This window comes from Streptomyces sp. col6, from assembly GCF_008042035.1.
Classification (GTDB): Bacteria; Actinomycetota; Actinomycetes; order Streptomycetales; family Streptomycetaceae; genus Streptomyces.
Genome location: NZ_RDBL01000029.1, coordinates 686080 through 729503 on the forward strand (window position 1 = coordinate 686080; position 43424 = coordinate 729503).

At 70.9% G+C, this 43424-nt stretch carries 37 protein-coding genes, 8 tRNA genes and 1 riboswitch (1 of these 46 running past the window's edge); of the genes, 20 read left to right on the forward strand and 25 right to left on the reverse strand.

Features of this window, described 5'->3' with window-relative positions; translation table 11 throughout:
• The 3 genes from EAO73_RS32495 to EAO73_RS32505 form a co-directional block, all read right to left on the reverse strand.
• Positions 1-235, reverse strand: the 5' portion of a protein-coding gene (locus EAO73_RS32495) for a M23 family metallopeptidase (RefSeq protein ID WP_147975066.1). The gene continues 935 nt to the left of window position 1, outside the view; only the first 235 of its 1170 coding nucleotides appear in the window; the start codon lies at positions 233-235; its stop codon lies off the left edge, out of view.
• Positions 236-246: 11 nt separating this feature from the next.
• Positions 247-400, reverse strand: a riboswitch (cyclic di-AMP (ydaO/yuaA leader).
• A 211-nt stretch (positions 401-611) separates the two neighbouring features.
• A complete protein-coding gene (locus tag EAO73_RS32500) occupies positions 612-1766 on the reverse strand; it encodes a PP2C family protein-serine/threonine phosphatase (RefSeq protein WP_412075726.1) in 1155 nt (384 codons plus the stop codon).
• Positions 1767-1938: 172 nt separating this feature from the next.
• Positions 1939-2012, reverse strand: a tRNA-Met gene (locus EAO73_RS32505).
• A gap of 260 nt (positions 2013-2272) precedes the next feature.
• Here EAO73_RS32505 and EAO73_RS32510 point away from each other — a divergent pair.
• From EAO73_RS32510 to EAO73_RS32525, 4 genes are all read left to right on the forward strand, one after another.
• Positions 2273-2629 (forward strand): hypothetical protein, encoded by a 357-nt coding sequence (locus EAO73_RS32510; RefSeq protein WP_147975067.1) that lies wholly within the window; start codon positions 2273-2275, stop codon positions 2627-2629.
• 105 nt (positions 2630-2734) lie between these two features.
• Positions 2735-3142 (forward strand): SHOCT domain-containing protein, encoded by a 408-nt coding sequence (locus tag EAO73_RS32515; protein ID WP_147975068.1) that lies wholly within the window; start codon positions 2735-2737, stop codon positions 3140-3142.
• Positions 3143-3224: 82 nt separating this feature from the next.
• Entirely contained in the window at positions 3225-4268 is a 1044-nt protein-coding gene (gene tsaD / locus EAO73_RS32520; RefSeq protein ID WP_191134330.1) for a tRNA (adenosine(37)-N6)-threonylcarbamoyltransferase complex transferase subunit TsaD, read from the forward strand.
• 25 nt (positions 4269-4293) lie between these two features.
• Positions 4294-4914: a TetR/AcrR family transcriptional regulator gene (locus tag EAO73_RS32525; protein WP_147975070.1), complete on the forward strand. Its 621-nt coding sequence runs from the start codon at positions 4294-4296 to the stop codon at positions 4912-4914.
• Here the strand turns inward: EAO73_RS32525 and EAO73_RS36955 are convergent.
• The 10 genes from EAO73_RS36955 to EAO73_RS32565 form a co-directional block, all read right to left on the reverse strand.
• Positions 4895-5425, reverse strand: a complete 531-nt coding sequence (locus tag EAO73_RS36955; protein WP_224756539.1) for an MATE family efflux transporter — start codon at positions 5423-5425, stop codon at positions 4895-4897. The genes EAO73_RS32525 and EAO73_RS36955 overlap by 20 nt on opposite strands.
• Positions 5377-5982 carry an MATE family efflux transporter gene (locus tag EAO73_RS36960; RefSeq protein WP_224756567.1) on the reverse strand — a complete coding sequence of 202 codons (606 nt, stop codon included), beginning with the start codon at positions 5980-5982 and terminating at the stop codon, positions 5377-5379. The genes EAO73_RS36955 and EAO73_RS36960 overlap by 49 nt, the downstream gene beginning before the upstream one ends.
• Positions 5886-6254, reverse strand: coding sequence for a hypothetical protein (locus tag EAO73_RS36965; protein ID WP_224756574.1), 369 nt, complete (start codon positions 6252-6254; stop codon positions 5886-5888). Before EAO73_RS36965 ends, EAO73_RS36960 begins: the two co-directional genes overlap by 97 nt.
• On the reverse strand, positions 6251-7237 hold the full coding sequence (locus tag EAO73_RS32535) for a phosphotransferase family protein (protein ID WP_147975071.1): 987 nt from the start codon (positions 7235-7237) through the stop codon (positions 6251-6253). Before EAO73_RS32535 ends, EAO73_RS36965 begins: the two co-directional genes overlap by 4 nt.
• A 229-nt stretch (positions 7238-7466) precedes the next feature.
• A tRNA-Lys gene (locus tag EAO73_RS32540) sits at positions 7467-7540 on the reverse strand.
• A 111-nt stretch (positions 7541-7651) separates the two neighbouring features.
• Entirely contained in the window at positions 7652-9781 is a 2130-nt protein-coding gene (locus EAO73_RS32545) for an FG-GAP-like repeat-containing protein (RefSeq protein ID WP_224756568.1), read from the reverse strand.
• Between the two features lie 47 nt (positions 9782-9828).
• On the reverse strand, positions 9829-12936 hold the full coding sequence (locus EAO73_RS32550) for an FG-GAP-like repeat-containing protein (protein ID WP_147975073.1): 3108 nt from the start codon (positions 12934-12936) through the stop codon (positions 9829-9831).
• Between the two features lie 319 nt (positions 12937-13255).
• Positions 13256-15406, reverse strand: a complete 2151-nt coding sequence (locus tag EAO73_RS32555; protein ID WP_147975074.1) for a DEAD/DEAH box helicase — start codon at positions 15404-15406, stop codon at positions 13256-13258.
• Between the two features lie 276 nt (positions 15407-15682).
• A complete protein-coding gene (locus EAO73_RS32560) occupies positions 15683-16258 on the reverse strand; it encodes a hypothetical protein (protein ID WP_147975075.1) in 576 nt (191 codons plus the stop codon).
• 168 nt (positions 16259-16426) lie between these two features.
• Positions 16427-16777, reverse strand: coding sequence for a metallopeptidase family protein (locus tag EAO73_RS32565; protein ID WP_018101725.1), 351 nt, complete (start codon positions 16775-16777; stop codon positions 16427-16429).
• 94 nt (positions 16778-16871) lie between these two features.
• Between EAO73_RS32565 and EAO73_RS32570 the strand changes: the two genes are divergently transcribed.
• The 4 genes from EAO73_RS32570 to EAO73_RS32585 all read left to right on the forward strand — a co-directional run bounded on the left by EAO73_RS32570 (position 16872) and on the right by EAO73_RS32585 (position 18754).
• Positions 16872-18389 (forward strand): metallophosphoesterase family protein, encoded by a 1518-nt coding sequence (locus EAO73_RS32570; RefSeq protein ID WP_147975077.1) that lies wholly within the window; start codon positions 16872-16874, stop codon positions 18387-18389.
• Positions 18390-18469: 80 nt separating this feature from the next.
• Positions 18470-18542 (forward strand) — tRNA-Glu (locus EAO73_RS32575).
• A 38-nt stretch (positions 18543-18580) separates the two neighbouring features.
• Positions 18581-18655 (forward strand) — tRNA-Asp (locus tag EAO73_RS32580).
• Positions 18656-18677: 22 nt separating this feature from the next.
• A tRNA-Phe gene (locus tag EAO73_RS32585) sits at positions 18678-18754 on the forward strand.
• Positions 18755-18792: 38 nt separating this feature from the next.
• Here EAO73_RS32585 and EAO73_RS32590 read toward each other — a convergent pair.
• The 3 genes from EAO73_RS32590 to EAO73_RS32600 are packed head-to-tail and all read right to left on the reverse strand — an operon-like array spanning position 18793 to position 20866.
• Positions 18793-19656 carry a cytochrome c biogenesis CcdA family protein gene (locus EAO73_RS32590; RefSeq protein ID WP_147975078.1) on the reverse strand — a complete coding sequence of 288 codons (864 nt, stop codon included), beginning with the start codon at positions 19654-19656 and terminating at the stop codon, positions 18793-18795.
• On the reverse strand, positions 19653-20450 hold the full coding sequence (locus EAO73_RS32595) for a DsbA family protein (RefSeq protein WP_147975079.1): 798 nt from the start codon (positions 20448-20450) through the stop codon (positions 19653-19655). The genes EAO73_RS32590 and EAO73_RS32595 overlap by 4 nt, the downstream gene beginning before the upstream one ends.
• A 59-nt stretch (positions 20451-20509) precedes the next feature.
• Positions 20510-20866 (reverse strand): hypothetical protein, encoded by a 357-nt coding sequence (locus EAO73_RS32600; protein ID WP_224756540.1) that lies wholly within the window; start codon positions 20864-20866, stop codon positions 20510-20512.
• Between the two features lie 171 nt (positions 20867-21037).
• Between EAO73_RS32600 and hrpA the strand changes: the two genes are divergently transcribed.
• From hrpA to EAO73_RS32615, 3 genes are all read left to right on the forward strand, one after another.
• Entirely contained in the window at positions 21038-24958 is a 3921-nt protein-coding gene (gene hrpA, locus EAO73_RS32605) for an ATP-dependent RNA helicase HrpA (protein WP_147975080.1), read from the forward strand.
• Between the two features lie 105 nt (positions 24959-25063).
• Positions 25064-25138, forward strand: a tRNA-Asp gene (locus EAO73_RS32610).
• A gap of 140 nt (positions 25139-25278) precedes the next feature.
• Complete coding sequence (locus tag EAO73_RS32615) at positions 25279-25578, forward strand: DUF6274 family protein (protein ID WP_147975081.1); 300 nt, start codon at positions 25279-25281, stop codon at positions 25576-25578.
• A gap of 453 nt (positions 25579-26031) precedes the next feature.
• On the opposite strand, the gene bldC is transcribed toward EAO73_RS32615, so the two are convergent.
• Both bldC and EAO73_RS32625 read right to left on the reverse strand, forming a co-directional pair.
• The gene (gene bldC, locus EAO73_RS32620; RefSeq protein ID WP_003949541.1) at positions 26032-26238 is read right to left on the reverse strand and encodes a developmental transcriptional regulator BldC; all 207 of its coding nucleotides are present in this window, start codon (positions 26236-26238) and stop codon (positions 26032-26034) included.
• A 534-nt stretch (positions 26239-26772) separates the two neighbouring features.
• Positions 26773-27618: a hypothetical protein gene (locus EAO73_RS32625; RefSeq protein WP_147975082.1), complete on the reverse strand. Its 846-nt coding sequence runs from the start codon at positions 27616-27618 to the stop codon at positions 26773-26775.
• A gap of 177 nt (positions 27619-27795) precedes the next feature.
• On the opposite strand from EAO73_RS32625, the gene EAO73_RS32630 reads away from it, so the two are divergent.
• A complete protein-coding gene (locus EAO73_RS32630) occupies positions 27796-28887 on the forward strand; it encodes a Leu/Phe/Val dehydrogenase (protein ID WP_147975083.1) in 1092 nt (363 codons plus the stop codon).
• Between the two features lie 256 nt (positions 28888-29143).
• Positions 29144-29401: a DUF3073 domain-containing protein gene (locus EAO73_RS32635; RefSeq protein WP_018101730.1), complete on the forward strand. Its 258-nt coding sequence runs from the start codon at positions 29144-29146 to the stop codon at positions 29399-29401.
• Between the two features lie 135 nt (positions 29402-29536).
• On the opposite strand, the gene purM is transcribed toward EAO73_RS32635, so the two are convergent.
• The 4 genes from purM to EAO73_RS32655 form a co-directional block, all read right to left on the reverse strand.
• Positions 29537-30610, reverse strand: a complete 1074-nt coding sequence (gene purM / locus EAO73_RS32640) for a phosphoribosylformylglycinamidine cyclo-ligase (protein WP_147975084.1) — start codon at positions 30608-30610, stop codon at positions 29537-29539.
• A gap of 60 nt (positions 30611-30670) precedes the next feature.
• Positions 30671-32197, reverse strand: a complete 1527-nt coding sequence (gene purF, locus EAO73_RS32645) for an amidophosphoribosyltransferase (RefSeq protein ID WP_026242981.1) — start codon at positions 32195-32197, stop codon at positions 30671-30673.
• 448 nt (positions 32198-32645) lie between these two features.
• The gene (locus EAO73_RS32650) at positions 32646-33446 is read right to left on the reverse strand and encodes a maleylpyruvate isomerase family mycothiol-dependent enzyme (protein ID WP_147975085.1); all 801 of its coding nucleotides are present in this window, start codon (positions 33444-33446) and stop codon (positions 32646-32648) included.
• Between the two features lie 61 nt (positions 33447-33507).
• On the reverse strand, positions 33508-34146 hold the full coding sequence (locus EAO73_RS32655) for a TetR/AcrR family transcriptional regulator (RefSeq protein WP_147975086.1): 639 nt from the start codon (positions 34144-34146) through the stop codon (positions 33508-33510).
• A 126-nt stretch (positions 34147-34272) separates the two neighbouring features.
• Between EAO73_RS32655 and EAO73_RS32660 the strand changes: the two genes are divergently transcribed.
• Positions 34273-35820: an MFS transporter gene (locus EAO73_RS32660; protein ID WP_224756541.1), complete on the forward strand. Its 1548-nt coding sequence runs from the start codon at positions 34273-34275 to the stop codon at positions 35818-35820.
• Between the two features lie 122 nt (positions 35821-35942).
• On the opposite strand, the gene purL is transcribed toward EAO73_RS32660, so the two are convergent.
• Genes purL through purS form a run of 3 tightly spaced genes read right to left on the reverse strand, consistent with a single transcriptional unit; the run spans position 35943 to position 39126 of the window.
• On the reverse strand, positions 35943-38192 hold the full coding sequence (purL, locus tag EAO73_RS32665) for a phosphoribosylformylglycinamidine synthase subunit PurL (protein ID WP_147975087.1): 2250 nt from the start codon (positions 38190-38192) through the stop codon (positions 35943-35945).
• Positions 38189-38869, reverse strand: a complete 681-nt coding sequence (gene purQ, locus EAO73_RS32670; RefSeq protein ID WP_147975088.1) for a phosphoribosylformylglycinamidine synthase subunit PurQ — start codon at positions 38867-38869, stop codon at positions 38189-38191. Before purQ ends, purL begins: the two co-directional genes overlap by 4 nt.
• Positions 38866-39126: a phosphoribosylformylglycinamidine synthase subunit PurS gene (gene purS, locus EAO73_RS32675; RefSeq protein ID WP_018101738.1), complete on the reverse strand. Its 261-nt coding sequence runs from the start codon at positions 39124-39126 to the stop codon at positions 38866-38868. Before purS ends, purQ begins: the two co-directional genes overlap by 4 nt.
• A 386-nt stretch (positions 39127-39512) precedes the next feature.
• On the opposite strand from purS, the gene EAO73_RS32680 reads away from it, so the two are divergent.
• The 6 genes from EAO73_RS32680 to EAO73_RS32705 form a co-directional block, all read left to right on the forward strand.
• On the forward strand, positions 39513-39848 hold the full coding sequence (locus EAO73_RS32680) for a histone-like nucleoid-structuring protein Lsr2 (protein ID WP_191134305.1): 336 nt from the start codon (positions 39513-39515) through the stop codon (positions 39846-39848).
• A 144-nt stretch (positions 39849-39992) separates the two neighbouring features.
• A tRNA-Gly gene (locus EAO73_RS32685) sits at positions 39993-40064 on the forward strand.
• A gap of 80 nt (positions 40065-40144) precedes the next feature.
• Positions 40145-40217, forward strand: a tRNA-Gly gene (locus EAO73_RS32690).
• 188 nt (positions 40218-40405) lie between these two features.
• Positions 40406-41350 carry an ABC transporter ATP-binding protein gene (locus EAO73_RS32695; RefSeq protein ID WP_147975089.1) on the forward strand — a complete coding sequence of 315 codons (945 nt, stop codon included), beginning with the start codon at positions 40406-40408 and terminating at the stop codon, positions 41348-41350.
• Entirely contained in the window at positions 41347-42147 is an 801-nt protein-coding gene (locus tag EAO73_RS32700; protein ID WP_147975090.1) for an ABC transporter permease, read from the forward strand. The genes EAO73_RS32695 and EAO73_RS32700 overlap by 4 nt, the downstream gene beginning before the upstream one ends.
• A gap of 63 nt (positions 42148-42210) precedes the next feature.
• The coding region (locus EAO73_RS32705) for a sensor histidine kinase (protein WP_147975435.1) at positions 42211-43424 on the forward strand (1214 nt) is incomplete at its 3' end.

The following is a 43424-nucleotide window of genomic DNA, read 5'->3' on the forward strand; positions in this document are numbered from 1 at the left end:
GGCGGACGGACTCCTCGGTGGGGTTCCATTCCTCCCAGGCCCGCTCGGCCTCGGCCTCATCGGCGCGGAAGCCGCTGCCGAACCCGGCGCCGGTGCCGAAGCCGTTGCCCCGATCGGTCGCGTAGTCGCTCCCCTGTTCCGGGATGTACGCGGTGCCGGGGCCGGTCGCGAAGTCGGCGCCGTACTCGGGCACGAACCGTGAAGGGGATTCGGGGGCAGGCTTGTTGGACGCCACGCGGGCGCACTCCTTTCCTTCCTTCTCGCCTACCGGGTTAGCTGACGGGTTCGGAGCAGGAAGGTCTCCTACGGGTTCCTCCGCCTCTCGTGAAGACAGAGATGCCCGATTCACCCCATGTAGGTGGTTCCCCGGTTCCCTTGCGGAATTCGGCGCTCGCGCACGGTGCCGCCACTGACGGCGGCTGGGACAACCGCGCTGCGTTATCGAACGTTAATAGACAGACGGCTCCGATTCCAAGCCGTTCCCACTGATCGTTCATGTCCTTGGCCTGGACTTTACGGGACACAAGTGGGTGGAATCGGGCGAGTTGAATAACACTCGGCCACTACCCGTTTTCTGACGTTGCGTCAAATGTTATGCGGAGCGACGTCCTTCAATCACTCAGAGTCGCGTCCCGCTTGACGATCTTCACGGTCCTGCGCCGGTCGGGCTGCCCCTTCGCCGGCCGCGCCACCGCGAGCAGCGCCATGTCGTCGGTCGACTCGCCCCCCGTATGCAGCCGCACGTCGTCGGTCAGCGCGGACAACAGCTCCTCGGGCCCGGGGAAGAGGCGCCCGCGCAACCGCTCCGCCGGGTCGTAGAAGACACCCTCGGCGTCGCGGGCCTCGGACAGGCCGTCCGTGTAGAACAGCAGCGTCCCGCCGGCCGGCAGCTCCCACTCGTCCGAGCGGTCCGGCCGCACCCCCAGGCCCATCCCCAGCGGCAGCGCGGCCTCCGAGGGCGTCAGGGCGTCCACCGCACCGTCCCTGTACAGCAGCAACGGGTCGGGATGGCCCCGGTTCACGGTCCGCACGAGCTGTCCGCCCGGCGGGATCTCCGCGAGCACGGCCGTGACGAACTCCTCGAAGGCGTCGAATCCGCCGCCGCGGGTCGACTCACGCGCCAGCGCGCGTTCCAGCCGCTGCGCCACGCCCTCCAGTGACTTCTCCTGCTCAGCCGCCTCCCGGAACGCACCGATCACCACCGCCACGGCGCCGACCGCCTGCAACCCCTTCCCGCGCACGTCCCCGAGCACCAGCCGCACGCCGTACGGGGTATCGGCCGCCGCGTACAGGTCACCCCCGACGAACTCGTCCGCCTGAGCCGCCTCGTACCGCGCGGCCACCTGCAGTCCGCCGATCCGCTCGGGAGGCGCGGGCAGCACGGCCCGCATGGCGGTCTCGGCGATCATCCGGGCCGACGCCAGCTGCTCGTTGCCGCGCCGCACGACCCGGTTGATCACACAGGCCTGGACGGCGACCGTGAGAACGGTGATCATCTCGATGAGCGAGACCACCTCGATCAGGTCCCCGGTGTAGAACCGGATCCCGGCGACGGCGAGCACCGCGGCGGTCCCGACCCGGATCGTGGTGGCCAGACCGAAGAAGGGTGCCGCGATCAACGGGGCCGCCGCGAACATCGGCACGGCCGTGAAGGACGGCGGCGTGAAGAGGTCGAAAACCACGCCGATGACGATCATCGCCACCGGCAGCACCCGGACGAACCGGCGGCTCCCCGCGCCACGCCACCGTCGCTCCCACTTCCCCACCTGCGGTCTCCTGCCCGGTGCAGCCACGGCCGCGGACGGTACCGCGCACCTCCCCCAGCCTCGCCGCCGTCCGGCCGGCCGGCGACTCCTCGGCCGCCGATGGGGCGAAGCACGTACGCCGACAACGCATCAGGCCCGGCACGCTGCCTGCGTGCCGGGCCTGATCCTTCAGTAGCGGGGACAGGATTTGAACCTGCGACCTCTGGGTTATGAGCCCAGCGAGCTACCGAGCTGCTCCACCCCGCGTCGGTGAACCCAACTCTACGGCATGTTCGGAGCACTCATGACCACCCGCCTCGCACACCCGTACGCACCCGCCGTCCCCCGAACGCCAAAGTGCCGAAAACGAGAAGGTATTGCGAGGAACATGTGTTCTGTCGCAAGGTATCTGCTGCACCCCCCGGCTCGGCGGGCTGCCCGTGTGAGCAGGCCTCCGACCGTGCGTGACGGCGCGCCCGGGGCCGCTCCCGGTCTCTGATCGCAGCCTGTCTGGAGGGCTCCCGACCATGACCGCACCGCTCGCCTCCGATCGCACCCCCGCCCCCTCGGCGACCCCGACGTCACCGGTACGCGCCGCCGCCACCGGCGGCCTCATCGGCGGCGTGATGGGCGCGGTGATGAGCGCGGCGGTGAACTACCTGGCGATCGGCCTCCCGGGCAGCGAGTCGGCCAACGCGGCCAACCACGCGATATCGGGCCTGATCAGCGGGTTCCTCGCCGGCTTCATCGGCATCATGGTGAACAGCAGGAAGGCGGCCGCGGCCACCGCCGGCGCCGTACCGGACTCCGGAGCAGGCACGGAGACGGCGCCCGGCGCAGACACCGACAAGGCCCCGGCCACTGCCTCCGGGCCGGAGAAGTAGCCGCCGCACCCCACCCCGCCCCTTGCCTCTCGACGGGCGCGCGCACCCATATGGCGATATGACTGATTTCTGACTCAGCCATATCGACGGCGCCGGGAGTGGACGATGGACGACTATCCCCTGCTCAACCTGTTCTGGACGATGCTCTGGTTCTTCCTCTGGATCATGTGGCTCTTCCTGCTTTTCCGGGTCATCATGGACATCTTCCGCAGCCACGACCTCAGCGGCTGGGCCAAGGCCGGCTGGCTGATCCTGGCGCTGGTCCTGCCCTACCTGGGTGTGCTGATCTACGTGATCGCCCGCGGCAAGTCCATGGGCAAGCGCGACGCCCAGGAGGCGAAGGAGCGCGACGCCGCCTTCAAGGCGTACATCAGGGACGCGGCGGGCACAGAAGGCGGCAACGGTCCCCAGGGCAGTCACGTCGACGACCTCTCACGGCTCGCCGATCTCAAGGACCGGGGCGCGATCACGGAGGACGAGTACCAGCGCGCGAAGTCGAAGCTCCTGGTCTGACGCCGGAAGCGGGCGAGTACCTTATTGCATTGGGATCGCAATAGCGATCCCAATGCGAGAAGGGGAGTGTGTGCGGACTCCGGTGGTGCTGGGCATCGAGTCGTCGTGCGACGAGACGGGTGCGGGGATCGTCTCGGGCGGCCGGCTGCTCGCGCACGTCGTGGCGTCGAGCATGGACGAGCACGCCCGCTTCGGCGGAGTGGTGCCGGAGATCGCCGCCCGCGCGCACCTCCAGGCGTTCACCCCCGTCGTCCAGGAGGCCCTGGCACAGGCGGGGCTCGGGCTGCGGGACCTCGACGCCGTCGCGGTGACCACCGGCCCCGGTCTGTCCGGCGCCCTCCAGGTCGGTCTGGCCGGGGCGAAGTCCCTGGCCTACGCGGCGGAGGTGCCGCTCTACGGAGTGCACCACCTGGCCGGGCACGTGGCCGCCGACACCCTGGAACACGGCCCGCTGCCCGACCCGTGCATGGTCCTCATCGTCTCCGGCGGCCACACCTCGCTGCTGCTCGTACGCGACCTGGTGCGCGATCCGATCCTGCACCTGGGCGACACCGTGGACGACGCGGCGGGCGAGTGCTTCGACAAGGTCGCCCGCGTCTTCGGCCTCCCCTACCCGGGCGGACCGGCCATCGACCGCGCCGCCCGCGACGGCAATCCCTGCGCCGTCGCCTTCCCCCGGCCGCTGCTGGGCTCGAAGGACGACCCGTACGCCTTCTCCTTCTCCGGCCTGAAGACCGCCGCCGCCCGCTGGGCCGAGCAGCACCGCCTGCGCGGCGAGAACATCCCACTGGCCGACGGCGCCGCCTCGCTCCAGGAGGCCGTCGCGGACGTCCTGACGCGCAAGGCACTGGCCGCCTGCCGCCAGTACGACGTCCACACCCTCGTCGTGGTCGGCGGCGTCGCGGCGAACTCCCGGGTCAGGGCCCTGGCCGAGGAGCGCTGCGCCGCTGCGGGAGTCGAGCTGCGCGTACCGCCGCTGACCCTGTGCACCGACAACGGGGCGATGATCGCCGCCGTCGGCGACCTCCTCGTACGGGCGGGCGCCGACCCGGCACAGCTGAACGTCTCCATCGACCCGTCGGCTCCCCTGGAGTACGCCTCCCTCAACCCGGTCGCGGCCCGCTGATCACCTCTGCTGCGATGATGAGGTCATGTCGGCTGGTGGGTCCAAGGAGTCCGCGTCCTCGGGCGGTTACGCGAAGGGGCGTGCGCGCCGGGAGCAGATCGTGGCGACGGCGGCCGAGGCCTACGGGGACGTGGGGTACCACGGTGCCTCGCTGCGGGAGATCGCGAAGCGGGCCGGGATCAGCCATGTCGGCCTGATGTACTACTTCCCCAGCCGTGAGGCGCTGCTGGCGGCGGTGCTGGAGCGGCGGGACGAGGAGGAGGCCGCGCGGACCGCGCCGCTGGTGTCCTCGCCCCGGGACGCGATGCGCCATCTGCTGGATCTGGCCGGCCGCAACGCCGGTCACGCGGGGATGGTCGAGTTGTACGTACGGCTGGCGGCCGAGGCGACCCCCGCGGACCATCCGGCGCACGGGTACTTCGAGCGGCATTACGAGATGGTCCGCTCCTATGCGCACCGCGCGTTGGAGGAGCTGGCCGCGCAGGGGGCGCTGCGGGACGGGGTCGACGCCCGGACCGCGGCCGTGGGCCTCGTGGCGCTGATGGACGGGTTGCAGGTGCAGTGGCTGACGAGTCCGGACGAGGTGGACATGGCCGGGGTCCTGCGGGCGTTCGTGCAGCAGCTTCTCAGGGAACCCTTGGCGTAGCGCCGCTCAGCCGTCGCAGAAGAACCAGCGCCACGGCGGCGGTGGCCAGTTCGCCGGCGGCCAGTCCTGCCCAGACGCCACCGGTGCCCAGCCGGCCGAGGACCACGATCAGCGGCACCTTGACCAGGAGCAGGCTGCCGATGGACATCAGGTAGGCGGGCGCCGGCCGGCCCAGGGACTGGGAGTAGGCCGCCACCAGGGGGCCGATCCCGGCGACGGTCAGGCCGAGGGCGATGACCCGCAGCGCCCGGCCGGCGGTGGTGACGGCGGCCGGGTCGTTGAGGAACAGTCCGGCGAGCGGCTCGGCCAGCAGGGCGAGGACCGCCGCGGTGAGCAGTCCGTAGAGCAGGGAGGCGAGCAGCGCGAGGTTGCGTGCGCGCAGGGCGCGGTCGGCAAGGCCGCGGCCGCTGTTGTAGCCGACGATGGGCTGCAGGCCCTGGCCGATGCCGGTGTGGGGCATCATCACGAAGGTCTGGAGCCGGGCGCAGACGGCGTACGCGGCCAGCGCCACGGCCGACCCGGTGGCGGCAGCGTGGCGTTGACGAGGACGGCCAGGAGCGTGACACCCGTTCCGGCCAGGAACGAGGGCAGGCCGATGCCCAGCAGCGCCCGCAGGGTCGGGCCGTGGGGCAGCAGGTCGCGCGGGGCGACGCGGTAGGGGCGGTGGCGCCGTCCGAAGAAGAACCACAGGCTCATCGCCGCGGAGACGGCCTGACCGCCGACGGTGCCCAGGGCGGCACCGCGTACCCCCATGCCGAGCCCGAAGATCAGGAGCGGGTCGAGCGTGATCTGGACGGCGACGGGGACGAGCCACAGGAGGGTCGAGTAGCCCATCCTCCCCTCGGCGCGCACCAGGCTGGAGAACCCGGTGGAGACGAGCGCTCCGCACAGCAGCACGACGGCATAGGGACGTGCGCTCTCCCGCAGTTCGCCGTGGGCGCCGAACAGGGCGAGGAGCGGGTCCAGGAAGGTCAGGCCGAGCACGGTGGTGGCGGCGGCGCAGGACCAGAACAGGGTGAAGGAGTTGCCGGCGGCGCGGGCGGCGGCCCGCCGGTCCCCCGCGCCCAGGCACGGGAGATCAGGGAGGCGCCGCCCGCGCCCACGGTGGTGGACACCGCGCCGAGCAGCAGCAGGAGCGGGGCGGCCAGGTTGACCGCGGCCATCGCGGTGTCGCCCACGCCGTGCCCGACGAACCACGCGTTGGTCAGGGCGTAGACGCCGTAGACGCCGACGGCGGCCGTGGTCTGCGTACAGGCCCGCCACAGCAGCCGGCCCACCGGCTCGGTGCCGAGCCGGGTGGTGTGGTCGGCGGGTGCGGGAGCGGTGGGCCGGGAGGTCACCGGCGGGTGCGGCCGAGCAGCGCCATCGCCTCGTCGAGGAGGGGCCGGGCGAAGTCGTACTGCTCGGTGTCCGTGTGGCCCCGGTACACGGTCTCGATGACCATCACCAGCATCAGGTGGAGGCAGTACAGGCGGCGTCGCACCTGCTGGGTCCCGGTCAGCTCCGGGTGGCCGTAACCGCGCATGAAGGGCGTCGGGTCGCCGAATGCGGACAGCTGGGTCCCGGTGAAGCCCGCCTCGATCAACGGGTCGCCGTAGAAGGCGCGTTCGTGGTCGATGACGCAGGCGATGCGGCCGTCGCGGACCATGACGTTGCCGGACCACAGGTCCCACTCGACCAGACGGGGTTCGGTCACCTCGTCGAGGCTGCCGGCGTGCTCGGCGACCACCGCGCGCACGGTGTCGTAGTCCCAGCCGATGTCGACCCCGCGGCGTTCGCCGTCGAGCAGGACGTCCTCGACGATGCCGGTGAACACCCGCCGCCAGCTCGCGTCGTGGGGTCCGGCGAGCGGGCCGAAGCCGTCACCGCAAACGGAGTTGATCTCGCGGTTGGCCGCGCCGAGCTGTTCCATGCAGGCGTCGCGCTCGGCGGCGGGAAGCCCCTCGGAGACGATCCCGAGGTTGTCGGCGTCGATGTACGGCATGAAGAAGTAGTCCGCGTCGCACAGCTCGTGGCTCCGGTCGGCGAAGTGCACGTCCGGGACCGGCACCGAGGTACGGGTGCGTATGAGATCCAGCGTGTTCAGCTCGATCGACATGGCACCGCGCTCGTAGGTCATCACCTCCACATACGGCGGCGGGGCGATCTTCAGCACCACGTCGGCTCCGTCGCGGAGCCGGATGCGATAGGCGACGTTGAACCAGCCGTGCCCCAGCTCACTCGCCCATCCGTCCCCGGCGGGGACCTGCCCCGGCCCGTAGGCACGCTCGATCATGGCGCGCAGTACGTCGGGGGGCTGCCGGTTCTTGGTGATGCTCTCCATGCCCTGCCCTTCGCTGGTGGCGTGCTCACGGGCGCCGCCGGCAGGTGCGAGACCCCCGTGCCGGGCAGGCGGCCGGCCCGGCCGGGTACACCCGGGACGAATACTTACCACGTGGTCGATATTCTTGGCCATAGCGATGTGCGCCCGCCAACGACAGAGCGCCCCGCCCGGAAGAAACCGGACGGGGCGCTCCTCTGCGGGCGGAGGGTCACCGCTCCCCCGCTGTCGGTAGGCCGTGTGGGACTCGAACCCACAACCAACGGATTAAAAGTCCGCTGCTCTGACCAATTGAGCTAACGGCCCTCGGCAGATCACCCCCGAGCATAGCCCGCCCCGGCCGCGCAGCCGATCGGGTATCGGCCGCGCGGCCCCGTCACCGGGGTGGGGCGGGCTCAGGGGCTCATGGCCCAGGACTCAGAAGATGCCCTTGTACGTCTGCCAGCCGGTGGCGATCTGCGTACGGGCGCCGAACGAGCCCTTGCCGTTGCCGTTGTTCCGGAACAGCTTGCCCGCCGAGTCGCGGACGACGATGTCGTTCCGGCCGTCACCGTTCAGGTCGCCGACGCCGACCATGGTGTTGTACGAGCGGCCCCAGTCGGTGAACACCTTCACGCGGGCGGCGAAGCGGCCGTTGCCCAGGCCGTCGTAGCGCCACAGGCCGCCGTTGCGGTCGTGGCCGAGCAGGTCGGGGATGCCGTCGCCGGTGATGTCTCCGGCGCCGGTGAGCTGGGCGTACGTCCGCCAGTCGGTGTTGATCCGGAGCTTCGGGGCGAACTTCCCGCCCGCGACGCGCGCGTAGAAGTAGATGTCGCCGGTGGACTTCTGACGGGCCACGAGGTCCGCACGGCCGTCGCCGTTCAGGTCGCCGGGCGACGTCAGTACGTCGTACTGCTGCCAGCCGCCGCCGATCACGGTGTGCGTGCTGCCCGGTGTGTAACCGGAACGGCCGCAGCGGCCCGTGTACTGCCGCAGCTCACCGTTCGGCATCCGGACCAGGAGCTCGGCGCAGCGGTCGCTGCCGGTGTCCGCGAAGGGCACGGCCACCGTGCCGGCCGGCCAGCCGGAACCGGACTTCTTGCCGTCGAAGACCCCGCCGGGCCCGCCGAACTGAATGGTCAGCCCGCCCGAGGAGTTGAGGGTGACCAGGTCTCCGTTGCTGTAGGCGCCCTGGTCGTGGAAGCCCGGCTCGCCGCCGCCGACCGAGATGCTGCCGGTGGCGGTGTACTTCCCCGTACCGTCCTCGGGCGTCGCCGTCAGCGTCCAGGTGTGCCGGCCGTTGCCCGTGTATCCGCCCGCGTCCGTCCGGCCGTCCCAGTTGACGTCCGCCTCGGTTCCGTCACCGCCCTTGAGGGTGCGCACCGTACGGCCCGTCCAGTCCTTGACGGTGTACGTCCAGGAGACGGGCTTGTTGAACTGCCAGGTGCTGTTCCACGCCGGGAGCCCGTTCACCCCCTTGATGTCCATGTACGGATCGCCGACATCGGAGGCGATCTTCGCGAGGGGCTGCGCGGGCACCCCGCTGGGCACGATGTGGATGTTCTGCGCGGCGTCGAGATACGCGATGTCGCCACCGAACCTGTCCACCGCCCAGGTCAGCCGCCGCTGGTCGGCGGTCTTCCCCGCGGGGAGCGCCGCAATCACGCGCGGAGCGGCGGCCTTGCCCGTGTGGAAGTCGGTGAGCAGCAGCTCTCCCGCGCTCCGGTCGTGCCGGACGAGGTAGCCGTCGCCGACGAGGGCGGGCCCGGACGGCACGGTGAACGACTTCTTCGCCGTACGGTCGTACACACCCGCGGCACCGGTCGTCCCGCAGTTCCAGTAGACCCAGCGGCCGACCGCGCGCACCTCCTTGATCACACAGGGAGCGCCGGTGGCCGCGTTCTCCACGACCTTCTTCGTCTCCAGGTCGGTCGCGGTGAGCGCCCCGGTGGCGGTGGTCGCCGCCCAGAGCGTCGTCCCCCAGACGGAGGCCGCGCCCGGGGTGCGGACGATGGGCGTGGCGGTCGAGGTGTAGCCCGGGTACATGCCCGCCTGCTGCTTGGCGGGAGAACCCCCGTTGACGACGTAGGCCCGTCCGGTCGTGTCCACGATCCGCGCGGTACCGGTCGGAACGTGGGCCCCGGTCCCGTGGTACGAGTTGCCGGGCGCGCGGAACTGCACGCCCTCGGTCCCGGCGTCGTCGCCGTCGACGAACACCACGCCGACGTCGCCGTGGCCCGAGGCCATGAGGTCGACGCAGCCGCCGTTGTCACAGGGCACCGTCCTGAGGTGCGCGCCGTTGGCGTAGGTCCCGGCGAAGGCACGGCTCTCGCGCGCCCCCACGCTCACGGCGTCGGCGGACACCCGGCGGTCGAACACCATGCGGTCGCCGGAAGCGCTCTGCTCCGCCGTCACCAGCAGCCCGCCGGCGAAGTCGAGGCCGTACACCCCGGTCGTCGCCACGGTGGCCGGGACGGGATCGGCGGCGCTCGCCGGTACGGCGGCCGTGGCGAGGACGGTCGCCCCGGCCACGGCGCCGACGAGGGCGGCGCGGCCGCGTATGAACACGGTCAAGAGAAGTTCCTTCCCGGGAAGCCCGGATGACGAGTGAGTGATCAGAAGAGGTGCGTGTACATCTGCCAGCCGCCGCCGACCGCGGTACGCGCCGCCAGCGCGCCCTTGCCGTCGCCGCGGTAGCTCCAGAGCACGCCGGACTTGTCGCGGGCCAGCAGGTCCGCGCGGCCGTCGCCGTTCAGGTCGCCGGAGCCGGCCATCGTGTCGTACATGGTCCAGCCGTGGCCGACCTCGCTGCGGGTGCCGAACGTGCCCTTGCCGGTGGCCGGGTAGCGCCAGACCTTGCCCGAGCGGTCGCGGGCCAGCAGGTCGCCCCTGCCGTCGCCGTCCATGTCGCCCATGCCGGCCAGGAGGTACCCCTGCCAGCCGTAGCCGATCTTCACCCGGGGCTCGAAGAGGCCGTTGCCCTTGCCGCGGTAGAAGTACAGGTCGCCCGCCGGGGTCCGGCCGAGCAGATCGGCGCGCCCGTCGCCCGACATGTCGCCGGGCGAGGTCAGGGCGTCGAACATGTTCCAGCCGGTGCCGATCTTCGTGTACGGCGTGGTGGGCTTGAGCGCGGCCCCGCAGCCCGGCTTGTACGCGCGCAGCTCGCCCGCCTTCGTACGGACCAGCACGTCGTTGCACCGGTCGCCGCTGATGTCTTCGAACGGCACGGCGGCGGTCACGGTGTTGCCGCCCGTCCAGCCGGTGCCCGACACCTTGTCCTCGACCCGCCCGGCCCCGGTCCCCGTACCGGCCCGCCAGTCGGCCTTCCCGGCCGAGGTGAACGCGAGCAGGTCACCGAACCCGTCGCTCTTGACGAAGTCCCGCGCCACGGCGGCCCCGCCGGTGAGTTCGAGCGCGCCGGACGTGGTCAGCGCCGCGCCCACGCCGTCGGCGGGGGTGGCCGTGAGCGTCCAGGTGTAGGAGCCGTTGGGGGCATACGCGCCGGAGGCGGTCTTCCCGTCCCAGGCGGCCGTCACCTGGCCGCGCGCCTCGCCGCCGGTGAGCGTGCGCACCGTGGCCCCGGAGGCCGTGTTCCTCAGCGTCAGCTTCCAGGACGCGGCGGGCTTGGACAGCCACCAGGAGCCCTTCCAGCCGGCCGGCGCGGTGAGGGTGCCGGGGGTGTGCGCGGTCACCGCGGAGAGCGGGGAGGCGGGCTCACCGCTCTGGGTGACGTGCATCATCCCCTCCGTGTCGACGTAGGCGATGCCACCGCCGAACCGGTCGACCGAGTACGCCGCACGACGATTGTTCGAACCGCTGCCCACCCGCACACCCAGGTACCGTGTGGCCACCGTTCCGCTCTGGAACGTGGTCAGCCGCAGTTCGGCGGCGGCGTACTGGTGCTGCACGAAGAAGCCGTCACCGAGCAGACCGCTGCCGCCGTATCCGGGCAGGTCGATCTTGACGCCGGTCCGCAGGTTGACCGCACCGTGCCGTGTGTACTGCTCACAGGCCCAGTAGAGCCAGTCCCCCGCCGTCTGCAGTTCGGCGAGTTCGCAGGGCGCACCGGTCTCCACGGTGCCCGTCTGCTTCAGCGTCGTCAGGTCGGTCCTGGTCACCAGCCCGTTCGTGCCGGTGCCGGTGAACAGCGTTTCGCCCCACACCGACGCAGCCGTCTGCGGCCGCTCCAGCACGACGGAGGAACCCGCGGCCGCGTCGAGGTCCACCACGATCGTCTTGTCGTCCGGGACGAGCATGCCCTCGACCGTCGGTCGCCCGCCCTGGTAGACCGCGTAACGCCCGAACGAGTCGGTGAGCCGCCCGTCGAAGTTGCCGGTCAGCGCCCTGGCCGCCTCCGTGGGGGACCGCCGCCCGACGATTTCGACCTGGGGGTTCTTCTGGTAGTTGCGGACCTGGTAGACGCTCCGGCCGTCCCCGCTGTTGTACAGCTGGGTGCACAGGCTCTGCCCGCAGACGGTGTAGTCGTAGTCCCGCCCGGTCTCCCTGCCGGCCCAGGACGGGGCGCCGGCTGCGGGCTCGCCCGGCGCGAGGCCGAGCGACCGGTTGTAGAAGCCCGCCCCCTGCGGGCCGTCGAGCTCGACGGTGGACAGCACGCCTCCGCTGAGCGCGAGCGCCTGCACCGTGGCCGGGACCGGGGCCACCCGGTACAGGTCCTTGGTGACGGGCACACCGTCGGCTCCGGCGGAGATCTCCTTCAGCTGCCAGTCGGTGGCCGAAGTACCGCCCACCACCGCGACTTTGTCCCCGGGCATCGACACGAGCCCCCGGCCGGACTTGTCCAGCAGGGAGACCCGCCGCTTCCCGTCCACGGACAGCGCCACCAGCCCCCGCTGGAGGTCGCCGTCCGTGCCGGTCACGTCCTCGGGCGCGAGGACCCAGCCGTCGAGCAGTCCGATACGGGAGCCGTCGAGGCCCTCCGGGAGCGCGAGGATCTGCTCCGGAGCATCGAGCGCCGCCCGGTCCAGGACATGCACCCGCCGTTCCCGGTCGGTCCAGGCGAGCGACCCCGGCGACAGAGCGGCGGAACGGAAGGAGTCGACGGCCGGCACGCGCATCGCGCCCGTGGCCAGGTCGAGCAGCCCGAGCCGGTCGTTGTCCCCCCGCTCCGGGCTGCTCGGGAAGGCCAGCACCAGCGCGTCCGCGTCCCCGGCGAGCACCTTGACGTGCCCCGGTGCCACGCCGGACGGCCAGCCGGTGACGGGCACACGAGCGGACTGGTCACCGTCGGCGGGCAGGAGGTACCAGCCCTGGGTGACGAGGTTGTCGTCGCTGTCACGGCTCTGGGCCCGCACGAGGACCGAGTTCCCCGCCAGCGCCTCGAACGAGTCGTCCTGGGGCAGGGTCAGCTCGGTCGCCGCCCCGGTCACGCCGTTGCGGAGAACGATGTCGTAGCCCTGGTGGTCCACCACCAGGTCGGACTCGACTCCGAAGTACCCGAAGGAGTCGTTGGTGTCCCCGTATCCGAGCGGGAGGCTCTTGCCCGAGCCGAACGGCGTCCACTCGTAGGTGTCCCCGAAAGCCGGCTCCGCGTCCTCCGGGGCGTGGGCGAAGCCCGACGGGCCGACCGCGGTCAGCACCTCGCCCCTCGGCGCGGTCCGCCAGTTGGGCGTGATGTCGAGCGGTGCCGGCGTGGACCGCACGGCCGCCCCGGCGGGCTTGTCCTGTCCGCCCGGCGATGCCTCGGCCATCGTTCCGGAAGCCACGGCGACCCCCCAGGCCGCTACCACGGCCACCGCACCGCGCACATATGTGTGACGTCTCAAACCGGGTCCCTCCTGGGCACCTCAGAGAAGGCATGAGGAGGACGCGGCAGACGTGCCGCGGTTTGCGCGAAGTGAAACCCCCCGGTCCCAACCCCCCATGCGAATGCGATGACTTTAACAGCAGGCACACAGGCACCGACAGGCAAAATCGAACTTGTTCAAGTCCCGGTTCCGCCGGAAGCGCGGGAAACGAAAGAGCGGGCCCGTCCGGGAAGGACGGGCCCGCTCTCAGCAGACCTTCAGCAGGTCATCGGCACACTCAGCCGTTGCGCTTCCAGCGCGGCTTGTCGTCGCGGCGGCCGAAGGAGCCGGTGCTCGTGCCGGTCGCGCGGTGGTCGTCGCGGCGGCCGTTCGGGCGGTCGCCACCGGAACGGAAGCCGCCCGAGGGGCGGTCGTCGCGGCGGTCACGGTTGAACGGACGGTCGCCGCCACCCGAGCGGAAGCCGCCCGAGGGACGGTCGTCACGGCGGTCGCGGTTGAAGGACGGACGGTCGTCGCGGTTGAACGACGGACGGTCGTCGCGGCGGTCGAAGGAACGGCCACCGCGGTCGTCGCGGCGGTCGCCACCCGAGCGGAAGCCGCCCGAAGGACGGTCGTCACGGCGGTCGCGGTTGAACGACGGACGGTCGTCGCGGCGCTCGAAGGAACGGCCACCACGGTCGTCGCGGCGGTCGCCACCCGAGCGGAAGCCGCCCGAAGGACGGTCGTCACGACGGTCGTTGCTGCTGCGGAACGAGGGGCGGTCGCTGTTGCCCCGGTAGCCGCTCTGGCCGGCGGGACGCCCGGAGCGCTCACCGATGCGGTCGTCGCGCCGGTCGTTGCCCCGGTAGCCACCGCGGTTGTCGCGGCGCTCGTAGTTGCCCCGCTCGTCGCGGCGCTCCTCACGGGCGGCCGGCTGCTCCGGCACGGAGGCGGCGGCAGCCGCGAGGGCGGCCTCGGCCTCGGCGGTCACCTCGGCCACGGCGGCCTCGGGGTCGTCGCCCCGCTCGCGGGCGGCACGCGCCACCAGGCGGTCGGCCTCCTCGCGCAGCTCCACGGCACGGCGCTGGGCGCGCTCCAGCTGCTGGGTCAGCTCGGCGGCCTCGCGCTCGGCCTGCTTCGCGGCGTTGTTCGCGGAGTCGGCCTGGACCTCGGTGAGCGAGCGGGCGCCGGTGATCTCGGCGACCTCCGGCTCGAAGACGCCCGCGCCCTGCACGATGTGGCGCGAGGCGTCGACGCCCGCGTCCTCCATCAGGCGGAAGATCTGGCGGCGCTGGTGCGGCAGGGCCAGCGAGACGACGACACCGGACTTGCCGGCCCGCGCGGTACGGCCCGAGCGGTGCAGGTAGTCCTTGTGGTCACCGGCCGGGTCCACGTTCAGGACCAGGTCGATGCCGTCGACGTGGATACCGCGCGCGGCGACGTCGGTCGCGACGAGCGCGTTGACGTAGCCCTTCTTGAAGTCCTCCAGGACGCGGGTGCGCGCGCCCTGGGTCATGCCGCCGTGCAGCGCGTCCGCCTTGACGCCCGCGTCGACGAGCTGCTCGGCGATGCGGTCGGCGCCCAGCTGGGTGCGGACGAAGATGATGGTGCGGCCCTTGCGGGCGGCGATGGCGGAGGTGACCGGCGCCTTGTCCTTCGGCTTCACGACGAGGACGTGGTGCGACATGGTCGAGACGTTGCCCTGGGCGGAGTCGACTTCGTGGGTGACCGGGTTGCTCAGGTAGCGCTTGACCAGCGTGCCGATCTCGTTCTCCATGGTGGCGGAGAAGAGCATGCGCTGACCGCCGCCGGGGATCTGGTCCAGCAGCTCGGTGACCTCGGGCAGGAAGCCCAGGTCGGACATCTGGTCGGCCTCGTCGAGGACGGCGACCTGGACGTTCTCCAGGGAGCAGGCGCCCCGGTTGATGATGTCGCGCAGCCGGCCCGGGGTGGCGACGAGGATGTCGACACCGCGCTCCAGGGCGTAGATCTGGTTGCCCATCGACGTACCGCCGCAGACGACCTTCATCTTCAGGCCGAGCACGTCGCCGTACGGCTGCAGGGCGTCCGCGACCTGCATCGCGAGCTCACGGGTCGGGGTGAGGATGATCGCGCGGGGCTTCTTCTTCTCGGTGTGCCCGCCCGCCAGCGCGGACAGGGTCGGCAGACCGAAGGAGAGGGTCTTGCCGGAGCCGGTACGGCCGCGGCCGAGGATGTCCTTGCCGGCCAGGGCGTCCGGGATGGTCGCCGCCTGGATCGGGAAGGGCGTGGTCACACCGTTCTGCGCGAGCTTGCGGACGATGCCCTCGGGCAGGCCCAGGTCGGCGAAGGTGACGGTCGGCTCGCTCGCCGACTCGGCACCCTCTGCAGCCTCGGCACCCTCTGCGGCCTCGGCGACGACGGCCTCGGCGACCGCGGTGAGCTCGTCGTTGTCGACGTTCTCGGGCATGACGGTGTGGTCAGAACTGGAAATTGACATGCGAAATGCGAAACCTTCCGGAGTCTCGGCACGCGCCCATAACTCCGTGATTTCGCAATGTCGACCGCCTCAATGCGGTCCAGCCACGGCAAGGGAGAGTACGCGCCACACGGCGCTCTTCTGTGTCGGCGCCGGGCAATGGGATCAAACGATCTACCACCATACGCACTCTCACCCACATTGCGCAAACCGCCTGCTCCGGGCCCACCCCTGCGCCGCGTCCCCTCCATGATCGACAGGGCACCTCTAGGCCGGCCCCACCTGCGGCGATGCCTCCGGCGTCCGCATGACCTCCACCGCGTCCGGCCACCCCATGGCGTCGTTGCGGAACTGGGCGGCCGGAGACGCCGACGGCCCCGGCGGCGCGGGCTCCGAGGGCTCCGGCTCGGGCTCCGGCGGGTCCGGCTGCCGCGGCGTGTCCTGCGGCTCCGGTACGGGGTCCGGATCGGCCGGAACCGGTGATTCCGGCTGCCCGGACGCGCCGGTGCCGGGCAACGATACGGAGGGGTGGGCGGCCCGGTCCTTCCCCTCGCTCCGGCCGGCGCCGGGCCCGTCGGTGGCCGGGGCGCTCCCGGACGGCGACGCGGAGGCGCTCGGGCCGGCGCTCCGGCGCTGCGACTGCGCCCCGGGGCCGCCGACGCGGGAGCCGCCGGTCCCCGCCACCGTGGAGCCGTCCGGCTCGACCGCGGCGCCCTTGGGGTCGACGCTCCGCGAGGGCACCGGTTCCGCGCCGTCGGAGCCGACACTCATACAGCCGGTGGCCGTGGCGAGCGTCACAGCGGTGACGGCTGCCCAGCGGACGGGGACGGGGAACTGGCGCACGGGGCACCTCCGGGGGCGCGAGGAAGGACGGGGCCTGACATGAACGAGCCGGGTGCGCTGTGCCCAACTCCCGTCACCCCGCCCGGGACACGCCCGACGGACCGGTCCGCACACCTCGTTCACACCACGCGCCCCACACGCCACTCACGCGACAGGAGCCCGCACCCCTCACCCGTAACCGAGCGCGTGCAGCCTCTCGTCGTCGATGCCGAAGTGGTGGGCGATCTCGTGGACGACGGTGATCTCGGTCTCCGCCACCACGTCCTCGCGCGTCTCGCACATCCGCAGCGTCGGCCCCCGGTAGATGGTGATCCGGTCCGGCAGCACCCCCGCGTACCACTCACCGCGCTCGGTCAGCGGCGTGCCCTCGTACAGCCCCAGCAGTTCCGGATCATCGGATTCCGGTTCGTCCTCGACGAAGACCGCGACGTTGTCCATCAGCCGGGTCAGCTCCGGCGGAATCCGGTCCAGTGCCTCGGCGACCAGTTCCTCGAACGCTTCCCGCGTCATCTCCAGCACCCGGCCATTGTCCCGTACGGCCGCCCCGTCCGCCCCGTCCGCCCCGGTGCCGGACGCGGGCATACCGGGCCCGCCGCCGGGGCACAGGCACCCAATGGTCCGCGCCCGTCTCCCCTTCCGCCGCCCGCTGTCCCGCCGCACCCCGGGCGGAACGTCCGCCGTGCCCCGGCCCTTCGTCCGCGCGCTCGGCCTGGTGGTCGTCGTGCTGTTCGGCGCCTGGCTCGGACTGCTGGCCGTCGGCAGCGTCCGTACGACCGTGGGCCCGATGGACACGACGATGACCCTGCGGCCCTCGCTCACCGGCGGCACCAAGATCAACGTGTCGCCGCTCGGCGCCCTGCAGCTGGACTCGCACCAGGCCCCGGTCCGCCTGGACGTGGACGTGGACCGCCTCGACCCGGTCCGTTCCCAGGCCCTGGTCCAGCATCCCGAGCGGCTGGCCGGGCTGCAGGACGAGGTCACGACGGACGTCGCGTCCGGCACCCGCGAGCTGGCCCTGCGCTCCTGCGTGGCGGTCGTGACCGGGGCCACCGCACTGGGCCTCGCGGTCTACCGCAGGCCGCGCCGGGCCCTGGCCGCCGGAGGACTCGCCCTCGCGCTGCTGGCCGCGTCCGGCGTCGGCGCGTACGCCACCTGGAACCCGAAGTCGGTCCTGGAGCCCAAGTTCTCCGGACTCCTCTCCAGCGCCCCGTCCGTCGTCGGCGACGCCCGCTCGATCGTCAGCGACTTCGACGTCTACCAGCAGGAGCTGGCCCGGCTGGTCACCAACGTCACCAAGCTGTACGACGCCACATCGACGCTCCCCGTCTACAGCCCCGACCCGGCGACCCTGCGCGTCCTGCACGTCTCCGACATCCACCTCAACCCGGCCGCGTGGCACATCATCGGCTCGCTCGTGGAGCAGTACGACATCGACGTGATCATCGACTCCGGCGACACGATGGACCACGGCGCCGCCGTCGAGAACAGCTTCCTGGACCCCATCGCCGACCTCGGCGCCCCCTACGTCTGGGTGCGCGGGAACCACGACTCGGCGGTGACGCAGAAGTACCTGGGCGACAAGAAGCGCTTCCCGAACGTGCACGTCCTGGACCAGGGCCGGGCGGTGAGCGTCGGCGGGCTGCGGATCGCCGGGATCGGGGACCCGCAGTTCACCCCCGACCGGACGGGCCCGGAGCAGGCCGCGGACGTCGAGCGCGTGGCCGGCCGCACGCTCGCCGCCGCCCTGCGCGAGCAGCAGCGGTCCGGCACCCCCGTGGACGTCGCCGTGGCCCACGAGCCGGAGGCGGCGAAGGAGACGGCCGGCGAGGTACCACTGGCCCTCGCCGGCCATGTGCACCACCGGCAGAACGAGGTCCTCAAGGGCGGCACCCGGTTGATGATCGAGGGCTCCACGGGCGGCGGCGGACTGCGGGCCGTCCAGAACAAGAAGCCGGAGCAGGTGCTTGCCTCGGTGCTCTATCTGGACCGCTCCACCCGCCGGCTCCAGGCCTGGGACGAGATAACGCTGGGCGGCCTCGGGCTGACGACGGCCGAGGTCAGCCGCCATCTGCCCCAGGAGAAGCCCACCCTCACGAGCCCGTCCCCAACGGCCCCCACACCCTCCCCGTAAACCGTTTTGGCGATCCCCGCCGGCATCCCATATGCTTCTCACGTCCCCGACGCGCTGGAAAGCGCGCAGGTGGGCCCTTAGCCCTCATCGTCTAGTGGCCCAGGACGCCGCCCTTTCAAGGCGGTAGCACGGGTTCGAATCCCGTTGGGGGCACGCTTGAACGTGTGCGAGACTTGTCTCGCACATTGCTTGGTCCTGTGGAGCAGTTAGGAGTGCTCGCCACCCTGTCAAGGTGGAGGCCGCGGGTTCAAATCCCGTCAGGACCGCTGCAGCCCTTGTGAGCTGCGTGGCTGGGTAGCTCAGTTGGTACGAGCGATCGCCTGAAAAGCGATAGGTCGCCGGTTCGATCCCGGCCCCAGCCACCACCCGAAGGCCCCGTCCGATGGACGGGGCCTTCGTCGTGTCAGACGGCCCCGCCCTCCGTGGAGTCGGGCTCGTCCTCGCTGACGTCGCGCCCGCGCCACGCCCGTACCGCGAGCACCAGCAGCACCACCGCCACCACGGCGACGAGCAGCACCGCGTCCGGCACATGGCGCCCGACGCCCTGGGCCCACTGCTCCACGGCGAACGACCGGTCCACGTCCAGCAGGCCGGGCAGCGCGGTCGTCCCGTCGTACGCCAGGAACAGCGCGCCGAGCGCCACGAAGAAGAGGCCCGACAGCAGGGTCGTGGTGTGCAGCTCGAACCGGCCGAGGCGCAGCACCCGGCCGCGCAGCCAGACCCGGCGGCCCAGGTCGAACCGCTCCCAGAGCAGCGCGAGCACGAAGAGCGGCATCGCCATGCCCAGGGCGTAGACGGCCAGCAGCAGTCCCCCGTACGCCGGGCTGCCGCTGACCGCCGCCACCGTCAGCACGCTGCCCAGGATCGGGCCCGCGCAGAATCCGGCCAGCCCGTAGACCGCGCCCAGCGCGTAGACGGAGAGGGCCGTCGTGGGGCGGATGCGGCCGCCGAGGGCGGAGATCCGGCGCGAGGCGAAGCCCAGGCCGACGATCTGGGCCACGCCCAGCGCGATGATCAGCCACCCCGCCCCCAGGACGAGGGCGTCACGGTGGCGGTAGAACAGCCGCCCGGCGTACGAACCGGCCGCACCCAGCGGGACCAGGGTGGTGGCCAGGCCCGCGTAGAAGATGCCGGTCCGGGCGAGCAGCCGGGAGGCGGAGTCGATGGAGTACGCGAAGAACGCGGGGAGCAGCAGCGCGCTGCACGGGCTGATCAGGGCGAGCAGCCCGCCGAGGAACGCGGCGAAGTAGCCGACATCGGGCGTCACTTCGCGGAACCGTTCGCCCCGGCCGCCGCCTCGGCCTCCTTGGCCTCCTCGGCCGCTCGGTCGATGGCCCGGGTGAAGGTCTCGGTGGACTGGGCGCCGGCGATCGGGCGGCCGTTGATCAGGAAGGACGGGGTGGAGGTCGCACCGATCCCGTACCCCTGCTCCTGGTCCTTGCGTACGGCCGCGGTGGCCGCCTGCCCGTCGGCGTCGCGCGCGAAGCGGTCCAGGTCGTTCACGCCCGCCTGCCGTGCGAGTTCCTTCAGGCGGTCCTCACCGAACCCCTTCTCCTTGGCGCCCTCGGCGTACGCGGCGCGGTGGAACTCCCAGAAGCGGCCCTGGCGCCCCGCCGCCCAGGAGGCCCGTGCGGCGGCCTCGGACTCGGCACCGAAGATCGGGAAGTTGCGCCACTCGATGCGCAGCACGCCCCGGTCGACGTACTTCTCCACCAGGGCGGGTTCGGTGTCGCGGGCGAACTTGGCGCAGTAGCCGCACTTGAAGTCGGCGTACTCGATGAGGACGACGGGTGCGTCGGCGCGGCCCAGGGCCAGCTTGTCGCCGGTGTCGCGGCGGGCGAGCTTCGCCAGCTCGGGGTAGACGCCGTCCCGCGGGTCCGCCGTGACGTCGGCGACCGCGGAGGAACCGGAGCGCGGCGGCTCGGGGGCGGTGGCGCGGTACGAGACATAGCCGAGCAGGGCGGCCGCGACGACGACTCCGGCGCCGTACACGAGGGGCGTGCGGGACTTCTTGCGGGACTTCGGGGACGGCGTGGACGGCGTGGACGGGGATGCGGGCATGCGGAACTCCGGGAGGGCGATACGGAAGAGCGAGGACGGCGGGGGGACGGGCCGCCGGTCTACACCCTGAGTACGGAGAGCTCCACCGGCCCCGGCGCCGCCTCGTCGGGACCGCGCGGGGTCATCGGCACGGACACCTCGGCCGGCCTGTCCCCGGGCGCCGCGGGCAGGCCCCACTCCGCGAGGCCGGGCGCCTGGTCGTGGGAGGCGCGGGCGGGCGCGGGGACGGCGGGCTCACCACCGTCGCGCTTTCCGCCCTCGCCGCAGCCCGGAATCCCCTGCCCGTGCCCGGCGGCGACGACGGGGGCGGTGGCAGCACGGGCCGGGACCTGCGCCATCGCCGCCGCCGGTCCGCAGAACAGCCCGAGCACGACCGCGAGGGCCGCCACCAGGCAGTACCACTGCGAACGGGGCACGGGACCGGCCTTCCGGCTGGGGGATGATCGACTGCCCGGAATGGTACGTGCTGTGCCCGCGCCGTTCCCCACCGTGCCGGTGTCCATCCCCCTCGGCACGCACAACCGTGACCGGGACCGCGCGAAATGGGTTCGCCCTTCCTCGGGCCCGGGTGAGATCCTGGGATCCGTATGTCTACTTCCTTCGCCGATCTCCAGTCCCGGCTCGCGCAGGTCTCGCTCCGCGACGCGAACCGGCTCGGCCGCCGCCTCGAGGGCGCCCGCCGCATCCGCAAGCCCGAGGCCCAGCAGGCCGTGCTGGACGAGATCGCCGCCCAGGCGGACAAGGCGGCCGGGCGGCTCACGCAGCGGGCGGGCCGGGTGCCCGCCGTCACGTACCCCGAACAGCTTCCGGTCAGCCAGAAGAAGGACGAGATCCTGGAGGCGATACGCGACCACCAGGTCGTGATCGTCGCGGGTGAGACCGGGTCCGGCAAGACCACCCAGATCCCCAAGATCTGCATGGAACTGGGCCGGGGCGTCCGGGGCATGATCGGGCACACCCAGCCGCGCCGGATCGCCGCGCGCACGGTGGCCGAGCGGATCGCCGACGAGCTGGACACCCCGCTGGGCGAGGCGGTCGGCTGGAAGGTCCGCTTCACCGACCAGGTGAACCCGGACGCGACCTTCGTCAAGCTGATGACGGACGGCATCCTGCTCGCCGAGATCCAGACGGACCGCGAGCTCCTGGCGTACGACACGATCATCATCGACGAGGCCCACGAGCGGTCGCTGAACATCGACTTCCTGCTCGGCTATCTGGCCCGGCTGCTGCCCCGGCGCCCCGATCTGAAGGTTGTCGTCACCTCCGCGACCATCGATCCGGAGCGCTTCTCGCGCCACTTCGGGGAAGCCCCGATCATCGAGGTCAGCGGCCGTACGTATCCCGTCGAGGTCCGCTACCGGCCGCTGCTCGAAGAGGACGGCGACGATGCCGACCGCGACCAGATCACCGCGATCTGCGACGCCGTCGACGAGCTCCAGTCCGAGGGCCCCGGCGACGTCCTGGTCTTCCTCTCCGGCGAGCGGGAGATCCGCGACACCGCCGACGCGCTCGGCAAACGGAACCTGAGACATACCGAGGTGCTCCCCCTCTACGCGCGCCTGTCGCACGCCGAGCAGCACCGCGTGTTCCAGCGCCACACGGGGCGCAGGATCGTTCTGGCGACCAACGTCGCCGAGACCTCGCTGACCGTCCCCGGCATCAAGTACGTGATCGACCCGGGCACCGCCCGTATCTCCCGCTACAGCCACCGCACCAAGGTGCAGCGGCTGCCGATCGAGCGGATCTCGCAGGCCAGCGCCAACCAGCGCAAAGGCCGCTGCGGCCGTACCTCCGACGGCATCTGCATCCGGCTGTACTCCGAGGACGACTTCCTGACCCGTCCGGAGTTCACCGACGCGGAGATCCTGCGCACCAACCTGGCCTCCGTCATCCTCCAGATGACCGCCGCCGGCCTCGGTGACATCGAGAAGTTCCCCTTCATCGACCCGCCGGACCACCGCAACATCCGCGACGGCGTGCAGCTGCTCCAGGAGCTGGGCGCGCTCGACGCCGCGGAGAAGGACCCGAAGAAGCGGCTCACCCCGCTCGGCCGCAAGCTCTCGCAGCTGCCGGTGGACCCGCGCCTGGCCCGGATGGTCGTCGAGGCCGACCGCAACGGCTGCGTACGCGAGGTCATGGTCATCGCCGCCGCACTCTCCATCCAGGACCCGCGCGAGCGGCCCTCCGACAAGCAGACGCAGGCCGACCAGCAGCACGCCCGGTTCAAGGACGAGACCTCCGACTTCCTGGCCTTCCTGAACCTGTGGCGCTACATCCGTGAGCAGCAGAAGGAGCGCGGCTCCTCCAGCTTCCGCCGGATGTGCAAGCAGGAGTACCTGAACTTCCTGCGCATCCGCGAGTGGCAGGACATCTACGCGCAGCTGCGTACGGTCGCCAAGCAGATGGGGATCGAGCTCAACGAGGACGATGCGCCCGAGCAGTCGGTGCACACCTCGCTGCTGGCCGGTCTGCTGTCGCACATCGGGCTCAAGGACACCGAGAAGAACGAGTACCTGGGCGCCCGCAGCGCCAAGTTCGCGATCTTCCCCGGTTCGGCGCTGTTCAAGAAGCAGCCCCGGTTCGTGATGTCGGCGGAGCTGGTGGAAACGTCCCGGCTGTGGGCACGGGTCAACGCCCGGGTCGAGCCGGAGTGGATCGAGCCGGTCGCCCAGCACCTGCTGAAGCGCACCTACAGCGAACCGCACTGGGAGAAGGACCAGGCCGCGGTGATGGCGTACGAGCGGGTCACGCTGTACGGCGTACCGATCGTCGCCCAGCGCAAGATCAATTTCGGCCGTATCGACCAGGAGACCTCGCGGGACCTCTTCATCCGCAACGCCCTGGTCGAGGGCGACTGGCGTACGCACCACCAGTTCTTCCACGACAACCGCAAACTGCTCGGTGAGGTCGAGGAGCTGGAGCACCGCGCCCGGCGCCGCGACATCCTCGTGGACGACGAGACGCTGTTCGACTTCTACGACCAGCGCATCCCGGAACACATCGTCTCCGGCGCGCACTTCGACTCGTGGTGGAAGCACAAGAGGCGCGACGAGCCGGACGCGCTCGACTTCGAGCGCTCGATGCTCATCAACGAGAAGGCCGGGGCCGTCACCAAGGACGACTACCCGGACTCCTGGCGGCAGGGGAAGCTCAAGTTCCGGGTGACCTACCAGTTCGAGCCCGGCGCGGACGCCGACGGGGTGACCGTCCACATTCCGCTCCAGGTGCTGAACCAGGTCACGTCCGAGGGCTTCGACTGGCAGATCCCGGGCCTGCGCGAGGAGGTGGTCACCGAGCTGATCCGCTCGCTGCCCAAGCCGATCCGCCGGCACTACGTGCCCGCCCCTAACTACGCGGACAAGTTCCTGGACCGGGCCGTACCGCTCCAGGAGCCGCTGCCGGTGACCCTGGCCCGTGAGCTCCAGCGGATGGTCGGGGTCCCGGTCACCGCGGACGACTTCGACCTCAGCCGGGTCCCGGACCACCTCAAGATCACCTTCCGGATCACCGACGAGCGGCGCCGCAGGGTCGCCGAGGACAAGGACCTGGAGGCGCTGAAGCTCCAGCTGCGCCCGAAGGCCCGTCAGGCCCTCTCCAAGGCCGCCGCGGCGACCGCGGGGCCCTCCGGCGAGTCCATCGAGCGGTCGGGCCTGGAGGACTGGACGATCGGCACGCTGAACAAGGTCTTCGAGACCCGACGCGCGGGCCAGCCGGTCAAGGCGTATCCCGCGCTCGTCGACCAGGGCGAGACAGTCGCCGTACGCCTCTTCGACACGGAGGCCGAGCAGCAGCAGGCGATGTGGCGCGGGACGCGGAAGCTGATCCTGCTGAACATCCCGGTGAACCCGGCGAAGTTCGCCTCGGACAAGCTGACGAACCAGCAGAAGCTGGCCCTGTCCCGCAACCCGCACGGCTCGATCCAGGCCCTGTTCGACGACTGCGCCACGGCGGCCGCCGACCGGCTGATCGCGGCGCACGGCGGGCCCGCCTGGGACGAGGCGTCGTTCCGGACGCTGTACGACAAGGTGCGCGCGGACCTGGTGGACCTGACCGTCCGCACGATCGGCCAGGTGCAGCAGATCCTGGCGGCCTGGCAGGCGTGCGAGCGCCGGCTGAAGGCCACCAACAGCCTGGTCCTGATCAACAACGTCACGGACGTACGCGATCACCTGGCGCGCCTGATGCCGCCCGGCTTCGTCACCGCGACCGGGCTGCGCAGGCTCCCCGACCTGATGCGTTACCTGGTCGCCGAGGACCGCAGGCTCCAGCAGATGCCGACCAACGTCCAGCGCGACACCACGCGCATGGAGAAGGTCCACGAGATGCAGGACGAGTACGCCTGGCTGCTGGAGCAGCTGCCGAAGGGCAGGCCCGTCCCGCAGGAGGTGCTGGACATCCGGTGGATGATCGAGGAGCTGCGGGTGAGCTACTTCGCGCACGCCCTGGGCACCGCGTTCCCCGTCTCGGACAAGCGCATCGTGAAGGCGATCGACGCCGCCGCCCCGTAGGGGACGGACGTAACGGGACCGCCACCAGGAGTGAGTTCGACCGCACCCTCTGAACTCCTGTACAGTCTGTTTTCGCAGCCGGACGCGAGGAAGGCCGCGAAACCTGGTCCTGTGGAGCAGTTAGGAGTGCTCGCCACCCTGTCAAGGTGGAGGCCGCGGGTTCAAATCCCGTCAGGACCGCAGTAACGAAAGCCCGGATCCCCTGGATCCGGGCTTTCGCGCGTCTTGACTCAGCTGTCCGCCGACGAGTACTCAGAAACCAGGGGCCGCCCCCGGATTTCCCGGAGCGGGGCGGCGCGCATCCACCGGGAGGTGGCGCGATGGGGGCATCCACGGGCGAGGGGTACGGCGAGCCGGCACGAGGGCGCACGGGGGCGCCCCGGCACGATGTCCGCGCGCTGCTGCGCGCGCATCTGGCCGCCGCGTCCGGCTACCGCCATCTGACCCGGCACTGCGCGGTCTGCGCCCGGCTGCTGCGGCTCGCCATGGAGCCCGTGACGGCCTCCCGTGGCGCCGGGACGGCCGATGAGCCGCCCGGGGCGCCCGAAGCCTCCACGGGGGACCGACGAGCCCCCGCGCGGGCGTCGCGGGCCGAGGACGTAAGTCCCCCCACGACATGACCTTCGGCGCCACCGTCGGCTTCCTCACAGTGGCAGGCTCGTAGTTGGCAACACTCGTGCGGTGTGACGGGTGTCACTGAATCAGTTTTGAGAAGGGGGGACTTTACACCCTTCATACAACTGGCGAATTTAATATGTGCAATTGCACCCCCCGGAACGATGTCGTCCGGTTACCCCCGTACCACCCGCCGACACCTCCGGCAGGGACCCGAGCCGGCGTGCCGGACTGGGCAAACAGCCGCCGGAGGCCGGTCGGGGCGGGCTCGGACAGGGCCGGCGCGGGCACAAAAAAATCGCGCTGGACCCGGCGGAGTCCAGCGCGATCGGATGACATGACCCGTACGGCACAGGTATGGCGCCCGTTGGGGCGGGCGCCCGTCATATGGAGCTATGGGCGGGCAAGTGGGTTGGGGGACCCAAAAGCCCAGGTGTGACGGGGTGACAGGGGGTATGTCAGGCCTCGCTGCGCTGCTGCGGAATACCCGCAAGCAGTGCGCGGACCTCTGCCTCGCGGTACCGGCGATGCCCACCGAGCGTGCGGATGGACGTGAGCTTGCCTGCCTTCGCCCAACGGGTAACCGTCTTCGGGTCCACGCGGAACATCGTGGCAACCTCAGCCGGGGTCAGCAGCGGCTCGGCATCAGGGGTGCGAGCGGTCATGAGCGGCCTCCTCGGGAGAACCGAACCATCTCGGTTCTTTCCTCTAAATTCTGCACCTTGACCCACGTTGCCCGAAATGGCGGACGCGGGCCGAGTCGGTTATAGGACGAACGGCTTGTCCTCGGCACTACAACTACACCATCCGTCCAGCCACGTCGGCCAAACCGATGGAATTGCCCTCCCAGGTGTTCATCAGCGACGGAAAGCCGATGGACCATGCCATAGCGGACAGTCACACCACCGTGACGATCAGTCACAGAGCGATCAGGAGTCACCAGACCTCCCATAGCGTGCAATGCCGAGCGATCCGCCCATACATGGACGGATGGAGTCCTCACCGGACTCCTTGTCCTATTTTGGCACGAGGGGTAGGGAAGGGCGCAAGGGCCCCGTAAGTGCTATCCATCACGGTTGAACCAAAGGCCCGGTTCGGGACGTAGGTCCCGACGCCTCACGAGACCCGTGGGTCCCTTCACTCTCACGTGTCACATCCGAAACGGGTTCACACGCCGTTCCGTGCGGGTGACTCCTCGATCAGTTGGCGAACTGACGGTCCCTTACGGCCCGCCAGCGCTCCGCGAGACGCGCGTACGCCTCGGCCGCCCTCTCGGCCTCCCCCGCACGCAGCGCGGCGATCCCCTCGGCCACATCGGCGGCGCTCCGGTCGTCCGCGAGCAGCCGCTCCGGCAGCGCGTGCACGAGCCCGCCGTAGTCCAGCTCGACCAGCGAGCGCGGGTGGAACTCCTCCAGCCATCGCCCGACGTCCACCAGCCCGGTGGTCAGCGGCCCCTCGTCCATCGTCTCCCGCAGCGTCCTGAGCGACCTGGCCAGCCGGCGCCGCGCCTCGACCATCCGCGTCCGGTACCGGAACACGGGCGGCTCCCCGTCCGGCCCGGCCACCACATGCTCCCGCTCCTCGTCCGTGAACAGCACGAACCAGCGCACCGGGACCTGCCACACCGCCGTCCTGATCCACGGCCGGGCGTCCGGATTGCGCTCCGCCCACCGCTCGTGGTCGGCCAGCGCCTGGCCGCGCACCACAGGCGGCAGCACCGCGTCGAGCACCGGCCCGGGGAACAGGTCCGCCAGGCCGTCCAGGGCCAGCCAGCCGCGCAGCCGGGTCCGCCACGGGCAGACGCACACCACCCCGTCCAGCTCGGCCACGAACGCGTCGGCACTCTCGTGCGCGGGCACACCGGCGGGCGGGGTCGCGACCAAGTCGGCCAGCGAGCGCCGCAGTTCGTCCTGCGCCGTGGGAATCAGGTCGCGGGCCGCGTAACGGGACCAGTGGGCGCGCTCGTCCTCCGGGAAGGCCACCAGCGGCTCGTACACCCGAAGGTAGGACGCGTAAGGGACGAGCACCGAAGACACCACCGACATGCGGTGATCGTGTCACGCCTGTCCCCCGGTGGGGGGTGATCCTTGGCACTGGAACAGATCTACGTCGGGGTAGGACTTACGCTCTTGCCCACCGGGCCGTCCCACGCGGTCGGACCGGTGGGCCCTCCCCACCTTCAGGAGGGTCTTTCCGCCGCTTCGTACTTGGGAGTCACCACAGTGACCGATGTGACCGGCGTGCCTGTCGATGTCCTGCACACCCTGTTCCACTCGGACCAGGGCGGACACGAACAAGTCGTCCTCTGCCAGGACCGGGCCAGCGGCCTCAAGGCCGTCATCGCCCTCCACTCCACCGCCCTGGGCCCCGCCCTCGGCGGCACCCGCTTCTACCCCTACGCCACCGAGGCCGAGGCCGTCGCCGACGCGCTGAACCTCGCGCGCGGCATGTCGTACAAGAACGCCCTGGCCGGGCTCGACCACGGTGGCGGCAAGGCCGTCATCATCGGCGACCCCGAGCAGATCAAGAGCGAGGAACTGCTGCTGGCCTACGGCCGGTTCGTCGCCTCGCTGGGCGGCCGCTACGTGACGGCCTGCGATGTCGGCACCTATGTCGCCGACATGGACGTCGTGGCCCGCGAGTGCCGGTGGACCACCGGACGCTCCCCCGAGAACGGCGGCGCCGGGGACTCCTCGGTGCTCACCGCCTACGGCGTCTTCCAGGGCATGCGGGCCTCGGCCCAGCACCTGTGGGGCGACCCGACGCTGCGTGGCCGAAAAGTGGGGGTCGCCGGAGTCGGCAAGGTCGGGCACCACCTCGTCGAGCACCTGCTCGCGGACGGCGCCGAGGTCGTGATCACCGATGTGCGCGAGGAATCCGTGCGCCGGATCACCGAGAAGCACCCCGAGGTCGCCGTGGCGGCGGACACCGAGGCGCTGATCCGCACCGAGGGCCTGGACATCTACGCCCCGTGCGCGCTGGGCGGCGCCCTCAACGACGACAGCGTGCCGGTGCTCACCGCGAAGGTGGTGTGCGGCGCGGCCAACAACCAGCTCGCGCACCCGGGCGTCGAGAAGGACCTCGCGGACCGCGCGATCCTCTACGCGCCGGACTACGTGGTCAACGCGGGCGGGGTCATCCAGGTCGCCGACGAGCTGCACGGCTTCGACTTCGACCGGTGCAAGGCGAAGGCGGCGAAGATCTTCGACACCACGCTGGCCATATTCGCACGTGCGAAGGAGGACGGCATTCCGCCGGCCGCCGCGGCCGACCGGATCGCCGAGCAGCGGATGGCGGAGGCCCGCCGCCGCTGATCCGGAGGCCCTCCCTTCGGCCACGGCCCGCCGAGCCCGCCGATAAGAGGTTAAAATCGCAGTTGACCAGCGAGGACGGGGCGTCTCGCGGGTCCTCTTCCGGGGCACGTGATGCGGGCGGCGTACCGTATGGCCGCGGAAGCAGGTACCGTTAAAGCTCTACAGGCACGGTCTCTCTGCCGAGAGTCCGTCCTGAAACATGAACGCGTGTCAAGACTCTGGGGCCGTCGAGCCCCGTCACCGAGGGGGTCGAGCCATGGGGCGCGGCCGGGCAAAGGCCAAGCAGACAAAGGTCGCCCGCCAGCTGAAGTACAGCAGCGGCGGGACGGACCTGTCACGTCTGGCCAATGAGCTGGGCGCATCGACTTCGAGTCAGCCACCGAACGCGGAGCCGTTCGAGGACGACGACGAGGAAGATGACCCGTACGCACAGTACGCGGATCTGTACAACAACGACGAGGACGAGGACGAGAACGACCAGTCCGGTCCGTCGTCCAAGCGCCGCGGCGCTTGACCTCGCGCTGACACATCACCCCGGTCCGGACCTGCTCCGGACCGGGTTTTGTGCTGTCCCGACACAGGTTTGCGCTTTTCCTGTACGGGAAGGCCGCTGACCGGCCGGGCCCGTCGGCCCGACCGGTGTTCCCGCTCAGCGTGCGTACGAACCCACCAGCTCGGCGCCCGTCGCGTGGTCGCCCCGGCCGGTGATCTCGCCGGCGACCCAGGAGTCGACGCCCCGGTCGGCCAGCGTGGTCAGGGCCGCGTCCACCGACTCCGCGGGGACGATCGCGATCATGCCGACGCCCATGTTGAGCGTCTTCTCCAGCTCCAGCTGCTCGACCTGACCGGCCTTGCCGACGAGGTCGAAGACCGCGCCCGGCGTCCACGTGGAGCGGTCCACCGTCGCGTGCAGGGTGTCCGGGATGACCCGGGCCAGGTTGTTGGCCAGGCCGCCGCCGGTGACGTGGCTGAAGCCGTGCACCTCGGTCGTACGGGTGAGGGCCAGGCAGTCCAGCGAGTAGATCCGCGTCGGCTCCAGGAGCTCCTCGCCCAGGGTCCGGCCGAACTCCTCGACCTGGCGGTCCAGCGTCCAGCCGGCCCGGTCGAAGACCACGTGGCGGACGAGCGAGTACCCGTTCGAGTGAAGCCCGGAGGAGGCCATGGCGATCACGGCGTCGCCCTCGCGGATGCGGTCGGGACCCAGCAGACGGTCCGCCTCCACCACGCCCGTACCGGCGCCGGCCACGTCGAAGTCGTCCGCGCCCAGCAGCCCGGGGTGCTCGGCGGTCTCGCCGCCGACCAGGGCGCAGCCGGCCAGCACACAGCCCTCGGCGATGCCCTTGACGATGGCCGCGACACGCTCGGGGTGCACCTTGCCGACGCAGATGTAGTCGGTCATGAACAGCGGCTCGGCGCCGCAGACGACGAGGTCGTCGACGACCATGCCCACGAGGTCGTGACCGATGGTGTCGTACACGCCCATCTGGCGGGCGAGGTCGACCTTGGTGCCGACGCCGTCCGTGGCGGAGGCCAGGAGCGGACGCTCGTAGCGCTTGAGGGCCGAGGCATCGAAGAGGCCGGCGAAGCCGCCGAGGCCGCCGAGGCCCGCGACCTCGGGGCGCTGCGTCTTCTTCACCCACTCCTTCATCAGCTCGACGGCGCGGTCGCCGGCCTCGATGTCGACGCCCGCTGCCGCGTAGGAAGCACCTGTTGTCTCAGACATTGCCTGGGATCTTTCGTGTGGAAATACGGGGCTGGGGGAAGGGCTGCCGGGCGGTCCGGGTCACGGACGCCGCAGCGCGTCGGCCGCCGCGGTCGCCGCGGGGCCCGCCGCCAGCTCGGTCTCCAGCAGCTGCTTGCCGAGCAGTTCCGGGTCCGGGAGCTCCATCGGGTACTCGCCGTCGAAGCAGGCGCGGCACAGGTTCGGCTTGTCGATCGTCGTCGCCTCGATCATCGAGTCGATCGAGATGTACGCGAGCGAGTCGGCGCCCATGGAGGTGCCGATCTCCTCGACGGACATGCCGTTGGCGATCAGCTCGGCGCGGGTCGCGAAGTCGATGCCGAAGAAGCAGGGCCACTTCACCGGCGGGGACGAGATCCGGATGTGGATCTCGGCGGCACCGGCCTCGCGGAGCATCCGGACCAGCGCGCGCTGGGTGTTGCCGCGGACGATCGAGTCGTCGACGACCACCAGGCGCTTGCCCTTGATGACTTCCTTGAGCGGGTTGAGCTTGAGGCGGATGCCCAGCTGGCGGATCGTCTGGGACGGCTGGATGAAGGTCCGGCCGACGTAGGCGTTCTTCACCAGACCGGCGCCGAACGGAATCCCGCTGGCCTCCGCGTAACCGATCGCGGCCGGGGTGCCGGACTCCGGGGTCGCTATGACCAGATCGGCCTCGACGGGCGCCTCGGCGGCCAGTTTCCGGCCCATCTCCACCCGGGAGAGGTAGACGTTGCGGCCCGCGATGTCGGTGTCGGGGCGGGCCAGGTAGACGTACTCGAAGACGCAGCCCTTGGGCTTCGCTTCCGCGAATCGCGAGGTACGCAGACCGTTCTCGTCGATGGCGACCATCTCGCCCGGCTCGATCTCGCGGACGAAGCTGGCGCCGCAGATGTCGAGGGCGGCGGACTCCGACGCGACGACCCAGCCGCGCTCCAGGCGGCCGAGGACCAGCGGGCGGATGCCCTGCGGGTCACGGGCGGCGTAGAGCGTGTGCTCGTCCATGAAGACCAGGGAGAAGGCACCCCGCACCTCGGGAAGCACCTTGGCGGCGGCCTCCTCGATGGTGAGCGGCTTGCCGTCCTCGTCCGTCTGGCCGGCGAGCAGCGCGGTCACCAGGTCGGTGTCGTTGGTCGCGGCGACCTGGGTGGCGCGGCCGTCCTTGCGCGGGAGGTCGGCGACCATCTCCGCGAGCTGGGCCGTGTTGACCAGGTTCCCGTTGTGACCGAGGGCGATCGAGCCGTGCGCGGTCGCACGGAACGTCGGCTGCGCGTTCTCCCACACCGAGGCACCGGTGGTGGAGTAGCGGGCATGACCGACCGCGATATGGCCCTGGAGCGATCCCAGGGAGGTTTCGTCGAAGACCTGCGAGACCAGTCCCATGTCCTTGAAGACCAGGATCTGGGACCCGTTGCTCACTGCGATGCCCGCGGACTCCTGTCCACGGTGCTGCAGGGCATACAGTCCGAAATAGGTGAGCTTGGCGACCTCTTCGCCCGGAGCCCAGACACCGAAGACGCCGCAAGCGTCCTGGGGGCCTTTCTCTCCGGGGAGCAGGTCGTGGTTGAGTCGTCCATCACCACGAGGCACGCCATCGAGTGTAGGGGAGATCGACCACTGGTCCGAATTGGGGATGCTCCGCCGGACCGCCGGGGAAGAGCCTCCGGAACGCGCTCCCGGACCCCTCGGAACAGTCACGCACGGTGACCGCACCCCTTCCCGGATCTACGCGCGGCAACCGCCGCAGGGCAGGCGCCGCCCGGATCGCCGAGTGGTTACCGACCAGTTCCGGCCACCCCTCCGACGGACCGATCGGCGCGTCCGTGGCGCTCCGTGAGGCGGTGCGCGACGCCCCGGGACGAGCAGCCCGACCGGTCGTTTCGTGGCGAGCCTCACACCGGGGCCGCCCGGTATGCGGCATCTGGAGGGGATCCGCCGGGCGCCTTGAGCACCGCCCGTACTGCGCGTTCGAGCGGTCCGAGCGGTCCGTCCGGCCCCCTCGGGGCACGGGAGCCGGTGGTTCGGGCGGCCCGCCCGGTCACCCCATCAGAGGCAGCAGCTCCGACAGATCCGCCCGCTCACCGCTCGCCGCGACCTTCGCCGCTTCGAGCTCACGCGCCCATTCCGTGCGTCCGGTCGCCAGCCGTATCCAGGTGAGCGGGTCGGTCTCGACGACGTTGGGCGGGGTGCCCCGGGTGTGGCGCGGACCCTGGACGCACTGCACCACGGCGAACGGCGGCACCCTGACCTCGACCGAGCCGCCGGGCGCCTTCTCGGCCAGCGCGTCGGCGAGCAGCCGGCTGCACGCGGCGAGCGCCTGCCGGTCGTACGGGACCGAGAGCCCGGTCGCCGCGTTGAGGTCGTAGGTGTGGACGACCAGCTCCACGGTCCGGGTGACCAGGAAGTCGCCGAGGCGCATCGCCCCGACCCGGGTGGCCAGCAGCCGGTCCTCGGACGCGCCGGGCACCAGCGCCTCGAAGCGGGCGGCCACCTCCGCGTACAGCGCGTCCAGGTCGGGGTGGCCGGCGGCCCGTTCGGCGGTGTCGTCCGCGATTCCGGTGGCGCGGGCCGCCGTGGTGAACGGCCACTCCAGCAGGGACACCTCGGGTTTGGCGAGGGCCGGCGCGGGAAGCTCCAGCGTCCGGCAGACGTGCGAGAGCGCCATCGTGATGTGGGCGGCGAGCTCGCGCACCGTCCAGTCCCCGAGGCCGCTCGGCGCGGCGAGCTGCTCCGGGGTCAGCGTGCGTACGGCGTCCCGTACGTGCGTGAACTGGGCGAGGACCGCGGTGCGGGTTCTGGCCGGGTCGTAACGACGGGCGCGCTTCTGCGAGGGCGGCATGCCGGGGAGCCTACGGTGCGGCACTGACAGGGCGTCCGCCTCGCAGGGGGGCGGCCCCGGCTCAGACCCGGGTCGCGTAGCCGCCGAGACCCTTCTCCAGCAGGTCGAAGCCGCGGTGGGCCAGGGCGACGGCGTCCGCGGCGACCGCCGCGGACGGTTCGCCGGCCAGCAGGCGGCGGCGGTTCTCGGTGAGCAGCGCGTTGCGGGTGCCGAGCAGCTGGGCGGCGACGATGCGCGCGATCACCGGCTCCTCGCCCTCCTCGATCAGCGCCTCGGTGAGCTGGTCCTGGGTGCGGACGAAGAAGGAGTGGGCGCGGGTGAGCAGGGCCGGGGTCTCCATGATGAGCCGCACGATGCCGAGGGCCAGCGGCTTGTCGCCCATCCCCACCGACGGGTCGTGGGCCTCGATGGCCTCGATGAACTGCCGGCGCAGCGCCCCGACCACCGATTCGCCGGGGGCGCGCTCCCGTACGACCCGGGCCGCGTCGCCGACGTGCTCCTCCAGCGGCGCGAAGACCAGGTCCTCCTTGCTGTCGAAGTAATTGAAGACGGTCATCTTCGACACATCGGCGGCGTCGGCGACCTCCGCGACGGAGACCTGGTCGAAGCCTCGCTCGGAGAAGAGCCGCGTGGCCTCCTCCAGCAGACGCCGCCGGGTCTCCATCTTCTTGCGCTCGCGCAGCCCCATCCCCTCGGTCATGGACTCACTGTACCAGGATGAAAATTAATCCAAGGCGAAAACTTGACTCGGTATATGAATATCGGCAACAGTGAAGCCACCACAGCGGCCCGTCCCGGCGCCGCCCAGGAGGGGGGCCTGTCCGTCATGCTCGAAACGAAAGCCGCACCCGCGGCACCGGAGTCGACCGCCGCCGGACAGCCGGCCGGCACCCGCGGCACCACGATCGCCGTGGCGCTGTGCATCGTCACGATCCTGCTCGCGGTGCTGGACTCGAACATCGTGTCCTCGGCGACCGTGCCGATCGTCCGCGACCTCGATCCGGTCCACGGCGTCGACCGCATCCCGTGGCTGATCGCCGCCTACCAGCTCGCCGCCACCGCCGCACTGCCGCTCTACGGCAAGCTCTGCGACTCGCTCGGAGCGAAGAAGATCTTCATCGGCGCGCTCGCCACCTTCCTGACCGGATCCGCGCTCTGCGGCATGGCCCAGTCCATGGGCGAACTGATCGCCGCCCGCGCCTTCCAGGGCATCGGCGGCGGCGGGCTGATGAGCGTCACCATGGTCGTCCTGCGCCAGCTCGGCGCGACGGACGAGGCGAAGCAGGGCGAGGTGAAGGAGAGCGACGACAAGGGGAAGCCCAAGGGCGGCGACAAGAAGGGCAACATCGGCGGGATCATCGCCGGTGCCGGCATGGCGCTCGGCCCCTGGCTGGGCGGAGCCCTCGCCGACCACGCGGGCTGGCGCTGGATCTTCTACGTCAACCTGCCCGTCGGCATCGCCGTCCTGACCGCCGCGATCCTCGTCGTGAAGCTCCCGGCCCACACCACGCGCCACCGCATCGACTTCCTCGGCGCCGGTCTCGCCGCCGGCTTCTCCACCGCGCTGCTCCTCGTCACCGAGTGGGGCGGCGAGGACTACGCCTGGACCTCCCCCACCATCATCGGGCTCTCCCTCGCCGCCGTCGCCGCGCTCGGCCTGTTCCTCCGCCGCCAGGCCACCGCCGCAGAGCCGATCCTGCCGCTCTCGCTCTTCTCGCTCCGGACCATGCGGTACGGCTTCGCCATCCAGGGCCTGGTCGGCGTCGCGATGATGGGGTCGATCGTCTACGTGATGATCTACCTCCAGGTCGTCCGCGGCATCGCCGCGACCTCGGCCGGTCTCTTCCTCGTCCCGATGGCGATCGGCATGACCGTCGTCGGCCTCCTCTCGGGGAGCCTGGTCGCGGCCGGCTGGTCGCAGAAGACCTTCGTCGTCAGCGGCACGGTCTTCGCCTCGGCCGCCCTCGCCCTGCTCACGACGCTCGACACGGACACCGGGCTGTGGACGCTGCGCGGCGCGATGCTGCTCATGGGCATCGGCTTCGGCCAGCTCATCGGCCAGCTGATCCAGCTCGTCCAGGACACCGCCCCGCCGAGCCAACTGGGCGTCGCCACCACCGGCGTCCGCTTCTTCCAGACCCTCGGCACCGCGCTCGGCGCCTCCCTCTTCGGAGCCGTACTCAGCAGGGTCTACGCCGCCAACGGCCCCGGCGGGTCGACCAGCGACATCGCCGGGCTCACCGGCTCGGCCCGCCGGCAGGCGCTGGACGCCTTCGTCTCCTCCGCCGACGTGGTCTTCGCCTGCGCCACCGGCGTGATGGTCCTCGCCCTGATCCTCGCGACCCGACTGCCGGGCACCCGCACGAAGGCCTGACTCCTCCCCGTACGAGGAGGGGCCAGTCCCCCGCAGAGCCCCGGCGCTTCCCCGTACACAGAACGCGAAAACCCCCGACCGGGCGGACCGGTCGGGGGTTTTCGGCGTGAGCCGTCCGGGAACTACGCGAGCAGCGCCGGGATCGTCCCCTCGTGCGCCGTACGCAGCTCGCTCAGCGGGATGCCGAACTCGCCCTGCACCTCGACCTCGTCGCCGTCCACGACACCGATGCGGGTCACGGGCAGACCGCGCGCCCCGCACATGTCGTTGAACCGCAGCTCCTCGCTGCGCGGCACCGAGACGACCGCGCGGCCCGCGGACTCGGAGAACAGCAGCGTGAACGCGTCGAGGCCGTCCGGCACGACCAGCCGGGCACCCTTCCCGCCGCGCAGGCAGGACTCGGTGACCGCCTGGATCAGACCGCCGTCGGACAGGTCGTGCGCCGCGTCGATCATGCCGTCGCGGGAGGCCGAGATCAGGATCTCGGCGAGCAGCTTCTCGCGGCCGAGGTCCACCTTGGGCGGCATGCCGCCGAGGTGGTTGTGGACGACCTCGGACCAGGCGGAGCCGCCGAACTCCTCACGTGTGTCGCCCAGCAGGTAGAGGAGCTGGCCCTCTTCCGCGAAGGCGACCGGCGTGCGCCGCGTGACGTCGTCGATCACACCGAGCACGGCCACGACCGGCGTCGGGTGGATCGCGGTCTCACCGGTCTGGTTGTACAGCGAGACGTTGCCGCCGGTCACCGGGGTGCCAAGCTCCAGGCAGCCGTCCGCGAGACCGCGGGTGGCCTCGGCGAACTGCCACATGACGTCCGGGTCCTCGGGCGAACCGAAGTTCAGGCAGTCCGAGATCGCGAGCGGCTTGGCGCCGGACGCGGCGACGTTGCGGTACGACTCCGCCAGCGCCAGCTGGGCGCCGGTGTACGGGTCGAGCTTCGCGTACCGGCCGTTGCCGTCGGTCGACATGGCCACGCCGAGGTTGGACTCCTCGTCGATGCGGACCATGCCGGCGTCCTCGGGCATCGCGAGCACGGTGTTGCCCTGCACGAACCGGTCGTACTGGTCCGTGATCCAGGCCTTCGAGGCCTGGTTCGGCGACGCGACCAGCTTGAGGACCTGCTCGCGCAGCTCCGCGCCGTTCGCCGGGCGGGCCAGCTTGCCGGCGTCGTCCGCCTGGAGCGCGTCCTGCCAGGACGGGCGGGCGAACGGACGGTGGTAGGTCGGGCCCTCGTGGGCGACGGACCGCGGCGGAACGTCCACGATCTGCTCGCCGTGCCAGAAGATCTCCAGCTGCGAACCCTCGGTCACCTCACCGATGACGGTGGCGATGACGTCCCACTTCTCGCAGATCTCCAGGAAGCGGTCCACGTGCTGCGGCTCGACGATCGCGCACATGCGCTCCTGCGACTCGCTCATGAGGATTTCCTCGGGCGAGAGGGAGGAGTCGCGCAGCGGCACGGTGTCCAGCTCGACGCGCATACCGCCGGAGCCCGCGGAGGCCAGCTCGGACGTGGCGCAGGAGAGCCCGGCGCCGCCGAGGTCCTGGATGCCCGCGACGAGCTTCTCCTTGAAGATCTCCAGGGTGCACTCGATGAGGAGCTTCTCCTGGAACGGGTCGCCGACCTGGACGGCGGGGCGCTTGGTGGGCTTGGTGTCGTCGAAGGTCTCCGAGGCCAGCACGGAGACACCGCCGATGCCGTCGCCGCCGGTGCGGGCGCCGTACAGGATGACCTTGTTGCCGGGGCCCGACGCCTGCGCGAGGTGGATGTCCTCGTGCTTCATCACACCGATGCAGCCGGCGTTGACGAGCGGGTTGCCCTGGTAGCAGGAATCGAAGACGACCTCGCCGCCGATGTTCGGCAGACCGAGGCAGTTCCCGTACCCGCCGATGCCCGCGACGATGCCCGGCAGGACCCGCCGGGTGTCGGGGTGGTCGGCCGCACCGAAGCGCAGCGGGTCGACGACCGCGATCGGGCGGGCACCCATGGCGAGGATGTCGCGGACGATGCCGCCGACGCCGGTGGCCGCGCCCTGGTAGGGCTCGATGTACGAGGGGTGGTTGTGCGACTCGACCTTGAAGGTGACCGCGTACCCCTGGCCGACGTCGACCACACCGGCGTTCTCACCGATGCCGACGAGCATCGCGTCGTTGACGGGGACCTTCTCGCCGAACTGCTTGAGGTGGACCTTGCTGCTCTTGTACGAGCAGTGCTCGGACCACATCACGGAGTACATGGCGAGCTCGGCGCCGGTGGGACGGCGGCCCAGGATCTCGCGGATGCGGGCGTACTCGTCCTCCTTGAGGCCGAGTTCCTTCCAGGGCTGCTCGGTGTCCGGGGTTTCGGCCGCGTGCTTGACCGTGTCCAGGCTCATGCGTTGACCAGCTTCTTGATGATCGAGGTGAAGAAACCGAGACCGTCGGTGCGACCGGTGCCGATCAGCGGCTCCACGGCGTGCTCCGGGTGCGGCATCAGACCGACGACGTTGCCCGCCGCGTTGGTGATGCCCGCGATGTCGCGCAGCGAGCCGTTGGGGTTGCCGCCCAGGTAGCGGAAGGCGACACGGCCCTCCGCCTCCAGCTCGTCGAGCGTGTGCTCGTCGGCGGTGTAGCGGCCGTCCATGTTCTTGAGCGGTACGGAGATCTCCTGGCCCGCGGCGTAGTCCGAGGTCCAGGCGGTCTCCGCGTTCTCCACGCGCAGGGTCTGGTCGCGGCAGATGAAGTGCAGGTGGTTGTTGCGCAGCATCGCGCCGGGGAGCAGATGCGCCTCGGTCAGGATCTGGAAGCCGTTGCAGATGCCGAGAACCGGCATGCCCGCCTTCGCCTGCTCGATCACCGTCTCCATGACCGGCGAGAACCGGGAGATGGCTCCGGCGCGCAGATAGTCGCCGTAGGAGAAACCGCCCGCGAGGATGACCGCGTCGACCTGGTGCAGGTCCTTGTCGCGGTGCCACAGCGATACGGGTTCGGCACCCGCGACCCGTACGGCCCGAAGGGCGTCCTGGTCGTCGAGCGTTCCCGGAAAGGTGACGACTCCGATACGAGCAGTCACTTCGACTCCTCGGCGTTCTCCACCTTGACGGTGAAGTCCTCGATCACGGTGTTGGCGAGGAACGTCTCCGCCATCTCGTGAATACGGGCGAGGGCGGCGTCGTCGACCGGCCCTTCGACCTGCAGCTCGAAACGCTTTCCCTGACGTACGTCCGCGATTCCCTCGAAGCCGAGACGGGGCAGTGCGCGCTGCACCGCCTGTCCCTGCGGGTCGAGGATCTCGGGCTTGAGCATGACGTCGACTACGACGCGTGCCACTGGCACTCCCGGTGTGGTGGTGTGGTGCGGCTGTTTCTCCGGAGGGGGTACCCCGGACCCCCGCGGGTCCACTCAGCGTACCTGGCCGGAAATTCTACGCGGGTAGATATCAAACGGGATAGATCACGCCCAGATTTCGGCCGATCGCCGGAGGGCGGAAAAGCCGCGAAACAAATGCTCACGAGCGGCGCACATAGCGGGCGGACACGCGCAGGTAATTGGACGGGCTTCACAATGCGGCACCAGTCGCTGTACAAATGATTACCGGGGAATGCAGCATTGCCCCGGAGCACCGACAGCAGTCGGCCCGCATCCGCGCTCACAGCCGGAAGGCCGGCATCGACGCATGTCAGACGCGTCGATGCCGTAGGAAAGGACCGATATCCGTGGCGCAGCGCGTAGTGGTCACACTCTCCGACGACATCGACGGGGGAACAGCGGCGGAAACGGTCACCTTCGCCCTGGACGGGAAGTCGTACGAGATCGACCTCAATCCGTCCAACGCAAAGAAACTGCGCAGCGCCCTGGCCCCGTACATGGCGGCCGGCCGCAAGCAGACAAATACCGGCAAGCACGGCAAGGCTCCCGTTCCGTACCGGCACACCTCGCTCGCGCCCGACCCCGCGGCGGTACGCGCCTGGGCCCGCTCGCACCGGATGGAGGTGCCGGCCCGGGGCCGCATCCCCAAGAGCGTCTACGAGGCGTTCCAGGAAGCCAGTTGACGCTGCGGAAGTTCCGGCGGAGGCCCGGCGGACGACCCGCGGGGCACCCGCGGGGGAGCCGACTTGCGCTACACCCCCGCAGGTCGGCTAGAGTCTGGAGCACGCCGAGGGGCAAGGCCGAAAAGGCCGAACCCCACGCAGCGTGCGGGTGTAGTTCAGTAGTAGAACATCCCCCTTCCAGGGGGAAGGCGCAGTGTGCAATTCCTGTCACCCGCTCTGCACAACTCTTCAGGACCACTCCGGTGGATCGGGTAGAGTAGTGATCGCTCCACCGGTGAAAGCCGAGTGGCTGCAATGCGGACGTAGCTCAGTTGGTAGAGCGCAACCTTGCCAAGGTTGAGGTCGCCAGTTCGAACCTGGTCGTCCGCTCGGAGAAACGAAGGCCCCGGTCGATTTCGACCGGGGCCTTCGTCGTGTCCCGGGTCTTCCTGTGTCTTCCGTCTTCCCCGCTCGCCTTCTGTCTTCCCGGCTCCCGGCCCACCACCCATGACGTTTGTCATGGGTGGTGGTGACAGCTCGCACTGCCCCCGGCCCTCCGCGCCCGGAAACCTGGAGACATGACCAGCGACGACAAGTCCCGTGAGTACGTGATCCAGGCGGAGGACGTCCGGCGCAGCTACGCAGGCGGCTTCGAGGCCGTGTCCGGTGTCTCCTTCTCCGTGGCACGCGGCGAGCTGTTCGCCCTGCTCGGTACGAACGGCGCCGGCAAGACCTCCACCGTCGAGCTCCTGGAGGGCCTGGCCCGCCCCGACGGCGGCACGGTCCGCGTGCTGGGCCACGATCCGTACGCCGAGCGCATACGGGTCCGCCCCCGCATAGGCGTGATGCTCCAGGAGGGCGGCTTCCCGTCCGAGCTGTCGGTCACCGAGACGGTACGGATGTGGGCGGGCTGCACCAGCGGCGCCCGGCCGGCCGGGGAGGCCCTGGAGCTCGTGGGGCTCGGCCACCGCGCCCGCGTCCGGGTCAAGCAGCTCTCGGGCGGCGAGCGACGCCGGCTGGACCTGGCGCTGGCCCTGCTCGGCCGGCCCGAGGTGCTTTTCCTCGACGAGCCGACCACCGGTCTCGACGCCGAGGGCCGGCGCGACACCTGGGCGCTGGTGCGCCGGCTCCAGCAGGACGGCATCACCGTGCTGCTCACCACGCACTACCTGGAGGAGGCCGAGGCGCTCGCGGACCGGCTGGCGATCATGCACCGCGGCCGGATCGTCACCGCGGGCACCACGGCCGAGGTGACGGCCGCCCGCCCCGCCCGCATCCGCTTCGAACTGCCCGACGGCGTCCCCGCCGCCCGGCTGCCTCTGGAGCTCCGCGCCGCCGCCGACGGCCCCCGGATCGAGATACGTACGCACCGGCTCCAGGACTCCCTGGCCGAACTGCTCCGCTGGGCCGCGGCGGCGGACGTCACGCTGCACGGGCTCGACGCCCGCTCGGCCTCGCTCGAAGAGGCCTTCCTCGACATCGCCAGGTCCGCCGCCGCAACCGAAGAGGTGCCTGCCGCATGACCACCACGACCACCCCCGCGACCGATACCCCGCGCACGACGGCCCTGACCCGGCTGACGGCACTCGGGCGGGCCGAGCTGACGCTGCTCTCCCGGAACCGGACGGCGATCTTCGTCGCGCTGTTCATGCCGGCGGCCATGATCATGGCCATGAAGTCGACGTTCGAGAGCATCGACCTCAAGGGCACCGGGCTCACCGTCGCCGGGGCGGCGCTCATCGGCGGTATCGGGACGGTGCTCTTCCAGGCCGTCTACATGAACATGGTTGCCGCGTACGTCGCACGGCGCGAGGAACTGGTCCTGAAGCGGCTGCGCACCGGCGAGGTCACCGACGGGGAGATCCTCGCGGGGACCGCCCTCCCGGCCGGCGCGCTCGCGCTAGCCCAGAGCGCGGTGATCATCGTCGCCGGTACGGCCTTCTTCGGCCTCGGCGCACCGGACCGCCCGGAACTGCTCGTGGCGGGCCTGCTGTTGGGCGTGGTGCTGCTGACGGCCCTGGCCGCGGTCACCTCCGTGATCACCCGCACCGTGCAGACGGCCCAGCTGACGACCCTGCCGCTGTTCCTCGTCTCGATGATGGGCTCGGGGCTCTTCGTCCCCCTGGAGATATTTCCCGACCGTCTCGCGGCGGTCTGCGAGTTCCTTCCGCTGACCGGGGTGATGACCCTGATACGGACCGGCTGGCTCGGCGCCTCCGAGGGCACCGACCTGCTCGGTGCCGCACTGACCGGGCTGGTCTGGACGGCGGTGGCCGTGTTTGCTGTGCAGCGATGGTTCCGCTGGGATCCGCGCCGCTGAGAAGGAGGTTGGGCCGTGAGAGGCGTACGGGGCTGGCACCGCAGCTGGCAGAAGCGCAACAAGATGGAGCGGATCGATCTGTACTCGCGGTTCACCATCTCCTGCATTCCCTGGCTCTTCGCCCTGGCCTGGCAGGGAGCGCCCTTCCAGTCCGACATCGGCCACGAACCGCTTCCGCTGACGCTGGGCGTGGCACTGCTCCTGGCGAGCCTCGCGCAGTGCGTGCTGAGCAACCGCAACCTCCCCGCGTCGTACGAGCACTACCTCGGCGTCTCCGCCTTCCCCGAGCGACGCCTGCTGGCGCCCGTGGCGCTCCTGCTGCTGGCCATCGGGCTGCTGGCGACCCTGGCCGGGGTGGACGGGGTCCAGGGCTCGGGGCTGCTGCTCATGGCGCTGAACGCACCGATGGCCCTCGTGATCACGCGAGTGCTCCTGGTCCCGGTCCGCCGCTTCGTGATCGAGTCCCTCTGCCTCACCGCACTGACCACCGGGGCCCTCGCGGCGGCCGGAGTCCGGGGCGGCCTGCTGGCCGGTGTGGTGCCCTGCACCCTCTTCGGCTGTGTGCTGGTCCTGATCTCGGTCCGGCCCAGTGCCTGGAGCATGAGCGTGATGTGGCAGGCCGAGCAGGCCCGGGACATACAGGCCAGGCTCGCCGTCGCCGAGGAACGGCTGCGGTTCGGGCGGGACATGCATGACGTGCTGGGCCGCAACCTCGCGGTGATCGCGCTCAAGAGCGAGCTGGCGGTGGAGCTCGCACAGCGCGGCAGGCCGGAGGCGGTGGACCAGATGGTCGAGGTGCAGCGGATAGCCCGTGCCTCGCAGCAGGAGGTGCGCGAGGTGGTGCGCGGTTACCGGGAGGCCGATCTGAGTACGGAACTGGCCGGGGCCCGTGGCGTGTTGAGCGCGGCCGGTATCGAGTGCACGGTGACCGGCGACAGCGGTGAGCATCTGCCTGCGCCCGTGCAGTCGGCGCTCGGCTGGGTCGTCCGCGAGGCGGCGACCAATGTGCTGCGGCACGGAGATCCCCGGCGGTGCGTGATCCGGCTGGGGGCCACCGCGGACGCCGTGGTGCTCCAGGTGGAGAACGATGGCGCGACGGCCACGACGGCCACTCCCGCGCCCGACGGGCCGGGCTCCGGGCTGGCCGGCCTCCGGGAGCGGCTCGATGTGCTCGACGGCACGCTGGAGGCGGTGCCCGCGAAGGGCGGCCTGTTCCGCCTGACCGCGACGATCCCGCTGCGCGACGACCGGGACGGGGCGGAGGAGGGGGGCGGTGG

Coding starts and splice junctions, on each gene's coding strand:
- EAO73_RS32510 (WP_147975067.1), top strand. CDS start 2,273: ATGACCGCACCGCTCGCCTCCGATCGCACCCCCGCCCCCTCGGCGACC.
- EAO73_RS32515 (WP_147975068.1), top strand. CDS start 2,735: ATGGACGACTATCCCCTGCTCAACCTGTTCTGGACGATGCTCTGGTTC.
- EAO73_RS32525 (WP_147975070.1), top strand. CDS start 4,294: ATGTCGGCTGGTGGGTCCAAGGAGTCCGCGTCCTCGGGCGGTTACGCG.
- EAO73_RS32535 (WP_147975071.1), bottom strand. CDS start 7,237: ATGGAGAGCATCACCAAGAACCGGCAGCCCCCCGACGTACTGCGCGCC.
- EAO73_RS32555 (WP_147975074.1), bottom strand. CDS start 15,406: ATGCCCGAGAACGTCGACAACGACGAGCTCACCGCGGTCGCCGAGGCC.
- EAO73_RS32570 (WP_147975077.1), top strand. CDS start 16,872: ATGGTCCGCGCCCGTCTCCCCTTCCGCCGCCCGCTGTCCCGCCGCACC.
- EAO73_RS32595 (WP_147975079.1), bottom strand. CDS start 20,450: ATGCCCGCATCCCCGTCCACGCCGTCCACGCCGTCCCCGAAGTCCCGC.
- hrpA (WP_147975080.1), top strand. CDS start 21,038: ATGTCTACTTCCTTCGCCGATCTCCAGTCCCGGCTCGCGCAGGTCTCG.
- EAO73_RS32615 (WP_147975081.1), top strand. CDS start 25,279: ATGGGGGCATCCACGGGCGAGGGGTACGGCGAGCCGGCACGAGGGCGC.
- bldC (WP_003949541.1), bottom strand. CDS start 26,238: ATGACCGCTCGCACCCCTGATGCCGAGCCGCTGCTGACCCCGGCTGAG.
- EAO73_RS32625 (WP_147975082.1), bottom strand. CDS start 27,618: ATGTCGGTGGTGTCTTCGGTGCTCGTCCCTTACGCGTCCTACCTTCGG.
- EAO73_RS32635 (WP_018101730.1), top strand. CDS start 29,144: ATGGGGCGCGGCCGGGCAAAGGCCAAGCAGACAAAGGTCGCCCGCCAG.
- purM (WP_147975084.1), bottom strand. CDS start 30,610: ATGTCTGAGACAACAGGTGCTTCCTACGCGGCAGCGGGCGTCGACATC.
- EAO73_RS32650 (WP_147975085.1), bottom strand. CDS start 33,446: ATGCCGCCCTCGCAGAAGCGCGCCCGTCGTTACGACCCGGCCAGAACC.
- EAO73_RS32655 (WP_147975086.1), bottom strand. CDS start 34,146: ATGACCGAGGGGATGGGGCTGCGCGAGCGCAAGAAGATGGAGACCCGG.
- EAO73_RS32660 (WP_224756541.1), top strand. CDS start 34,273: ATGCTCGAAACGAAAGCCGCACCCGCGGCACCGGAGTCGACCGCCGCC.
- purL (WP_147975087.1), bottom strand. CDS start 38,192: ATGAGCCTGGACACGGTCAAGCACGCGGCCGAAACCCCGGACACCGAG.
- EAO73_RS32695 (WP_147975089.1), top strand. CDS start 40,406: ATGACCAGCGACGACAAGTCCCGTGAGTACGTGATCCAGGCGGAGGAC.
- EAO73_RS32700 (WP_147975090.1), top strand. CDS start 41,347: ATGACCACCACGACCACCCCCGCGACCGATACCCCGCGCACGACGGCC.